Raw genomic sequence first — 55,979 nt, forward strand, 5'->3', positions numbered from 1 at the left:
CCTCGCCATCAGCGGCGATTTCATGACGACGCTGGCGATCGCACAAACGTTGAAATCGCGGCTGGGCAGCGTTGCGTCGCGCGTTACGACGAGAATGCTGCCGACTGGCTGGTCCGGACGTCGGACTGTTCGACGGGCAAGCGGCTCAGATCGTGACGGAATTGGGCAAGGCCAGGAACGCAATCGGGGCCAAGGCCATGCGCATGCTCGGCTGGGCGCCGCGATCGCGCGAAGAAGCGCTCGTCGCCACCGGCGAAAGCTTGGTCCGGCTCGGATTGCTCAAAAAGTCGAGGTGACGCGCCCGGGAGGGTACCTCCCAGGCGCAACGGTTCAGCCAAGCAGTGCGGCCTTGTTCCCTTCCAGGAACTGCTTCAGCGTCTTCGGCTTGCGGCCCGACAACGTCTCGATAGCGTCGGTCACCATGCCGATACGGCCGGAGCGTGTGTTGGCGTCGAAGGATACGACAATGCGCGCAAAGTCCTCGGGAAGGCCGGCCGCCTTGACGCCCTCGGTCAAAGCCTCGTCAGGCAATTGGATAACCTCCAGCGGCTTGCCGGTGACTTCGCTCACCAGAGCGGCAATTTCGTTCGTCGTGTAGGCATGCGGGCCGGTCAGCGTGTAGACGCGGCTCTCCGTCGAGCCGGAAGCGAGGCTCGCGGCGATCGCGGCGGCCATGTCGTCGCGCGCGGCGTGCGCGATCCGCCCGTCGCCGGCCGACGTGTACCACTTGCCCGACGAAATGGCGTGCGGCAGCGCCATGAAAAGGTTCTCCTGGTACCAGCCGTTGCGGAAGATGGTGTAGGGAATGCCGCTCGCCTTGATGGCCTGCTCGGTGCCGTAGTGGTCGCCGGCAAACAGCACCGGCGAGACCGGCTCGGGATTGGGCATCGAGGTGTAGAGGAGGTGCGAGACGCTTGCCGCCTTGGCTGCGGCCACCGCGGCCTGATGCTGCTTGAGGCGCCGGTCGCTCTTCAGGTCGAGCTCACCGGTCGAGACGATCAGCACTCGGTCGGCGCCTTTGAACGCGCGCTCCAGCGAGGCCGGATCGTCGAAATCGGCCGGCCTGACGACAATGCCGAGGGCTGCCAGGTCGCCGAGATTTTCGGGATTGCGCGTGGTTGCGATGATATTTGCCGGCGCGACTTTCTGCGCATCGAGCAGATGGTTGATCACGGCGCGGCCGAGATGGCCGGAAGCGCCGGTGACGAGGAGAGTTTCGGTCATGGGAAGTTCCTGAAATTTGCGTCGAAGGGGTCTGAACGATGGTCTCAAAAAGAGACCAGCACTAAAATAAGAATTGACCAGGAGCCGTAAAGAAGGCAGTTTTCCGGGAGGTAGGCACAGCCGGGGAACCACCGGCGCGTCGCCGTTTCGATCAATGGATGTCGCGATGGACAGCAAGATCTTCAATCTGAAATCGAAGCTCGAGGTCTACAAAGCCATGACCGGCGGCGGCAATTTCGCCGACTGCCCGGTCCGCGACGTGATCCAGGGCATCAGCGGCAAATGGAGCTCGCTGCTGGTCATGGCATTGGCCGAGAAGCCGTACCGGTTCGGGGAGTTGCGCCGCCTGGTGCCCGACATTTCGCAGCGTATGCTGACGCAGACGCTCTACGACCTGCAGCGCGACGGCTATGTGCATCGCGAAGTCTTTCCGACCAAGCCGCCGAGCGTCGAATACAGCCTCACCGACCTCGGCCGCTCGATGTTTGCGCCGTTGCAGATGCTGATCCAATGGGCCGAGCTCAACCACGATGCCGTTCGTGAGGCGCGCGTCGCCTTCGATGCCGCGCAGGCCTGAGCCTTTCCTTCCCCGATACAAGCGTCAAAGCGCCGCTTGCGCCGGTGCCGCAGTTGCTCGCCGCCATGGTCGCGGGAACGGTGATCGATCCGTTCAGGCCGATCGGGCTTGCGGAATCGCAATGGCCTGCAGCCGGATCATCCGCGATAGATAAGATGCCTTTGCCCGCAGGAAGGCGTGCAGCCGCAGCGGATAGTCCGGACTGACAGCCTCCTTCACCGATTGCCGGTCGCTCAACGCCTTGCGCCAGGCCTGGACGAGAGGCTTGCCGTCCAGGATGCCGCAAGCGCCGATCCCGTCGAACGTGTCGAAGTAGCGGAAGATCGGCCCGTAGACGGCGTCGACCAGCGAGAAGCGCTTCCCGGCGAACCACGGACCGCTCCGCCTTGCCGACAGTTCTGCCTCGACACGCTCAAAAAGTTCCGACAAGCCGCTGCTTTCCTTGAGGAAGCAGGCCTCATTGGCGGCGGAATAGAAGCGCCCGATGGCGTTGAGGATGGCCGACCCGAATTCGACCCAGGAGCGGTGCCTTGCCCGCATGAGCGGATCGGCCGGGTGCAACGGATTGGCCTGCGTCTCCTCGAGGAATTCGAGGATGACGGCGGATTCGAAAATGATCTCCTCCTTGCTGCCGTTTCGAACGCAGAGCAGCGGTACCTTGCCGAGCGGCGAGATAGCCTTGAACCAGTCGGGCTTGCTGGCAAGGTCGACATTGACGCGCTCGAACGGCACGCCTTTCTCGGCGAGGGCAATTGCCGCACGCTGGACGTAGGGGCAAAGGTGATGGCTGACGAGGGTGAGTTTGGCCGTCATCTTATTCTCCCCAGACATAGTTCAGCGCGCCGTCCTCGACGCGGGTCGACAGGAACATCAGCCGCGAGCCCTTCGGCGCCGGGCCTACGAGGCGCTCGCCGCTTTGCATGTCGAAGCGGGCGCCGTGCCACTGGCAGATGAAGGCGCCGTCCTTGCAGTCGAGTGGCCCGCCGAAATGCAGGCAGGCATTGGCTGCGGCACGGACACGCTCGCCGCTGCGCCAGACGTGGACCTCGCGGCCGAAGAAAGGCGCGATCAGGCTGCCCGTCTGCGGGATGTCGGCCACTTTACAGATCTCATGTTTCATCGGGAACTCCTCATCGATGCAATTGCATCTATATGAACGCATTTGCATCGACCGTCAAGCTTGATGCAATTGCATCTATCGAATAAAGTTCCTCGATGACGAGAAAATCTCTTCCGCCCGAGGCCGTCAAAGCCTGGGTCCGCCTGATGCGCGTTTCGCGCCAGCTGGTCGAAAAGACCGAGTATGCCCTGAAAGCCGGCGGCTTGCCGCCGCTCGCCTGGTACGACGTGCTGCACGAGCTTGCCGAGGCGGGCGAGGGCGGCTTGCGGCCGTTCGAGCTGATCGATCGCGTTCTGTTGGCGCAGTACAGCGTGTCGCGACTGCTGGCCCGGCTGGAAGCGGATGGCCTGCTGGAAAAGCTGCCTGTCTCGGATGACGGCCGTGGCCAGACAGTGCGCATCACGCCAAGCGGCCGGGAGATGCGCCGCCGCATCTGGGCGGTCTATGGCGCGTCCATAGCCGAACTGATGGGCGACAAGCTTTCCGCCAAGGAGCTGGAAACGCTGGCTGCACTGCTCGGGCGGCTGCGCGAGCCACCGGCCGGCGATTAGCTCACGAGTGTTTGTGGGTACCGTCAGATTTTTTCGCCGCAGCCCCTTGCGTTGGAAACCCGAATGCGCAATAAGCCGAACCGTAACGTACGGTACGCATTATTGAGCGACCGGGAACGGGTGAAAACGTGTTGCAAGCCGCCGCCGACACCGACAGCAGCGAAACGCTCACCGAGCGGCAGCAGGCCGTTCTGGACGCAGCACTTCGCCTACTGGTCGAAGAGGGCGACAACCTGACCATGACCGCGGTGGCGCGGCGGGCAAGCTGCTCCAAGGAAACACTCTACAAATGGTTCGGCGACCGCGACGGGCTGCTGACGGCGACGGTGCAATGGCAGGCCTCGAAAGTGCGCGTGGCGCCGGTCGACCGCAAAGGCCTCGACCTCGCTTGGCTGACCGCAAGCCTCGAACGCTTCGCTTCCGACTGGCTGAGGGTCATCTCCAGCGATACGTCTATCGCGCTCAACCGTGTCGCGGTCGGCCATGCCGGCTCCGGGAAGGATGACCTTGGCGCGATCGTGCTGCAGAATGGGCGTTTCGCGCTGGCCAGGCGTCTGAAGCCCGTGCTCGAAGCGGGACGCGAGGCCGGGCTGCTCGACTTAGACAACGCCGAGACGGCGTTCCGGACGTTTTTCGGTCTGGTCGGCCGCGACGTGCAGATACGGCTTCTGCTCGGCGACCGGCTGCAATTGACCGAGGCGACGATCGGCGGCGATGCCGCCCGCGCGACGCAGCAGTTTCTCGCTCTTTACGGCTCAAGGACCGGGAGAGCAAACAACCGGCCGCAAGGCCCCGGAGCCGGATGATTCAGGTCAAGTCGACCTGAAATCTGAATCCGGCTCCAAATCCAAGAGATATAGCATGATGTCGTCCGAAAACCGCTTCACACTTTTCGGCATCATGCTCTGATCTTCAAAACGGGAAGGAAGACGAAATGCGTGTCTATTACGATCGTGACGCCGATCTCAATCTGATCAAGGGTAAGAAGGTCGCCATCATCGGCTATGGCAGCCAGGGCCGGGCGCATGCGCTCAACCTCAAGGATTCCGGCGTCAAGGAGATCGCCATCGGCCTGAAGGCCGGCTCGGCGACCGCCAACAAGGTCGAGGCTGACGGGCTGAAAGTGATGAGCGTGTCGGAAGCCGCCAAGTGGGCAGACCTGATGATGATGGCAACGCCCGACGAATTGCAGGCCGACATCTACAGATCAGAGATCGCGCCGAACATCCGCGACGGCGCCGCCATCGCCTTCGCGCACGGCCTCAATGTGCATTTCGGCCTGATCGAGCCGAAGGCTTCGGTCGACGTGGTCATGATCGCGCCGAAGGGCCCCGGCCATACCGTGCGCGGCGAATATCAGAAGGGCGGCGGCGTGCCGTGCCTGGTTGCCGTCAACCAGGACGCCTCGGGCAATGCGCTCGACCTCGCGCTCTCCTATGCCTGCGGCGTCGGCGGCGGCCGTTCCGGCATCATCGAGACCAATTTCCGCGAGGAATGCGAGACCGATCTGTTCGGCGAGCAGGTGGTGCTGTGCGGCGGTTTGGTCGAACTGATCCGCGCCGGCTTCGAGACGCTGGTGGAAGCCGGCTACGCGCCGGAGATGGCCTACTTCGAGTGTCTGCACGAGGTGAAGCTGATCGTCGACCTCATCTATGAGGGCGGCATCGCCAACATGAACTACTCGATCTCGAATACCGCCGAATGGGGCGAATATGTCTCCGGTCCGCGTATCATCACGGCCGACACCAAGGCCGAGATGAAGCGCATCCTGAAGGACATCCAGACCGGCAAGTTCACCTCGGAATGGATGCAGGAATATCGCGCCGGCCTGTCACGCTTCAAGGGCATCCGCCGCAACAACGACAGTCATCAGATCGAAGAGGTTGGCGCGAAGCTGCGCGCGATGATGCCGTGGATCGCCAAGAACAAGCTGGTCGACAAGGCGAAAAATTAATTCGGTCTATTCATGCTTCGTGAAAGCCGGCGGAGCGATCCGCCGGCTTCTCTCACGCTCAGCCGTAATGCCAATGCGGCTTCGGCTCGGTGCCCGCGAATTCCACGCCGATGCGGTCGTCGCGGCGCCAGCGGACGATCGCCTTGTAGCCGATCCGGTCCTTCGTCACGTAAAGCAGGAATTCGTCGGGCACATGCGCCTCGATCGGCAGCTTCAGTTCGGCGCCGCCAGGATGCATGTTGCGCACCGTGCACATGACCCCGGAATTGTTAATGCCGGTCAGGATCGCCGCGCCCTTCAGCACGCGTTGCCGGCGCTTGCCTCTCAACTCGTTCTCGGTCATGCCGGAGTCGTCCTAGCGGATCGCAGCTTGGCGATCGTCATATGGGGCACCGCATGACGGATAGACGCATCTGCTAAATTTAAGGTTATCGCGTCGCCGTCGGGCGCGCCTTGCCAAAAAGAAACGGCGCCCGCCGGGCGCCGTTGAGCTTCGTGCCGAGGGGCTCAGATATAGGGCGAAATGCACTGCCGGCGCGGGCCGTTATAGGGCTGGAACGTGTTGTCCCAGGCCCGATAGGACCGGTAGCGGTCGTGGCACCATTGGACATGGGCCCTGGAAAGCCGCTCGGTCCGGTAAATGCGCCGCGGCTGATAGTAGCGCGGATAGGGATCGTAATAATAGGGATTGTAGAAATTGTTGTAGGCGAGGCTGCCGAGACCGAGGCCTAGGCCGAGCCCAAGGATGGCCGCGCCCCCGCTGTCGAAGTGGCGATGGCGATGATGGCGATGATGCCGCCAGCGCCAATTGCGATCTCCGTCCCAGTTGCGGGAGAAATGACGTGCGCGGAAGTCGCCGTCACCCCATCTAAAATCGCGGCCGCGCCAGTCACCGCCGCGCCGCCAGCGCCAGTCATACATCTGCCGCCGGTCGTTGCCGCCGGCCCAGCTGTCGCGAACGGGGATGATGGTGGATGCGGCCGTGCTGGTCACGGTCGACATATCGGGCTGCAGGACCGGGCCGGCAATCGACGGCACCGTCAGCCCAGCGGAGAGACCCAAGGCCAGAAGCCCGGATCCAAGGGAAGACAAGAGCGGTTTCATTTCACTCTCCACGAGTAAGGCCCCACGCCCAAAACGCTCGGGAATAGGCCTATTGATGGAACTTTCCATCTGAACGGAAGATGAACAGAAAGGTTCCGTCAACCATAACGGGCGTGCGTATGCTCTTGTGTTCGCCATTGCTTGCGGGCAAAGGTCTCGGCCATGTCGCTGCGCCTCGCCACCTTCAATGTCGAGAACCTGATGAACAGGTTCGACTTCTCCGGCTATCGCAACCAGCTCATCGAGGACCGAACGCTGGCGCTGTTCGACATCCAGAGCGAAGCAGAATACAGGCTGCTCGAACAGGCGCGCGCCATCGCCCAGTCCGATGACACCCGCCAGCTTACCGCGCTCGCCATAGCCGCGACACGCGCCGACGTCATCTGCATGCAGGAGGTGGACAATATCGAGGGGCTGAAGGCCTTCGAATATGGCTATCTCTTCAAGATGATCGGGCAGGGCTACCGTCAGAAATACACCACCGCCGGCAACGACTCCCGCGGCATCGACGTCGCCGTGATGATGCGCAACGAGACCGCGCAGGGGCAGCCGATCGAATTCGTGCGCATGACCAGCCATGCCTATGTCACGTTCGAGCAGTTCGGACTGTTCACGCCGGAACTGGCGGCGTTCGGGCACCTGGCCACCGAACGCGTCTTCCGGCGCGACTGCCTGGAAATCGACATAACAGTCGGCGGCGTGCCGCTTACGCTGTACCTCGTGCATTTCAAGTCAATGGGCTCGCCGCGCAACGGTCTCGATGGCCGCGAGGCGACGATGCCACTGCGCATCGCCGAGGCGCAGGTCGTGCGCCGCATCATCGAGGACCGCTTCGGCAAGGACCATGCGGCCGACAAGCGCTGGGCAATCTGCGGCGACATGAACGATTATCGGCAGCGCGTGAAGATCGAAGGCGACAGCTTCGACGGCTATCGCTTCCAGGTCGTCGACGAAGCCCAGTCCTCGATCAACGTTCTGACCGCCGGCGGCTTTTGCGAAAATGTCGTCGAGCGGCGGCCCGAGATGGACCGCTGGAGTTTCTATCACACGCGCGGCCCGCAAGAGCGGCATTTGTGCCAATTGGACTATATCCTGCTGTCGAAGGCCTTGGCGGCGAAGAACGCCACTGCGGTTCCGGAGATCATCCGCAACGGTCAGCCTTGGCGCACCATCTTTCCGCCTGGCCAGGAAGTCGAGCGTTTTCCGCGTGCCGGGTGGGACAGGCCGAAGGCCTCCGACCATTGCCCGGTGGTGATCAACCTGGACATGGCCTGAGCCCGTGAGCTTCGACCTGCCGCGCAATGTCATTTTGCCGGTCGACGCGGTCGACGTACGGCTCGTTGCCAGCCCGCATCCGTTCGAGCGCGACAATCAGACAGCGATCGCGGAAAACTGGCGCCGCGAAATGGAGATGAAGCCGGCGCTATATGACGGCACCGTGGTGTTGCTTTCAGCGCTGAGCTATCGCGACAGCCGGCTCATCGGTCGCTGTCATGCGGTGAAGTACTCGACTTTCATGCTGTGGCGCAAAAACCGGGAGCTGAGCGGCGCCGAACATGCCTATGCGCACGCCGTGCTGGTTGCCGGCGACAATGCGCTGGTGGCGATCCGGATGGGCTCGCACACGGTGAACGCCGGCCGCGTCTATTTCGCCGCCGGCTCCTTCGAGCCGATCGATTTCCGCGACGGCGTCGTCGATATCGATTTCAACATGATCCGCGAGGTGGGCGAGGAAACCGGGATCGATCTGTCGGGCGCCGCCCGCGGACAGCGCTACTATGCGCTGTCGACTTCGAGCGGCACGGTGATCTTCCGCCGCTATCACGTTCCCGAGCCGGCGGAAGAGCTTGCGCGGCGCATCAGAGCCTTCGTTGCCGCCGAGAAAGAGCCGGAGATCGAAGGTCCGGTGATCATCCGGCACGCCGCAGACCTGCCGGAAGGCTTGATGGGCCATATGAGGCCGCTGATCAAGTGGCATTTCGCCAACGAGCTGGTCTGACTCGATCACGGGCCGACGACGCGGCGGTTCACTCGTGCCTTAGCGCCTCGATCGGATCGAGCCTCGCGCCGCGCAGTGCCGGGAAGAAGCCGAACACCATGCCGATCAGCGCCGAAAAACCGACGGCGAGCAGGATGACCGCCGGGCTCGGCGCGAAGGGTATCGTCAGCGTCACCGAGGCCAGGCCTGCGAGCGCCAGTCCGATCAGGATGCCGATGATGCCGCCAAGCAGCGACAGCACCGTCGCCTCGACCAGGAACTGGATCAGGATGTGTTTTTCGTGCGCACCGATCGCCAGCCTGATGCCGATCTCGCGCGTGCGCTCAGTGACCGATACCAGCATGATATTCATGATGCCGATGCCGCCGACCAGAAGGCTGACGCTGGCGACGGCACCCAGCAAGCCGGTCATGCTGGTGGTGGCGCTGGCCATGGCGTCGGCGATCTGGGTCATGTCGCGGATCGAGAAATCGGCATCGCGGTCCGGCGTGATGCGGCGCGTGTCGCGCAGGATGTCCTCGACGCGCGGCTGCAGTTCGGTGGTCGGCGTCCTGTCGTCGGCGGCGATGTAGATCGAGTCGATGTCGCGGTTGCCGGCGATGCGCCGCTGGTAGGCGGCCAGCGGCATCAGCACGACATTGTCCTGATCCTGGCCGAAGCCGGTGTAACCCTTGGGCTCGAGCAAGCCGATGATCCGGCAGGAGGTGCGGTTGACGCGGATCGTCTCGCCCTCCGGATCGCCGGCGCCGAAGAACTGCTGCCGCACCGTCTCGCCGATCAGGCAGACGCCTGCGCCGGCGCGCGTCTCGGAATCGCTGAAGGGACGGCCCGACACCAGCTTCCAGTCGCGCGCGTCGAGATAGGCGCTGTCGGTGCCGGTAACGCCCGATGTCAGGCTCTCCGTGCCGAAGATGACCCGCACCTGTTTTTGCGACGCCGGTGCGATGGCGCGTGCGCCGCTGAGATGGGCAACCAGTGCTTCGAGGTCCTTGGCGGCCAGCGGTCGGGTGACCTGGTCGAGCCCGCCCGGGCCGCCAGGCCCTGCCGGACGGCCCGAGCGGACGACGAGCAGGTTGCTGCCGAGTTTCGAGATGTCGGCCTTGACCTTCTCGGTGGTGCCGGAGCCGATGGTGAGCATGGCGATGACCGCGGCGACGCCGATGACGATGCCGAGCAGGGTCAGGAACGAGCGCAGCACGTTCCGGCGGATGGAAATCAGCGAAAGGCGGACGGTTTCCCAAATCATGCTGCCTCGGCTTTCGCTGTATCTGAAGCGACGTGGCCGTCGAGAAAGCGCACCGTGCGCCCGGCATATGCCGCGACGTCGGCTTCGTGCGTGACCATGACGATGGTGAGGCCGAGTTCGGCGTTCAGCCTGGTCAGCAATTCCATTATTTCGTGAGTGCGCGCGGTGTCGAGATTTCCGGTGGGCTCGTCGGCAACAAGCAGAGTCGGTTTGGTGACGATGGCACGCGCTATCGCCACGCGCTGTTGCTGGCCGCCCGAGAGCTCGGCCGGCGTGTGATGTTCGCGCCCGACAAGTCCGACTTGGGCGAGCGCCTGCATGGCCAGCTCCCGGCGCTCGCGGGCGGAAACGCCGCGATAGATCAGAGGCAGCTCGACATTTTCCGCCGCCGTGGTGCGGGGCAGGAGATTGTAGCCCTGGAAGACGAAGCCGACATAAAGGTTGCGCAACAGGGCGCGGCGGTTGCGGTCGAGCCGGCCGGCATCGACGCCCATGAAGCGGTAGGTTCCGGCCGTCGGCGTGTCGAGACAGCCGATGATGTTCATCGCCGTCGACTTGCCCGAGCCGGACGGTCCCATGATGGCGACGAACTCACTTCTGCGGATGGCAAGATCGACGCCGGCAAGTGCGTGCACGCACGCTTCGCCCTCGCCATAGCTCTTCCATACACTGTCGAAGGTGATGAGCAGGGGAGCGGACACGGTCAGCTCCGTTGCTGCGAGCCGGTGATGACCTCTGCGCCTTCCTCGAGGCCGGACGTGATCTCGGTCAGTTCGCCGTCGGTCGAGCCGATCCTGACGTTGAGGGCATGCGGCCGTCCGTTGTCCAACACATAGAGCGTGCGCGAGCCGTCGATCGGCGCTTTCGTCGCCTCGCGCTGCCGGTTGGGGCGCCCCATGCGGCCGGTAAAGAGGTCGCGCAGGCTCCAGCCGCGGGCCGCCTGTTGCGCCGGGCGGTAACGGAAGGCTGTGGCCGGCACGGTGAGCACGCCCTTGGCCTGCCGGGTCACCACCGCGACCGTGGCGGTCATGCCTGGCCTGAGCAGAAGCTCGCCGTTGTCGACTTCCAGCCGTGCATTGTAAGTGACGACGCCGTCGGTGGTGACGGAGGCATAGGAGATGTCGCGGATCTCGGCGTCGAAGGGACGGTCCGGGAAAGCATCGACGGTGAAGCGGGCATGTTGGCCGGGCTTGACCTGGCCGATATCGGCCTCGTCCACCGCCGCCTGCAGCTCCATGTTCCGCAAGTCGGCAGCGATGACGAACAGCACCGGCGCCTGCAGCGAAGAAGCGACCGTCTGCCCCGGATCGACGGAGCGCGTGAGCACGATGCCGTCGATCGGCGCGTAGATGGTGCTCTTGGCAAGGTCGGTCTGCTGGGCCTTCAGATCGGCTTCGGCGATGGCGAGATTGGCCTCGGCGCTGTCGAGCGCGGCCTTGGAGCGATCGCGTGTCGCGGTCGCGGCCTCAAGCGATTGATCCGTCGCCATGCCGCGCTTGGTGAGGGCGCTCGCGCGGACCACCGCGTTCTGGTTTTCCTGCAGCGTGACCTTGGCATCCTCGACGGCGGCCGCCGCCGCCTTTGCCGAGGCGGTGGCGCGCTCGATCTGGACTTCGAGCTTGGCGGTGTCGAGCGTCGCGAGCACGTCGCCCTTCTTGACCTGCTGGTTCTCGTTGACGGCGACGGCGCGGACGATGCCGGAAAGCTCGCTGGAGATGTCGACCTGCGTCAGCGGCTGCAGCGTGCCGGTCGCCGACACCTTGACGGTCAGGTCGGCAATCGTCGCCGGCGCGGTCGTGTATTCGATCCGGGGCGGCGAGACGGCGTTCCAGCGGTAGCCGGCGATCGCGGCCGCCACGACAGCCAGCGCCAGCAGCGCGTAGAGCCGGAAGCGGCGGCGCTTGCGGCTCACGCCTTTGCGGTCGAGCCCGAGGGCCGTTTCGATGGAAGCGTCGGTTTCTGCGTTTGGCGGATTGACAAGCTGGTCCACCACGGACCCCTATAACGACAAATTGATGTCCCTATCCGTGAACAAATCATGCCTTGACGTTCGAATTTCAAATTAAATTTCCCTCATGTTGGGATCGAGCAGAAATTCGGGACGAGGCGGAAGGTTTTCCAAATGACGCGCGACTACTTGCTTTACGACGTGTTTACGACCGAGCGGCTGGCCGGGAATCCGCTGGCGGTGGTGCTCGACAGCGAGGGGCTGGACTCGGCCGCCATGCAAGCGATCGCGCGCGAATTCAACCTGTCCGAGACGGTGTTCGTGCTGCCGCCCGAAAATCCCAAGCATCGCAACCGTATACGCATCTTCACGCCCGATTATGAGATGCCGTTCGCGGGCCATCCGACCGTGGGGTCGGCTATCGCGCTTGCGGAGCAGGCTGGCGAAGCGACTGGCATCTTTGTGCTGGAGGAGAACATCGGCCCCGTGCGTTGCGCGGTCAGCAGGCATAATGGCGCTACCTTCGCCGAATTCGACTTGGCGAAACTGCCTGAGCGGCTGGAACTCGCCGCCGAACCGGAAATGATCGGCGCCGCGCTTGGCCTTGGCCCGCATGAGCTCGGCTTCGAGAATCACCGCGTCTCCTTCTGGTCGGCCGGCGTGCCCTACGTCACGATTCCGGTTGCCGGCCTCGAAGCGGCCGCAAAAGTCAGGCTGGACAACCAGGCATGGTCCGAACTCGCGCCGCGCAAGAGCGAATGGACCTTCGCCAGCCCGTACGTCTATTGCCGCGAGACGGTGCATCACGACAGCGCCTTCCATGTGCGCATGATCGTGCCTGGCAATCACTCCTACGAAGATCCGGCGACTGGCTCCGCGGCGGCGGCCTTTGCCGGCGCCATTATGCATTTCGACGGTCCAACGGACGGGATCTCGCAGCTTTGGATCGAGCAGGGGCTGGAGATGGGCAGACCCTCGCGCATCCGGCTCGAGCTCAACGTCGACGGCGGAAAACTGGCCTCCGCGCGTATCGGAGGCCATGCGATCAAAGTGGCGGAAGGCCAGCTTTTTGTGTGACACCTGCGGCAATTCGGCGATTTGTCGGGAAATGATCCGGCAGGGCTGGACATCGCTCAAACCGGCGGCTATATGCGCCGCCGACGCTGGATTTCCCAGCGGTGTGGGTGTGTAGCTCAGTTGGTAGAGCAGCTGACTCTTAATCAGCGGGTCCACAGTTCGATCCTGTGCACACCCACCAAAGTCTTCTCATAAAACGGGCAAACAAGCGAGACGGGCACCAGTCCTACTGCGCTGTCCTGTTCAAGCTGGCCTTGAACTTGACCTTCATCGTGATCTGGCCGGTCACCGTAACCTGCGATCCGCCATAACCGCCGACATTGCGGTCCCGGGCATTGACGTTAGTTGTCATGCCAGTGATTTCGCAAGTGTCGGCGACAGTCTCGACCACCATGGCGCAACTGACGGCCGCGACCTTGTAGAAAGACCGAAGTGCGGCCTGCTGCTGGGCGGCTGCGTCTTCGTCGTTCTTGACCGGAAGGGTCATCGAAATCGACGATTGGATTCTGGCAGATCCGTCTTCGCCGGGGCGCAGCGGGCGAACATATTGGTCTTGGGCAAGGGCCGGCAGTGCCATCCCAGCAAGAAACGTAACAAATATTTAGGCCTTCAAATACATCATTCGATCTCCCGGAGACATCTCTGTCGCACGAAACAATCAAGACGACGTTATTTCCTCATTTCAACAGCGTTGAAATTTTGAAGGAAGATTATTTTTCCGAAACGCCAGCCTCGGCGAAGCTCGCCATCCTCGTATGACACTCGAGCGCCGAACGGACGATGTTGACGGCAAGGCAGGCGCCGGAGCCTTCGCCGAGCCGCATGCCGAGGTCGAGCAGCGGCGGCAGGCCCAGCGCTTCGAGCAGGCGGCGATGACCGGCTTCGGCCGAGACATGGGCGGCGACGGTGTGCGCCAGCCCGGTCGGGTGCAGCCTTGCCAGCGGCGCGACGGCGGCGGTGCAGACGAAGCCGTCGAGCAACACCGGCACGTTGTTCTTGCGCGCGGCGAGCGTGGCGCCGAAGATCGCCGCAAGCTCGCGTCCGCCAAGCGCTGCGGCGATCTTCAGCGGGTCGGAAAGCGAATCGGCATGGCGCTTCAGGCCCGCCTCTATGGCGGTGATCTTGCGGATCAATCCGGCATCATCGACGCCGGTGCCGCGGCCGGTCCATTTTTCCGCGCCGCCGCCGAAAAGAGCGGCCGAGATCGCTGCTGCCGGCGTGGTGTTGCCGATGCCCATCTCGCCGAAACAGACGAGGTCGAGATCGTTGGTCACGGCGTCGTAGCCGGCCGAGACCGCGGCGAGGAAGGTCTGCTCGTCCATGGCCGGCGCTTGCGTGAAATCGCCGGTCGGGTGGTCGAGATCGAGCGGGATGACGTCGAGCCTGGCGCCGGCGACGCGGGCGATCTGGTTGATCGCAGCGCCGCCGCCGGCGAAGTTCGCCACCATCTGCACAGTGACTTCCGAAGGATAGGCCGACACGCCCTGCGCGGTGACGCCGTGATTGCCGGCAAACACGAAGACCTTGACCGCATCGAGCTTCGGCATGTCGCGGCCCTGCCAGCGGGCCAACCACGCGGCGATCGTTTCCAGACGGCCGAGACTGCCCTGCGGCTTGGTCAACGTGTCCTGGCGACGGGCAACGGCGGCGGCGGCCGGATCGCTGCCGCCGGACAGATCGAGGCAGGCGGCGCGAAGGTCTTCGAGCGATTTGAACGAAGTTGTTTGGGGGGACATGAGGGCAAGGTCTCCGAAAGAGAATCAGGAAAGGCAAACGGAAGCGACAAGCAGCACGGCGATCTCGCCGAGCTGCTGCAGCGCGCCGATCGTGTCGCCGGTCTGGCCGCCGATCTGGCTGAGGCAGAGCGCACGAAAGGCGGCAAACACCAGGCTAAGCAGGACGACCGCGGCAATTGCGCCGCCGAGGCCGAGCGCCAACAGCGCCACGGCTCCGAGCGCGGCGCCAACGACGGCGGTTTCGGCAGTGACCGAGCCCGCGTCGGCCGACAGCCCATCGGGGCGCGCCGGCGGCAGAAGGTGCATGAAGGTGCCGAACAGGCCGCGCGAGGCGGCGTGCGCTGCCAAAAGCGCCAGGAAGATGTGGCCAGGGCCGGCCAGTTCCGAAAGCGCGCTCCAGCGGATGAGCAGCGAGATGCCGAGCGCCGCGGCGCCATAGGCGCCGATGCGGCTGTCGCGCATGATCTCCAGCTTCTTCTCGCGCGTCCGGCCGCCGCCGAGTCCATCGGCGATATCGGAGAGCCCGTCCTCGTGCAGGCAGCCGGTGACAAGCATCGTCGCTGCAAGCGCGAGCGCCGCAGCCGGACCGGCGGCAAGGCCCAGGGCGCCAACGATGGCGTAAACAAGCGCGCCGATGACGGCGACGGCGAGACCGGCAAAGGGTGCCGCCCAGATCGCTTCGGCTAGGCTGCGGCCGCCGAAATCGCTCGACGGCAGCCTCAGCCGCGTCAAGAAGACAAGGCTGAGGCCTATGTCGTCGAGCAATCGCCGAGGCTCGGAAAGGCCGCCGCTCATGCGCCCCTCGCAATGGCATGGAAGAAAGTGCCGCTGACATGGCCGCGCCGGTAACCCGACGCGCCCAGCGGATTGCCCTGGCCGTCGGCGAGGTCCGCCAGCGGCTCGTCATTGCCTGTGGCGGCGATCTGCGCATAGTGGAACTCATGGCCGCGGATGAGCATGCCTTCGCTGCCAAGCGGACACCCGGCGCGCAGCCGCGCCTCGCGATAGCCGAGGTTCATCTTGCGCCTGGCGAAGCTGGTCGAATGGCCAAGCAGGCCAAGCATTTTATGGCTCTCGCCGTCCGCATCCTCCAGCACCTCGCCCAGCACCATGAAGCCGCCGCACTCGCCATGCACTGGCTTGGTCGCGGCGAAACGGGCCATTCCCGCACGGAAGTTGCCAGCGGCCGCAAGCTTGCCGGCATGCAGTTCTGGATAACCGCCTGGCAGCCAGCAGACATCGCAATCTTGGCTCGGCGCTTCGTCGGCAAGCGGTGAGAAGGGCACGATCTCGGCGCCAGCGTTTCGCCAGTATGAGGCGACATGCGGGTAGAGGAAGGTGAAGGCGGCGTCCTCGGCCAGTGCAATGCGCTGGCTTGGTGGCTGTAACGCCTCGCCGAAGTCGCCGGCCGTGGGTTCGAGCGGGCTCGCCAGCGCGAGAATGGCGTCGATATCGAGCGACTTCTCGACCATGTCGGCAAGCCGGTCGAGATGCGCCATGAGGTTCTCGTGCTCCCCTGCTTGGACGAGGCCGAGATGCCGCTCCGGCAGGTTGAGCGTCGGATCGCGCATGATGGCGCCGACCACCGGCAGGCCGATGGCCTCGATCGCGTCGCCCGCCAGCCGGCGATGGCGCTCGCTGCCGAGGCGGTTGAGCACGACGCCGGCCATGCGCACATCCGGATCGTAGGTGGCAAAACCCTTGGCGACGGCGGCGGCCGTGGTCGACTGACCGGAAACGTCGAGCACCAGAAGCACCGGCAGGCCATAGAGCCGGGCGAGATCGGCGGCCGAACCCGAACGGCCTTCCGGCGCGGGAATGCCGTCGAAAAGGCCCATCGCGCTTTCGAGAATGACGTACTCGGCACCACACGCTGCCTGGTTCGCCAGCGCGTTGAGCAGGGAAGGCGGCATCGCCCAGCTGTCGAGATTGACGCCGGAGAGGCCGGTGGCGGCGGTATGGAAGCCGGGATCGATATAGTCCGGTCCGGACTTCGCGCCGCGCACCTTCAGCCCGCGCCGGGCAAGCGCGCGCAACAGGCCTATGGTGACGCTGGTCTTGCCCGAGCCGGAGCGCGGCGCGCCGATGATGATCGCGCGCGCCGTCATGCCCCGCCCGCCAGTGCCGCGCGCATGGCGACGATACCGCCGACGACGATCAGCGCCGGGGAGGCGAGCCCGGCGGCAGCGGCCTCCTCGGCGATTGTGGCGAGCGTGGCGACAACGATGCGCTCCTGCGGCGTGGTCGCTGCGACGATCACGGCGGCAGGCGTCGACGGCGCGAGGCCACCGCTGAGCAGCTTTGCCGCTATCACCGGCAGATTGGCCATGCCCATATAGATGACGACCGGCTGGCCGGTGCGCGCGATTGCGGCCCAGTCGATGTCGTCATCGGTGCCGGCGGCATGGCCCGTGGCAAGGATGACCGCCCTGTTGATGCCGCGCATGGTGGCAGGGATGGCGGTGGCGGCCAATGCGCTGAGACCGGAGGTGAGGCCGGAGAGCACCCGAAATGGTATGTTTTCCCGTGCCAGCGACAACGCCTCTTCGCCGCCGCGGCCGAAAATATAGGGATCGCCGCCCTTGAGCCGCACGACGCGGCGGCCCTCGCGCGCCAGCCGCACGAGCAGGGCGTTGATGTCGTCCTGCTTCATCGAGGGCTGGCCGCCGCGTTTACCGGCGTAGAAGAGCTCCGCGCCTGCAGCAACCGCGACGACGTCGGGCGAGACCAGCGCGTCATAGACCAGCGCATCGCACTGCCCGAGTGCCGCCAGCACTTCGAGCGTCAGGCAGCCGGGATCGCCGGGGCCGGCGCCGGCCAGCCAGACATGGCCGGGCTCCAGCGCGCGCGGCTTGAAGTTCAGCCGCGCCAGCGCCTGCTCCACCGTTGCCCGTCCGTTTCTGTTGGTGCTGGCGTTCACAATCCGTCCCGTCCGCGAAAACGCCGCTGGTAGTGGGCGTGGTAAAGTGAGCTCTCGCCGAAATCCTGCGCGGCCAATGCGCTGCCGACGAAGATGATCGCCGTGCGCTCCATCGGATTTTGCGCAAGCTGCGCCTCGATCGTGCCCAGCGTGCCGGTCAGAATGCGCTCGTCCGACCAGGAAGCGCGGAAGACGACCGCCACTGGGCATTCTGCGCCGTAGAGCGGCGTGAGTTCGGCAACGATGCGGGCGATGGCATGGATGGCGAGATGGATGGCTAGAGTTGCACCGGTGCGGCCGAAGCCGGCAAGCGTCTCGCCGGGCGGCATTTTCGAGGCGCGGCCGGAGACGCGGGTCAGCACGAGGCTCTGCGCGAGCTCGGGAATGGTAAGCTCGCGCCGTAACGCCGCCGCCGCCGCCGCGAAGGAAGGCACGCCCGGCGTCAGCGTGTAGGGGATATCGCGCTTCTCGAGCCGCCGGATCTGCTCGGCCACTGCGCTCCACACCGAAAGGTCGCCGGAATGCAGGCGCGCGACGTCCTGGCCGGCTTCGTGGGCGGCAAGATATTCGGCCTCGATCTCGTCGAGCGACATCGGCGCGGTGTCGATCAGTTTTGTGCCGGGCGCGCAGTGTTCGAGCAGTTCCGGCGCGACGATCGAGCCGGCATAGAGGCAGATCGGACAGGAGGCCAGCAGGCGGCTGCCGCGCAAGGTGATGAGGTCGGCAGCACCAGGGCCGGCGCCGATGAAATGGACGGTCATTTTGGGCCTCCACCAAGGGCGATGGCACAGGTTACAGGACCAAGTACCGTACGTGGTCCAAGCAGTTTCGCCTCTTTGCCGGCCGCGGCCAGGGCCGACGCTTCCGAAACCGACGGCGTGCCGGCGTGAGCCTGCGACCATTCGGATTGGCTGATCGTGCCGGATGAGACGGTTTGCAAGGCGTCGTCGGAGACGACGAGCACGGGCAGGTCGAGGTCGCGACCGGCAAGAAAGATCGCTTGCTCGTCGCGTTTCATTTCGCCCGTTGCCAGCGCTGAAAGCGCGGTCTTTGGCAACCCATGCGCTTCGAGCGCGGTCTCGATCGCGGCGCGCACGTCGCGCGCCATCACACCCTTCCGGCAGCCGATACCCGCGACCATCATGGCTTTACCCAGCTCCATTGCATGACCGGCATGGCCGGACGCCAGGCCTGCATGGATCCGACCGGCGCCGCACGCGAGAGGGCGATGCGCAGAAGGTCGCCGCCGCGCCTGGTATGCTGGTCAAGCAGCAGCGCCTCCATTTCCAGCGTCACAGCATTGGCGACCAACCGGCCGCCGGCGCGCAGCGACTTGATCGCTGTCTGCAGCACGCCGGCATCGCTGCCGCCGCCGCCGATGAAGATGGCGTCTGGTGTCGCCAGTGTTGCCAGCGCTTTCGGCGCCGAGCCTTCGATGACGACGAGACCGGGCACGCCGCAATGCGCGGCGTTGCGATGGATGCGGGCGGCGCGCTCGCTGTCGGCTTCGATGGCAATCGCCCGCATCGAAGGGTGAGCCCGCATCCATTCGATGCCGATCGAGCCGGAGCCGGCACCGATGTCCCAGAGCAGTTCACCGCGCCGCGGCGCCAGCGCCGACAGCGTCATGGCGCGGATCTCGCGCTTGGTGATCTGGCCGTCATGCTCGAACAGATGATCGGCAAGGCCGACGGTCAAAGGCAGGATGCGCGCATCCGGAGTCGATTCTATTTCGAGCGCCAGCACGTTGAGCGGATTGATGTTTTTGAGATCGAAGGCGTCGGCGCGGGCAGCGTGGCGCGTTTCGCCCTGGCCGCCAAGCGCTTCGAGAACCGTCAACCGCGACGGACCGAAGCCGAGTTCGTCGAGCAGCGCGGCGATGGCGACCGGCGCGTCGCTGTCGGATGTGAGCGCAAGGATACGTGCGCCGGGGTGGAGCAGGGGCGGAGGAGGTCGATCGAGTGGCCATGCAACGACATGGTTTCGACATCCTGCAGCGCCCAGCCGAGACGGGAGGCGGCTAGCGACAGCGATGACGGCGCCGGCAGGACGAGCATCTCATCCGGTTTCACTTTGCGCGCGAGCGTGACGCCGACGCCGTGGAAGAACGGGTCGCCGGAAGCCACCACGCAGACGCTTCTGCCTTCGAGCGCCAGCACATCATGCATCTCGGCATCGAACGGCGTCGGCCACGGTCGCGCCTTGCCCTTGGCCAAGTCTGAGACGAGCGCGAGGTGCCGCTTGCCGCCAAAGATGACTTCGGCCTCGGCGATCCTGCGCTTGGCCTCGTCGCCCAGACCCGCTACACCGTCCTCGCCGATGCCGACGATGGTCAGCCATCTTGCGACCGGCTTGGCAGCGCGCGAACCCTCAGCAGGCATGATGACCCACCGTATTCTGATTCTCGGCGGAACCACGGAGGCCCGGCAGCTGGCGGGCAAGCTGGCTCGCCGGAAGGATTTCTCGATCACGCTGTCGCTCGCCGGCCGCACCGAAAGCCCCATGGCGCAAGGCGTCCCCATGCGTAGCGGCGGCTTTGGCGGCATGGAGGGATTGGCCGCCTACCTCCATCGGGAACAGGTCGATCTGGTGGTCGACGCCACGCATCCTTACGCGGCCCGTATGTCGGCCAATGCCGCTGAGGCGGCCAGGCAAACCCGCGTGCCGATGGTTGCGCTGCGGCGTGCCGGCTGGGAGCCTGTCGCGGGTGATCGCTGGACTTTCGTGGAGAGCGTCGCTGAAGCGGCCAAGGCGCTTGGCACGGCGCCGCGACGAGTCTTGCTGGCGATCGGCCGGCAGGAAGCCGGCGCGTTCGAGGCCGCTCCGCAGCATCGCTATCTCATTCGCAGCGTCGACCCGATCGAGCCAAAGCTGGCTGTGCCTGACGCAGTTTACCTTCTGGCGCGCGGGCCGTTCCCCGAAGCGGACGAGCGCGCGCTGCTTGAAAAATACGCCATCGATACCGTCGTTTCGAAGAACAGCGGCGGCGAGGCGACCTACGGCAAGATCGCCGCGGCGCGCGCGCTCGGCATCGAGGTGATCATGGTGCGCAGGCCGCCGCTGCCTGACGTTGCGTCGGCCGAGACCGTCGATCAGCTGGCTGCGATGGTCGATCATTTTCTCGACCCAGTTGCCGAACGCGGCGTGTAGACCAGCGCGGGCTTGTCGCCGCGCTTGATGATGCGGGTCTCGGGCGAGCCGATGATGACGCAGGTCGACATGTCGGCCTTTGCCGCATCGGCGTCGGCGAGCAGAAACACCTCGATGCGCTCTTCGGGCCGGCCGGCGGCGCGGCCGAAGATCACCGGGGTGGTGCCCGGCAGAATGGCCTTCAGGCATTCGAAGGCGCGGCCGAGCTGCCAGGGGCGGGCCTTGCTGATCGGATTGTAGAGCGCAATGACGAAGCCGGCGCCGGCCGCCGCCAGCAGACGCAGCTCGATCAGCTCCCAGGGTTTTAGATTGTCGGAGAGCGAGATGGCGCAGAAATCATGGCCAAGCGGCGCGCCGATGCGGGCGGCGACCGCGAGCATGGCGGTGACGCCGGGAACGACCGCGAGGTCGATTGACCTCCATTCTGGCGGACCGGCTTCGATCGCCTCGCAGACGGCGGCCGCCATGGCGAATACGCCGGGATCGCCGCCGGACACGACAGCGACGCTGTGACCTTCGGCTGCCTTGGCCAGCGCCTCGTTCGAGCGGGCTAGCTCTTCGCGATTGTCGGAGGCGATGCGGGTCTGGTCCTGTCGCAGCTCGAGCCGGTCGAGATAGGGCTTGTAGCCATAGAAGAAGGAAGCCTCCGTCACGGCGCGGATCGCCTCCGGCGTGACCTGATCGGCATTGCCGGGGCCGAGGCCGATCACGGTGAGGCGGCCGCTCAAGGCTTGGCTCCGGGAACTCCGGGACGCGCCGACCAGCCGGCGACCAGCACGATGGCGAAATAGGGGGCCTTGTCGTCCGGCTTTTCCGCGAGCCGCATCGACACGCTGCCCGGCATGGTGCCGCGCTCGACATAGACGGCCTTCGTCAGCTTGCCGGTCGCTTCCAGCGCGCGGCGGATCTTCGGCAGATTGCGGCCGACCTTCATGATGACGGCGGCATCGGTATCGGCCAGCCGTCGCATCAGCTCGAACTCGCTCATCGTGCCGGGAAGCACGGTCAGCACATCGTCGCCCTGGACGATCGGCAGGCCGGTCGCCGACCAACAGCCGGACATGGCGGTGATACCGGGAATGACTTCTGTCGGGAATCGGTGCGAGAGGCGCACGTGCAGATGCATATAGGAGCCGTAGAAAAGCGGATCGCCCTCCGACAGCACGGCCACCATCTTGCCGGCGCCGAGATGCCCGGCGACCTGTTCGGCGGACTGCTCATAGAAATCGGTGATCTGCGAGCGATAGTCGTCGTGATCCTTGTCGATCTCGGTCGTCACCGGATAGAGCAGCGGCAGCTCGACCATATCCGGGCGAAAGCGCGCCTCGACAATGGCGCGCGCGTTGCTGTTGTTGCCGCGCTTGGCGAAATAGGCGACAACGTCAGCCTCGGCCAGCGCGCGCGCCGCCTTCAGCGTCAACAGCTCCGGATCGCCGGGACCGGTGCCGACGCCGACGAGCCGGCCTTTGGGGAAAGCGTTCACAGGCCTGGCCTCGCCAATGCGTTGAGTGCTGCGGCCGTCATGGCGCTGCCGCCCAGCCTGCCGCGGACGATGGCGCAAGGCACACCGTAGGAGTTTTCCGCCAGTGCATCCTTGGATTCGGCAGCACCGACGAAACCAACCGGCATGCCGATGATGGCGGCCGGCTTCGGCGCGCCGTCGCGCAGTTTTTCGAGCAGATAGAACAGCGCGGTCGGTGCGTTGCCGATGGCGACCACCGAACCTGCCATGCGCTCGCTCCAAAGGTCGATAGCGGCGGCCGAGCGCGTGTTGCCGATTTCCTTGGCGATATCGACGGTGCGCGGGTCGCGCAGCGTGCAGATCACCTCGTTTCCGGCCGGCAGGCGGGCACGGGTGATGCCGTGGGCGACCATCTCGGCATCGCAGAAGATCGGCGCCCCGGCGGCAAGGGCGGCACGGGCCGCTTCAACGAAACCGCTGGAGAACACGAACTGGCTGGCTGCCTCGACCTGGCCGCAGGCGTGGATCATGCGGATCGCGACATCGGCCTCTGTCTCGGAAAAGCGCGACAAGTCCGCCTCGGCGCGGATGATGGCGAAAGAGCGCTCGTAGATCGCCATCCCGTCATGGATATAGTCGTAGGCGGCCATTCTTCAGTTCCGTCGATAGAGTTCGGCGATCTCAGTCGCGCCGAGCCTTGTGAGGCAAGCGGCGGCAGTCTCGCCGGGATGCCGTGCGTTTCGGATCGCCGCCGCAATGCCGGCGACCCCGCGCGCGGCGTCATAGCCCGGCCTGTATCCGGCAGGAAGGGTCTTTGCCGTCCCGTCCACGACAAGTCCGGCTTCGTTTTCGTCGCCGACCAGGGTGAGCCCCGCTGGGCCGGGATGGGCGCAGCCTTTGGCGCAGCCGGAAATGTGGAGGGTGAGGGAGGCATCGAAGAGATCGGGGCTTTCCGTTGCGATTTCTTCGGCGATGGCGCGGGTGGCGATGCGGCCGGAGGCGCAGGCGGGCGCTCCGGGGCAGGCGGCAATGCGGGTGCGCGGATCGGTGGGGGCGGTGATGAAGCCGAGGGCGGACGCGGAGGCTTGGAGAGAGGCGCTGGCGAATGGGGAGAGGTTGAGGAAAAGTAGGGTGCGGCCTGGGGCCATGCGGATTTCGGCCGAGCCCAGATCGGAGGCCCTGGCGGCGAGGTCGATGAGGTTCTGCGCCGGCATACTTCCGAAGGGCAGGCCGATGCCGAGGGCGTGGCTGCTGCTCAGGTCGAAGAGGCCGATGGGCGAATGCTGACGCCCTACGGCGCCCCCCTCTGTCCTGCCGGACATGTCCGGCAGGACAGAGGGGGGCGCGAAGGAATGCCAGCCTGCGAGCGAAGCCAACTGCCGGTCCGACAAATCCCGCGTGTGCGCCTCGCGGCCTTTTTCGGCCACCATCCTTAGTGCAGCCACCGCGATGTTGCGCGCCGTATCCTCGTCAACAGTGGCGAGTGACTTCGCGCTTTGGCTGTCACCGGCAACCGACACGCTCCACTGGACGCCGGCCACAGTCCGCACCGCCTTCAGCCGCACGTCAGCCGTCAGCGCGTCCACAGCCAACTGCCCGCCGCCGTCGACAACTACCGACACCTTCGGCCCCAGCCGTGGCGTCAGCCCGGCCTCTTCAACCGCCGCCCTGATCCGTTCCGCCAGCGGGCGCGAATCTGCAATCTCCTGCGGGTCGATACCCGCGAGCGGCCCGGTCTCCACCGGCACGCCCGTCCGCACCGCGATGCCCAGCGCATCCACTTCCGCCGCCAGCAGCCCAGCGCTGTCTGCGGTCAGGCCCCGGATCTGCAGGCTACCGCGAGCGGTCACTTCCATGATGCCGTTGCCGTGGCGCAAGGCGGATTCGCAAAGACCGATCAGCGACTTGGGTGCAAGCCCTCCAGGAACCGGATTGAGCCGCACCAGCAGGCCATCGCCGGTCTGCATCGGCGCGCTCAACGCGGGGCAGGCGCCACGACGCGAGAAGGCGTTCATGCCGCCACCTCGCTTGCCTGCGCCTCGGCGATCAAGGCCGTGAGATCGTCGTCGATGGAATTCCTGAGCGGATGCCAGAGACCGCGCCGTCGCGCAGCCAGGAATCGCTCAGCGATGACCTTCGCGGCGGCGGGATTTTCGCGCAGCAAGAAGGCTCGGACTTCCGCATCACCGATATAGGCGTCGTGCACCGCCTCGATCAGCGCGCCCGATATGGCATGCGTGGTCTCGGCGAAGCCGACCAGGCGGTCGACCGTCTCGGCGAATTCCGAGGCGCCGCGGGGGCCGTGGCGCATCTGCCCGGCAATGAAGCGCGGATTGACGGCGCGGGCCCGCACCACGCGCGACACCGCTTCGCCGACCGATCGCGGCCTCGGCTTCTTAGGGTCAGTCGTGTCGAGCACGATGACATCGGCATTCCTGCCAAGCGCGGCAAGTGCGGCCGAAAACCCGCCAATGAAGGCGACATCGGCCGAACCTTCGAGGATGTCGCGGCCCGGGTCGTCGCCGGTGTGGACAAGCAGGTCCGCGTCGGCGATGCGGCCCTCGAAGACGCCGGGCGCGGAGATGGCCTCACCGTCGGCGCCGCCATAGGCATGCGAGGTTGCTTCGAGATAGGCGCGGCCGATCTCTTCGCGCGCGCTCCATTCGCCGCGCGACAGCAATTCCTCGACTCCGGCGCCGTAAGTGCCGGGCGAGGTGCCGAAAATGCGCGGACCAATTTTGCCTTGGGCACGGGCCGCGGCGGCAAGCGGATTTTCCGAATCGTCCTCGTCGCGACCGGCGACGGCGCTGGCGGCGGCGCCGATCAGCGCGATCTGGGTCGGGAACATATCGCGAAACAGGCCGGAGATGCGCCAGGTGACGTCGACGCGCGGGCGGCCGAGGGCGGCCGGCGGCATCACCTCGATGCCGGTGACGCGGCCCGTTGCGGCATCCCATTGCGGCCGGCAGCCCATCAGCGCCAGGCCTTGCGCGATCTCCTCGCCGCCGGTGCGCAACGAGGCGGAGCCCCAGAGGTCGATGACCAACGAGCGCGGCCAGTCGCCATGGCTCTGCATGTAGCTGCGCACGACTTCTTCCGCCGCCGCCTGCCCGAGATCATAGGCCGTCGACGTCGGCATGGTGCGCGGATCGGAGGTGAAAAGGTTGCGGCCGGTGGGCAGGACATCGGAACGACCGCGCGCCGGCGCGCCTGCCGGTCCGGCCTTGATGTGACGCCCGTCGAGCGCAGCGAGCAGGGCGTCTTTTTCGGTCTCGGCGCTTTGGCGGCGCAGTGGATCGGCCTCTTCTTCCGGCGCGCGGCCATAGACATGCAGCCCGTCCTTGACGGCAAAATCCTTGAGGTCGCACAGCCACGCGTCGATGCGGCGCAGCGCCTCGTCCGGCACATCGGTTCCGGCAACTCCGGCTTCGGCAGCCAGCCCGGATTTCTCCGCTGTCTCGACGATGAGCCTGGCCAGACGGTCGCGGCGGCGGCGGTCGAGCCCGTCGGCTTGTGCGTATTCGTCGACCAGCCGCTCAAGCCTCTGTTGCGCCTCGTCGAGCCCGGCGCCGGTCAGCGGCGGCGGCAGGTGACCGAGCGTGACGGCCGAGATGCGGCGCTTGGCCTGCGCCGCCTCGCCGGGATTGGAGACGATGAAGGGATAGACAACCGGCAGCGAGCCGGTGACGATCTCGGGAAAGCAGGTGTCGGAGAGCGCGACCGTCTTGCCCGGCAGCCATTCCAGCGTGCCATGCGCGCCGACATGGACGATGGCGTGGACGCCGAGCGACTTTTGCAACCACAGGCCGAAGGCGATCAGCTCGTGGCGCGGGGGAAGGGTCGGGTCATGGTAGTCAGCGCGGCGGTCTGCGGAGCGGCCACGGTCGGGGGCCAGCGCCACGGTGACGTTGCCGAAGATGGCGGCGCGGAAGGGGAAGCTTGCGGAAGGAGGCGCTTGAACACCCCCTCTGTCCTGCCGGACATCTCCCCCTCAAGGGGGGAGATTGGCAGTTTCGCTGACGGCGCTTCTCCTCCAGCGTTGATGATTGGCGAAAGCATCGATGCAGGCGCAATCTCCCCCTAGAGGTGGAGATGTCCGGCAGGACAGAGGGGGCGCATTGACGTGAGCTTTGTCGTTGGCTCTCCCCCACGCTGCCTCAACCGTGTCGCGTGCACCTTCGGGAAGCGCTGCCGAAAAGGCGAGATATTCCTGTAAGGTGAGACCAAGTCCACCCACCTCCAACACATCCAGCAGCCCGCGTGGCGATTGTGGAATCCCATCAACCGCATAGCCCTGTTCCTTCAGGTCCTGCAGCATGGCGAGCACGCTCGACGGCACATCCAGGCCGACAGCATAGCCGGTGCGTCCGGGCGCGCTTGGATAATCCGGAATCAGGATCGCCAGCTTGCGTTCCGCCCGCTCCGTCCGTTGAAGGCGAATGATCGCCGCGACGCGAGCGGCGACCTGGGCGACGCGATCCGTTTCCGGTCGGTTGGCGAAGGCGCGGAAGGCCAGCGCCGGATCGGCGTCGATCTCGCCCTTGAAGGAGATCGCGCCGGCGAGGATACGGCCATCGAGCTCGGGCAGCACGACATGCATGGCAAGGTCGGCGGGCGCCAGGCCGCGCTGGTTTTTCTCCCAGACTTCGCGCCGCGTCGTGGCGACGATGACCTGGAACACGGGCACGCCGGCACGGTCGAAGAGCGTTTCGGCACCAGGCTCGGCACCGGAAGCGAAGGCGGTTGCAGTGACGATGGCGGACGGGTTCAACGAGGTGATGGCGGTTTCGACGAAAGCCAGCGATACCGGGTCCTTGAGGCTCGAAACAAAGATCGGCATTGGCGTCATGCCCTGCGAGCGAAGGGCATCTGCGAGTGCATCGATTGGCGCGACGTCCGCGGCAAGCAGCATCGAGCGGTAGAAGAGGATGGGGATGACGGGGGCACCGACGCTGTCGATGTTGAGCTCCGCCACACCCCCCTCTCTCCTGCCGGACAGAGGGAGGTGTGACGGATCGCCGACGTTCAAGAAGACTGATTTCGCGACAACTCCGATTCCTGGTTGATAGTACCCCGCCTTCGGCACGCTCACCGGCTCGGCCACGGCCGTATCCGACCCGGCGAGCCTTGCCAGTCTTTGCACCAGCGCGCTCATGTTCGCCGGGCCGCCTTCGCGGAAATAGCCGAGCAGGGCGTCGAGTTCGGCGCGCGGCAGGGTCGAGGCTTCGATCAGCCGCTGGTCCTCGTCATGGCTTTCGCCCGGCAGCAGCGCCAGCTTGATGCCGCGCTCGCGTGCGACCGCGGCGAGCTGGTCGGAGCCATAGCGCCACCAGTCGTAGCCGCCCAGGATGCGGACGAGGACCACCTTGGCGTGACGGGCAACGCTGTCGATCCAGAGGTCCACCGACATCGGATGGCGGAGATCGCGAAGTGCTGCCAGCCGCATCGACGGCAGCCGCGCGGCGTCGGCCTTCCACGCAGCGGCGAGGCCGGCGAGATCGCTGTCGGTGAAGGACAGGGCCACGACATCCGCAGGCGTCTGCCTGAGGTCGATCGGCTCGGCGAGATCGTCGAGCGAGGCGGATGTCGTGGTGAGGATGTGCATCGCGGTTCGGTCTTGCCTCAGCCGGCGAGGATACGCTCGATCGCCGGGCGGTTCAGCCCCTTGAGGCCGATGACGACGAGCCGCGATCGGCGGTCGTCGTCCGGCGTCCAGGCGCGGTCGTAATAGTGATTGACGCGCGGGCCGACGGCTTGGAGCAGCAGCCGCATCGGCTTGCCGCCCACCTCGACAAAGCCTTTGACGCGCAGAACGTTTTCCTGCTCGGCGGCGAGAGCGACGCGCTTTGCCAGCTCATCCGGACTGGCGATGGACGGGATATCGAGGACGAAGGAGTCGAAATCGTCATGCTCATGGTCGAGCTCGTCATCGTGATGGGTCTTGCGGTTCTCGACGTCGTCCTCGACGGCGAGGCCAAGACCGAGCAGCACCGACGGGTCGACCTTGCCCTGTGCGGTCGGCACGACCTTGACCGCGCGCGCCACGTGCTCGCCGATAACGGCATTGGCGCGGACTGAGCCCGCCGCGTCCATCAGATCGCTCTTCGACAGGATGATGAGGTCGGCGCAGGCGATCTGGTCCTCGAACACCTCTTCGACCGGATCATCGTGGTCGAGGGAATCGTCGGCGGCGCGCTGCGCCTGCAGGGCGTCCATGTCGGAGGCGACGCGGCCGTCGGCCAGCGCCGGACCGTCGACCACCGCGATGACGCCATCGACCGTGACGCGGCTCTTCACCGTCGGCCACTGGAAGGCCTGGACGAGCGGCTTCGGCAAAGCGAGGCCGGAGGTTTCGATCAGGATGTGGTCGACCTTCGGCGTGCGCGACAGGATCTGGTCGAGCGCCGGCACGAAATCGTCGGCGACGGTGCAGCAGATGCAGCCATTGGCGAGCTCGACGATATTTTCCTCTGGGCAGGTGTCGATGCCGCAGCCTTTCAGGATCTCGCCGTCGATGCCGACATCGCCGAATTCGTTAACGATGATCGCCAGCCGCTTGCCCTTGGCGTTTTCGAGCAGGTTGCGGATCAGCGTGGTCTTGCCGGCGCCGAGAAAGCCGGTGACGACAGTGCAGGGAACACGGGAGAGGGATGCGGTCATGTCAGTCCTTCAGCAGGTCGAGGGGAGGGAGGCGGGCAACCAGGCCGCGCTTGAGGGAATCGGGCCGGCCTCGCCAGGGGATGAGGCCGTCGGTCGAGGTGGCAAAGAGCTTTGCGCCGGTGACGAGGTCGGCGCCGCTGGTCGTTTCCAGGTCACCGAAGACATAGCTCCAGCAGCCGTCGCGCAGCAGCGCCGCGCTCAGGCGGCGTTTGCAATTGCCGAGACACTCGACGGTGCGGATGCGGATTTTCTCGTCCGGCGCGGCGCGGCGCGCGTCTTCGGCAAGGAGGGCGCCGGCGCGCGGATGCGCGTCCGAACCGGTCTCATCGCGGCAGGAGGAGCAGACGATGACGGTCACTTCCGATAGCGCGTCGCGAGGTTCGGACGAAATGTCCGCGGTATTAGCCGGAAAACTGACGTTGCGATCCAAAACCAGGCTCCTTGCCCGGAAAACCCGCCGAGCGATCGGATTCTCATGTCTCAGACGGCAGGTCTCCTGGCTCGCGGGTCGTCGCCTTGCGCCGCCTTCCCGGGAACATCCCAGTGGTTTTCGGCTGAGGCTCGTCGCTCACAGTTGCGGGGACAGCCGCGGATTTGGGTTTTCCCGCACCGCATTCCCTCTTGGCTCCTCCCCTTGCCGGGAGGAGACCGTCTGCGGCGGATTTAGGCTTAGAGGTGCTCGCATGTCAACGCGCGGCTACGACACCGAAATGTCGGCCAACGCCGGCCCAAGGTCGCCGCCCGGCATCACCTCGATGGTTTCCAGGCCGAGCCATGCCTGCATCTGTTTCAACTCATCGAAGAGCTGTGCGGCCGTTTCGGCGGGAGCGCCGGCTTCGGCAAAAGCCGCATGGACGCGCAGCACTCCGGCCGGGCGGTCAGCTCTCAGATCGACCCGGGCAACGATCCGGTCGCCGAGTAGGAAAGGCAGCACGTAGTAGCCGTACTGGCGCTTCTCGGCTGGCGTGTAGATCTCGATGCGGTAGCGGAAGCCGAAGAGCTTCTCGGTGCGCGTGCGTTCGAATACCACCGGATCGAAGGGCGCGAGCAGGGCGCGGGCCTCGATCCGGCGCGGAAAGCGGGCGTCCTTGTGGAGATAGGCGGGCTTGTCCCAGCCTTCGACCTTCACCGGCAGCAGTTCGCCCATCTCGACCAGTTCCTCGATTCTGGCCTTCGTATCGCCAGGCGCCAGGCGGAAATAGTCACGCAGATCGCCATAGGTTGCGATGCCATGGGCGCGGGCGGAAATGCGCAGCAATTGGCGATGCGCGTCCTCGACCGAGGGCACCGGCAGGTCGAGGATGGCCTGCGGCAGAACCCGCTCGGGCAGGTCGTAATAGCGCTCGAATCCTCGCCGGTAGGCGGTGGTGATGCGCCCGGCCCAGAACAGCCATTCGAAAGCGTGCTTGGCCTCGCTCCAGCCCCACCATCCGCCATTGCCCTTGTGGCCTTCGATGTCGGAGGCGGCGATCGGCCCGCGTTCCGCGACTTGCCCGTAGATCTCCTCGATCATCGCCTTGCGCTCGCGGCCCCATTTGGCGAGGCCGAGATACATTTCCTCGCCTTTCTCGGCCCGCTGCATGCGCCAGCGCATCAACGGATAGGTCTCGACGGGCAGGAAGGAAGCCTCATGGGCCAGTATTCGAAGACGGTTCGCTTGCGCGTGACGGCCGCGTTGTCGAGCAGCGCAAGCGGGTAGGGGCCGAGGCGCGAGTAGAGCGGCATATAGTGGGCGCGCACAGCGCGCGGTAGTAGGCCGAGTAGAGCGATATGGCGCGCACCACGGCGCTGACGGAATCGATCTGCAGCAGGCCAGTTCGGGAAAGCACGCGGGCGAGATGGCGACGATCGGGCGTGCCGGCAGGCCGCGCATCGGTAAAACCCTGCGCGCCGAGCGCAATGCGCCTTGCTGCGGCGAGCGAGATCTTTTCTTTCATCCAGCTACCTTGCCCTGATCCTTTGCCGGGGTTTCCAGTCGGTGATTCCGGCCATGCTAGCAGGCAAATGGCGGGAGATATGTCAGGATAGAAAAGTGGAGTAAAACATGAAGGAAATCAAACAGGAGCGGATCGGACCAGTTTCTTCCGATATGGCGTCCAGGGCCGGATTTTGAAGAAGGTTTGACTTGCGTCGCCGAAACCGCTGCGCTAACCCTCGCCGCGTCGCAGCATAGGCCACCTAAAACGGTTCAGCGGGTTAAACTGTCACGCTTCCGCCTTAGAGTCCGTTGCTGTAATCAAAGTGAACTGGCCGCCGAAGGAAAGTCGCCGCATGAGCGCACTCCTAAGTTCGTATCTGCCCATCGTGCTCTTCATCGCAGTGGCGATGGTCGTCGGCCTGGCGCTGATCGTTGCGCCGTTCCTGGTTGCCTACCGCAATCCCGATCCGGAAAAGCTTTCCGCCTATGAATGCGGGTTCAACTCATTCGACGACGCCCGCATGAAGTTCGACATCCGCTTCTACCTGGTGTCGATCCTGTTCATCATCTTCGATCTCGAGGTCGCCTTCCTGTTCCCGTGGGCGGTGTCCTTCTCCAAGCTCGGCATGCTCGGCTTCTGGTCGATGATGGTGTTCCTGGCGGTGCTGACCATCGGCTTTGCCTATGAATGGAAAAAAGGAGCGCTGGAATGGGATTGAACGACAGTTCAGGCACCCTCGTCGCGCCGAAGCCCAAGGGCATCATCGATCCCAACACCGGCAGGCCGGTGGGGGAGGACGATCCCTTCTTCCTCGAGATCAATAATGAGCTGGCCGACAAGGGCTTCCTTGTCACCTCGACCGAGGCGCTGATCACCTGGGCGCGCAGCGGCTCGCTGATGTTCATGACCTTCGGTCTCGCCTGCTGCGCGGTCGAGATGATCCACACCTCGATGCCGCGCTATGACTCAGAGAGGTTCGGCGTCGCGCCGCGCGCGTCTCCGCGCCAGTCCGATATCATGATCGTCGCGGGCACACTGACCAACAAGATGGCGCCGGCGCTGCGCAAGGTCTATGACCAGATGCCGGAGCCGCGCTACGTCATCTCGATGGGTTCGTGCGCCAATGGCGGCGGCTATTATCACTATTCCTATTCGGTGGTGCGCGGCTGCGACCGCATCGTGCCGGTCGACATCTATGTCCCCGGCTGCCCGCCGAGCGCCGAAGCGCTGCTCTACGGCATTCTCCTGTTGCAGAAGAAGATCCGCCGCACCGGCACGATCGAACGGTGAACCAATGGCCTTGGCGTTGCACGAACTCTCCACCTATCTCGGCGAGAAGCTCTCCGGCCGCATCGGCGAAACGGTGCTTGCTTATGGCGAACTGACGGTTTGCGTCGAGCCGGGCAACCTGACCGAGGTCGCGACCTTCCTGCGCGACGACCCGCGCTGCCAGTTCGTCTCGATCATCGACATTTGCGGCGCCGACTATCCGTCGCGTGCCAAGCGCTTCGACGTCGTCTACCACCTGTTGTCGCCGAAGCAGAACGTCCGCATCCGCCTCAAGGTCCAGGCCGACGAGGAGACGCTGGTGCCGTCGCTGACCGGCGTCTATCCCGGCGCCGACTGGTTCGAGCGCGAGACCTATGATCTCTACGGCGTGCTCTTCTCCGGCCATCCGGACCTGCGCCGCATCCTCACCGACTACGGCTTTGAAGGGCATCCCCTGCGCAAGGACTTCCCGCTGACCGGCTTCGTCGAGGTTCGCTACGACGACGAGGCCAAGCGGGTCATCTATGAGCCGGTGGAATTGAAGCAGGAATTTAGAAACTTTGACTTTTTGAGCCCATGGGAGGGAACGGATTACGTCCTTCCGGGCGATGAAAAGGCGAAGCCAAATTGAGGCGCCACAATGGCTGAAACCTCCGTCCGCAATTTTAACATTAACTTTGGGCCTCAACACCCTGCTGCGCACGGCGTTTTGCGTCTCGTGCTGGAGCTGGACGGCGAGGTGGTCGACCGCGTCGATCCGCATATCGGCCTGCTGCATCGCGGTACCGAGAAGCTGATCGAGGCCAAGACCTATCTGCAGGCGGTGCCCTATCTCGATCGGCTCGACTATTGCGCGCCGATGAACCAGGAGCATGCCTTCGCGCTCGCGGCCGAGCGCCTGCTCGGCATCGAGGTGCCGAAGCGCGGCCAGCTGATCCGCGTGCTCTATTCCGAAATGGGCCGCATCATGTCGCACATCCTCAATGTGACGACGCAGGCGATGGACGTCGGCGCGCTGACGCCGCCTCTGTGGGGCTTCGTCGAGCGCGAGAAGCTGATGGTGTTTTATGAGCGCGCCTCCGGCTCGCGCATGCATGCGGCCTACTTCCGGCCAGGCGGCGTGCATCAGGACCTGCCGCAGAAGCTGATCGAGGATATCGGCAAGTGGATCGATCCGTTCCTGAAGTCGGTCGACGACCTTGACGCCTTGCTCACCGGCAACCGCATCTTCAAGCAGCGCAATGTCGACATCGGCACGGTGTCGCTCGCCGACGCCTGGGCCTGGGGTTTTTCGGGCGTGATGGTGCGCGGCTCGGGCGCGGCCTGGGACCTGCGCAAGGCGCAGCCTTATGAATGCTATTCCGAGATGGATTTCGACATCCCGATCGGCAAGAACGGCGACTGCTACGACCGTTATCTCGTGCGCATGGAAGAGATGCGCCAGTCGGCGAAGATCATGCGCCAGTGCGTCGATCTGCTGCTCGGCAAGGAAAGCGGTGGCCCGGTATCGAACCTCGACGGCAAGGTGGTGCCGCCGAAGCGCGCGGCGATGAAGCGCTCGATGGAAGCGCTCATCCATCACTTCAAACTCTACACCGAGGGCTACCGCGTGCCGGCCGGCGAGGTCTATGCGGCTGTCGAGGCGCCGAAGGGCGAGTTCGGCGTCTATCTCGTCTCCGACGGCACCAACAAGCCCTATCGCTGCAAGCTGCGCGCGCCGGGTTTTGCGCATCTGCAGGCCATGGATTTCCTGTGCCGCGGCCACATGCTGGCCGACGTCACCGCCGTGCTTGGCTCCCTCGACATCGTGTTTGGTGAGGTCGATCGCTAAATGTCAGTCCGCCGTCTCGCAGATGCCAGCGTCCAGCCAGCCTCCTTCGCCTTCAACGAGGCGAACGCTGCGGCGGCGCAGCAGTGGATCGCCAAATATCCGAAGGGACGCGAGCAGTCGGCCATCATCCCGTTGCTCATGATCGCTCAGGAACAGGAAGGCTGGGTGACGAAAGCGGCGATCGAGACGATCTCGGATATGCTCGGCATGCCGCGCATCCGCGGCCTCGAGGTCGCCACCTTCTACACGCAATACCAGCTCAATCCGGTCGGCACCCGCGCCCATATCCAGGTCTGCGGCACCACGCCCTGCATGCTGCGCGGCTCGGAAGCGCTGATGGATGTGTGCCGGTCTAAGATCCATCACGACCAGTTCCATACCAACGACAGGGGCACGCTGTCGTGGGAGGAAGTCGAATGCCTCGGCGCCTGCGTCAACGCGCCGATGGTCATGATCTTCAAGGACACGTTCGAAGACCTGACGCCGGAGCGCCTTGCCGAGATCATCGATCTCTATGAAGCCGGCAAAGGCGCCGAGGTGAAGCCCGGTCCGCAGAACGGCCGCATCGGTTCGGAGCCGGCCACGGGCCTGACGACGCTGAAGAGCGAGAACGCAATCCTGAAATCCACCCGCGACAAGGAAGCCAAGGCCGCCGCGAAGGCAGCCAGACAAGCCGCTGCCGCAGCGCCGGCTACTGCATCCGCCGCCGTCGTCTCGCAGGCGCCTGCCGCGCCGCCCTCGGCCCCTGTCGGGCCATCGAAATCCGGCAAGCCGAAAACCGACGCGCCCGAAACCAGTCCGGCACTAAGGACACCGTCGCCGGTCAAGGTTTCGCCCGCGACCGAGAAGGCGGCCAGCGTCAGGGCGCCGCGCCACTCCGCAGCCAATGCCAACCAGGCTTCTCCGGAAGTCGAGGCGGTTTCGAAGCCGCGCAGCGGGCCGAAGGCCAAGGCCGAGCCGGCGTCCGCCTTCAAGTCGCCGGAAGCGAAGCAGCCTGCGACCAAGACGGCCAAGCCTTCGCTCGAGGACAAGAACCGCCCGGCCGGGATCGCGCGTCCGGCAACGGTCGACGATCTGAAGCTGATCTCCGGTGTCGGTCCGAAGATCGAAGGCGTCCTGCATTCGCTTGGCATTTATACTTTCGCCCAGGTCTCTGCGTGGAGGAAGGCCGAGCGCGAATGGGTCGACGGCTATCTCAATTTCCGCGGCCGTATCGAGCGCGACGACTGGGCGAAGCAGGCCAAGGCGCTCGCCAAGGGCGGCGTCGCCGAGTACATCCGCGTCTTCGGCAAGAAGCCGGTCTGAGGGACGAACAATGCTTCAGGACAAAGACCGCATCTTCACCAACATCTACGGCCTCTTCGACAAGTCGCTGGCCGGAGCGCAGGCGCGCGGCATGTGGGACGATACACCCGGCCTGATCGCCAAGGGACGCGACTGGATCATCAACGAAATGAAGGCAAGCGGCCTGCGCGGCCGTGGCGGCGCCGGCTTCCCGACCGGCCTGAAATGGTCGTTCATGCCCAAGCAGAGCGATGGCCGGCCGAGCTATCTCGTCATCAATGCCGACGAATCCGAGCCTGGCACCTGCAAGGACCGTGACATTCTGCGCAACGATCCGCATACGCTGGTCGAGGGCGCGCTGGTCGCCGGTTTCGCCATGGGCGCGGTCGCTGCTTACATCTATGTGCGCGGCGAGTTCATCCGCGAGCGCGAGGCGCTGCAGCGCGCCATCGACGAGGCTTATGCGGCCAAGCTCATCGGCAAGAACAACACCTCCGGCTACGACTTCGACGTCTATATACACCACGGCGCCGGCGCCTATATTTGCGGCGAGGAGACGGCGCTGCTCGAAAGCCTCGAGGGCAAGAAGGGCCAGCCGCGACTGAAGCCGCCATTCCCGGCCAATGTCGGCCTTTATGGCTGCCCGACCACGGTCAACAACGTCGAATCCATCGCCGTGGCGCCGACGATCCTGCGCCGGGGTGCTGCCTGGTTCTCGTCCTTCGGCCGGCCGAACAATGCCGGCACCAAGCTCTTCTGCGTGTCCGGGCACGTCAACAATCCGTGCACCTTCGAAGAGGCGATGTCGATCCCGTTCCGCGAACTGATCGAGACGCATTGCGGCGGCATTCGCGGCGGCTGGGACAATCTGCTCGCGGTCATCCCGGGCGGCGCTTCGGTGCCGCTGGTGCCGGCCGAGCAGATCATCGACGCGCCGATGGATTTCGATGCATTGCGCGACCTCAAATCCGGCCTCGGCACTGCGGCTGTCATCGTCATGGACAAGTCGACCGATATCGTGAAGGCGATCGCCAGGCTTTCCTACTTCTACAAGCATGAGAGCTGCGGCCAGTGCACGCCGTGCCGCGAAGGCACCGGCTGGATGTGGCGGGTGATGGAACGGCTGGTGCGCGGCGAAGCGCAGAAGCGCGAGATCGACATGCTGCTCGATGTCACCAAGCAGGTGGAAGGTCACACGATCTGCGCGCTGGGCGATGCCGCGGCCTGGCCGATCCAGGGCCTGATGCGGCATTTCCGTGGCGAGGTGGAGCGCCGCATCGACGAGTTTTCGCGCAACGCGCACCGGGTCGAGCCGGTGATGGCGGCGGCGGAATAGATTTGCAAGACGGGCATTGCCCGGGACGGAAAGCAGGGGCGGGGCGTACGAAGAAACGACCAGGAGATGTCTATGGCGCCGTATTCGATAGCCTACCCGCTGATGCCTTATTTGGACGAACTCGAGAAGATGAACCCGGACCTGACCAAGATGATGCCGAGGGAGATGGCCAGCGCCGTCAACCTGATGGCGCATCCTGTCGCGGGCGTGGCTGCACTATCGGCGGTAGGCATCGGTTTCGCCAACCATGCCCTGGGTGTCTGGATGGGCGCGTTCTCCGGCGCCGTCGAAGCCTCGCAGCGCATGCTCCAGCCGTTCCTCGACGATCTCGAGGCGCGGACCGAAGCCGCCAACAATTCGTCCAAGGCGCGCAAGGCGACCGAGACGCTGATCGCCGAGGCGCAGACCTTCGCCAGGGATGTGACCGACATCGCGGCGAACGCCAGCGCTGAGAAGGCGCTCGACGCGAGAGGCGACACGGTAGCCGGAACGGCCGCGACCGGTCTGATGCCGGAAGATTTCAGGCAGCCCAAGGCGATCGACAAGCCGGCAAAGCCGTCCGACCTGAAGGCGATATCGGGCATCGGGCCGAAGCTGGAGAAGGTGCTGAATGGTCTTGGCATCTGGTCCTACGACCAGATCGCTGCCTGGACCTTGGAAGAGATCGCCTGGGTCGAGGATTACCTGTCGCTCGCCGGCCGCGTCGGCCGCGACGACTGGACTGGCCAAGCGGCGGCGCTGGCCGCCAAATAGTGAGATGAAATGCCGGGCGCAGTCGCGCCCCGGAATGAAAGATTGCGGGAAATCCGCGAGGGTTTGAGGCGAATGGCAAAGCTCAAGGTCGACGGGAAAGAGATCACGGTACCCGACCATTACACGCTGCTGCAGGCGGCCGAGGACGCCGGCGCGGAAGTGCCGCGCTTCTGCTTCCATGAGCGGTTGTCCATCGCCGGCAATTGCCGCATGTGCCTGATCGAGGTGAAGGGTGGCCCGCCCAAGCCGCAGGCCTCCTGCGCCATGGGCGTGCGCGACCTGCGCCCCGGCCCGAATGGCGAAGCGCCGGAAATCTTCACCAACACGCCTATGGTCAAGAAGGCCCGCGAAGGCGTGATGGAGTTCCTGCTGATCAACCATCCGCTGGATTGCCCGATCTGCGACCAGGGCGGCGAGTGCGACTTGCAGGACCAGGCGATGGCCTTCGGCGTCGACTCCTCGCGCTACCATGAGAACAAGCGGGCGGTCGAAGACAAGTATATCGGTCCGCTGGTCAAGACGGTGATGAACCGCTGCATCCACTGCACGCGCTGCGTCCGCTTCACCACCGAGGTCGCCGGCATCTCCGAACTCGGCCTGATCGGCCGCGGCGAGGATGCCGAGATCACCACCTATCTCGAACAGGCGATGACCTCGGAGCTCCAGGGCAACGTCATCGACCTTTGCCCGGTCGGCGCGCTGACCTCCAAGCCGTTCGCCTTCCAGGCGCGGCCGTGGGAGCTGACCAAGACGGAGTCGATCGACGTCATGGACGCCGTCGGCTCGGCGATCCGCGTCGATAGCCGCGGCCGCGAGGTGATGCGCATCCTGCCGCGCGTCAACGAGGCCGTGAACGAGGAGTGGATCTCGGACAAGACGCGCTTCATCTGGGATGGCCTGCGCACCCAGCGCCTCGATCGTCCCTACGTTCGCAAGAACGGCAAGCTTGCTCCGGCAAGCTGGGCGGAAGCCTTCGCGGCGATCAAGAACGAGGTGTCGAAGACCGCGCCCGAGCGCATCGGCGCCATCGCCGGCGACCTCGCCGCGGTCGAGGAAATCTATGCGCTCAAGCTTTTGATGGCGGCGCTCGGCTCCAAGAACATCGACTGCCGCCAGGACGGCGCTGCGCTCGATCCATCGCTCGGCCGTGCCAGCTACATCTTCAATCCGACCATCGAAGGCATCGAGCAGGCCGACGCGGTGCTGATCGTCGGCGCCAATCCGCGCTTCGAGGCCTCGGTGCTCAACGCCCGCATCCGCAAGCGCTGGCGCGTCGGCAACCTGCCGATCGGCGTCATCGGCGAGATCGGCGACACGCGTTATGACTACGAGCTAATCGGCGCCGGCCCAGAGTCCTTGAAGGACTTGGCCGACGGCAACGGCAAGTTCTTCGAGGTGCTGAAGAATGCAGCGCATCCGCTGATCATCGTCGGCCAGGGCGCCCTGGCGCGCTCGGACGGCGCGGCAGTGCTCGGCCAGGCGGCAAGGCTGGCGATGGCCGTCAATGCCGTCACGGCCGAGTGGAACGGCTTCGCGGTGCTGCACAACGCGGCGGCCAGAGTCGGCGGGCTCGACGTCGGCTTCGTGCCGGGCGAGGGCGGCAAGAATGTCGCCGGCATGCTGGGCGCGACGGATCTCCTGTTCCTGCTTGGCGCCGACGAGATCGACATGGCCAAGACCGGCGGCGCCTTCGTCGTCTATATCGGCACGCATGGCGATGTGGGCGCACACCGCGCCAATGTCATCCTGCCGGCTGCTGCCTACACCGAAAAGTCCGGCACCTATGTGAACACGGAAGGCCGCGTGCAGCAGACCAACCGCGCCGGTTTCGCCCCGGGCGAAGCGCGCGAGGACTGGGCGATCCTGCGGGCGCTGTCGGATGTGCTCGGCAAGAAGCTGCCGTTCGATTCGCTGGCGCAGCTGCGCGCGAAGCTCTATGGCGAATACCCCCATCTTGCCCGCGTCGATCATGTCGCGGCGGGCAGCGCCGACGGCGTTGCCAGGGCGGCGAAGCTCGGCGGACGCTTGAACAAGGGCACCTTCACCTCGCCGGTGAAGGACTTCTATCTCACCAACCCGATCGCGCGGGCCTCGGCCGTGATGGCTGAGTGCTCGGCGCTGGCCAAGAGCGGCTTCAAGCAGGCGGCGGAATAAGCATGGACACCTTCTTTTCCTTCTACGTGCTGCCGGCGCTGCTGATCCTGTTGAAGTCGGTCGTGCTGATCGTCGTTCTTTTGATCTTTGTGGCTTACGTGCTTTATGCCGACCGCAAGATCTGGGCTGCGGTGCAGCTGCGCCGCGGCCCGAACGTGGTCGGTCCCTGGGGCACGCTGCAGGCCTTCGCCGACCTTTTGAAATTCGTCTTCAAGGAGCCGGTGATCCCGTCGGGCGCCAACAAGGGCGTCTTCCTGCTGGCGCCGCTGGTCTCAGCCGTGCTCGCGATCTCGGCCTGGGCGGTCATTCCGGTCAATCAAGGCTGGGCTATTGCTAACATCAATGTCGGCATCCTTTATGTTTTCGCCATCTCCTCGCTCGAGGTCTACGGCGTGATCATGGGCGGCTGGGCGTCGAACTCGAAATATCCGTTCCTGGGCGCGCTGCGCTCAGCCGCGCAGATGGTGTCCTACGAGGTGTCGATCGGCTTCGTCATCGTCACCGTGCTGCTTTGCGTCGGCTCGCTCAACCTCTCCGACATCGTGCTCTCGCAGCAGGATGGCCTCGGCACCAAGCTCGGCCTGCCCAACACCTTCCTCGACTGGCACTGGCTGTCGCTGTTCCCGATGTTCATCGTGTTCTTCATCTCGGCGCTGGCCGAGACGAACCGTCCGCCCTTCGATCTGGTGGAAGCGGAATCGGAACTCGTCGCCGGACACATGGTCGAATATTCGTCGACGCCGTTCCTGCTCTTCTTCTTGGGCGAGTACGTCGCCGTCGTCCTGATGTGCGCGCTGGCCACCATCCTGTTCCTCGGCGGCTGGCTGCCACCGTTCGATTTCGCGCCCTTCACCTGGGTGCCGGGCCTGATCTGGTTCGTGCTCAAGGTCTGCCTGGTGTTCTTCATGTTCTCGATGGTGAAGGCGTTTGTGCCGCGCTACCGCTATGATCAGCTGATGCGGCTAGGCTGGAAGGTCTTCCTGCCGATCTCGCTGTTCATGGTCGTCGCCACCGCGGCCTTCCTCAAGATCACGGGGTTTGCGTGATGTCCGCTCTTGCCCAAGCCGCAAAGGCCCTGTTGCTGAAGGATTTCGTCAGCGCCTTCTTCCTGTCGATGCGCCAGTTCGTTGCGCCGAAGGAGACGATCAACTATCCGCACGAGAAGGGACCGACCAGCCCGCGCTTCCGCGGCGAGCACGCGCTGCGCCGCTACCCCAATGGGGAGGAGCGCTGCATCGCCTGCAAGCTTTGCGAGGCGATCTGTCCGGCACAGGCGATCACCATCGAAGCCGGCCCGCGCCGCAACGACGGTACGCGGCGCACCGTGCGCTACGATATCGACATGGTGAAGTGCATCTATTGCGGCTTCTGCCAGGAAGCCTGCCCGGTCGACGCCATCGTCGAGGGGCCGAATTTCGAATTCGCGACCGAGACGCGCGAGGAGCTTTACTACAACAAGGAAAAGCTGCTCGCGAACGGCGATCGCTGGGAGCGTGAGCTGGCGCGCAACATCGCGTTGGACGCGCCCTATCGCTGACATTTGACGCATGGACGGGGCGAGGGCCTCGTCCAAAGGATGGTCCCCGAAAAGTTGCAGACTTTCGGACCAGATCATCCTCCGGAATGAAAAGAGTGTCGCATGTTTCTTTCGATCGGGTCTTTCAACCCGATCGGAACATGCGATAGGAACACGCAACTTTGCCAGCCGGAGGCGGCGGCGACATCGAGCAGGGGCGCTGAGCCAGTGTTCGGACAGGAACCCGAGGGAACCCCATGCTGAGTGGACTAGAGGCGGTCTTTTTCTACCTCTTCGCCTTTATCGCCGTGGCGTCGGCTTTCATGGTCATTTCGTCGCGCAACCCTGTGCATTCCGTGCTGTTCCTAATCCTCACCTTCTTCAATGCCGCTGGCCTGTTCATGCTGACCGGCGCCGAGTTCCTGGCGATGATCCTGCTCGTCGTCTATGTCGGCGCGGTGATGGTGCTGTTCCTGTTCGTCGTCATGATGCTCGACGTCGACTTCGCGGAGATGAAGCAGGGCGCGCTGCAATATGCGCCGATCGGCGCGCTGGTCGGGCTGATCCTGGCGGCGGAGCTGATCGTCGTGCTCGGCGGCTACAGCTTCGCGCCGCAGCTTGCCTCGACGGTGGCCAAGGCAACGCCGGACCTCGCCGCGCGCTCCAACACGGCGGCGCTCGGCGACATTCTCTACACGGACTATCTCTATTATTTCCAGATCGCCGGCCTCGTGCTTCTGGTCGCCATGATCGGTGCCATCGTGCTGACGCTGCGCCACAAGGAAGGCGTCAAGCGGCAGTCGATCGCCGCCCAGGTCGGCCGCACGCCGGCAACGGGCATGGAAATCCGCAAGGTCAAGTCGGGCGAGGGTATCTGAGATGGTCGTCGGCATCGCGCATTATCTGACCGTATCGGCGATCCTGTTCACGCTCGGCGTGTTCGGCATTTTTTTGAACCGCCGCAACATCATCGTCATCCTGATGTCGATCGAGCTGATCCTGCTCGCGGTCAACATCAACTTCGTCGCCTTCTCGGCGGCGCTGCATGACCTCGTAGGGCAGGTATTCGCCCTGTTCGTGCTGACGGTCGCCGCGGCGGAGGCCGCGATCGGACTTGCCATTCTTGTCGTCTTCTTCCGCAACCGCGGCTCGATAGCGGTCGAAGACGTGAACCAGATGAAGGGTTGACGGGAACAACCATGTACCAGGCCATCGTCTTCCTTCCGCTGCTCGGCTTCCTGATTGTCGGCCTGTTCGGCAATTCGCTCGGCGCCAAGGCATCCGAATACATCACTTCCGGCTTCCTGGTGATCGCGGCGGTGCTGTCGTGGATCGCCTTCTTCACCGTCGGCTTCGGCCATGGCGAAGTGTTCACCGTGCCGGTGCTGCGCTGGATCCAGGCGGGCGGGCTCGACGTCGCCTGGGCGCTCAGGATCGACACACTGACGGTGGTGATGCTGGTCGTCGTCAACACCGTGTCGGCGCTGGTCCATATCTATTCGATCGGCTACATGCACCACGATCCGAACCGGTCGCGCTTCTTCGCCTATCTGTCGCTGTTCACCTTCGCGATGCTGATGCTGGTGACGGCTGACAATCTGGTGCAGATGTTCTTCGGCTGGGAAGGCGTCGGCCTCGCCTCCTATCTGCTGATCGGCTTCTGGTACAAGAAGCCCTCCGCCAACGCCGCGGCGATCAAGGCCTTCGTCGTCAACCGCGTCGGCGACTTCGGCTTCGCGCTCGGCATCTTCGGCGTCTTCGTGCTGTTCGGCTCGGTTAATCTCGGCACAGTCTTTGCCAACGCAGCCTCCTTCCTTCCGGCCGAAGGCGCGCCGGAGGGCGCCGCGGTGCTCACCTTCCTCGGCCATGCGCTCGACAAGCACACGGCGCTAACGGTGGTGTGCCTGCTGCTGTTCATGGGCGCCATGGGCAAGTCGGCGCAGGTGCCGCTGCACACCTGGCTGCCCGATGCCATGGAAGGCCCGACGCCCGTCTCGGCGCTGATCCATGCCGCGACCATGGTGACGGCCGGCGTGTTCATGCTGGCGAGGCTCTCGCCGCTGTTCGAGCTGTCGCATTCGGCGCTGACCGTCGTCACCTTCATCGGCGCCTTCACCGCCTTCTTCGCGGCCACCGTCGGCCTTGTCCAGAACGATATCAAGCGCGTCATCGCCTATTCGACCTGCTCGCAGCTCGGCTATATGTTCGTGGCGCTCGGCGTCGGCGCCTATGGCGCGGCGATCTTCCATCTATTCACGCATGCCTTCTTCAAGGCGCTGCTCTTCCTCGGCTCGGGCTCGGTCATCCACGCCGTCTCCGACGAGCAGGACATGCGCCTGATGGGCGGGTTGAGGACGCTCATCCCCAAGACCTACTGGATGATGGTGATCGGCACCCTGGCGCTGACCGGCGTCGGGATCCCGGCGACGGTGATCGGCACCGCCGGCTTCTTCTCCAAGGACGCCATCATCGAAGCGTCCTTTGCCAGCCACAACGCGGTCGCGGGCTTTGCCTTCGTGCTGCTCGTGATCGCCGCCGCCTTCACAAGCTTCTATTCCTGGCGGCTGATCTTCATGACCTTCCACGGCGAGCCGCGCGCCAGCCACGAGGTCATGCACCACGTGCATGAATCGCCGCCGGTGATGCTGGTGCCGCTCTACGTGCTGGCTGCCGGCGCGCTGTTTGCCGGCATCATCTTCCACGGCGCCTTCATCGGCGAGGGCTATGCCGAGTTCTGGAAGGCCTCGCTGTTCACGCTGCCGGACAACCACATCCTGCACGAGATCCACGAATTGCCGTTGTGGGTGGAACTGGCTCCGTTCATCGCCATGGTCATCGGCTTTGCGGTCGCGTGGAAGTTCTACATCCGCTCGCCGGAACTGCCCCGGAGCGTCGCCGCCAACCATCGCCTGCTCTACGGCTTCCTGCTCAACAAATGGTATTTCGACGAGCTCTACGACTTCCTTTTCGTGCGGCCGGCGAAGCGCCTCGGCCGGTTCCTATGGAAGACGGGTGACGGCGCCATCATCGATGGGCTCGGCCCCGACGGCATCTCGGCACGCGTCGTCGACGTCACCAACCGCGTCGTCAAATTGCAGACCGGCTACCTCTACCACTATGCCTTCGCCATGCTGATCGGCGTGGCCGCTCTCGTCACCTGGATGATGCTCTGATGACCGACTGGCCAATCCTCTCGCTGGTCACCTTCCTGCCGCTGGTTGGTGTTCTGCTCATTCTGCCGATCAGCGACGACAGCGAAAACGCGCGCCGCAACATCCGCTCGATCGCCTTCATCACGACGGCGTTCACCTTCGTGGTGTCGCTGTTCATCTGGAAGGGCTTCGATAATTCGCAGGCCGGCTTCCAGTTCGTCGAGAAGCACGCCTGGCTGGATTCGGGCATCTCCTACCATATGGGCGTCGACGGCATCTCGATGCTGTTCGTCATCCTGACCACCTTCCTGATGCCGCTCTGCATCCTGGCCTCGTGGGATGCGATCGAGAAGCGCGTCAAGGCCTACATGATCGCCTTCCTGATCCTCGAGACGCTGATGATCGGCGTGTTCTGCGCGCTCGACATTGTTCTCTTCTACGTCTTCTTCGAGGGCGGCCTGATCCCGATGTTCATCATCATCGGTGTCTGGGGCGGCAAGCGGCGCGTCTATGCCTCGTTCAAGTTCTTCCTTTATACGCTTGCCGGCTCGGTGCTGATGCTGCTCGCCATCATGGCGATGTTCTTCCAGTCCGGCACGACCGACATCACCACGCTGCTGACGCATAACTTCCCGGCCAACATGCAGACCTGGCTGTGGCTCGCCTTCTTCGCCTCCTTCGCGGTGAAGATGCCGATGTGGCCGGTGCACACCTGGCTGCCCGACGCGCATGTCGAGGCGCCGACGGCGGGTTCGGTCATCCTGGCCGGCATCCTGTTGAAGATGGGCGGATACGGCTTCCTGCGCTTCTCGCTGCCGATGTTCCCGCTGGCGTCGGAGATGTTCGCGCCGCTGATCTTCACGCTCTCGGTCGTCGCCATCATCTACACCTCGCTGGTGGCGCTGATGCAGGAGGACATGAAGAAGCTCATCGCCTATTCGTCGGTCGCCCATATGGGCTTCGTCACCATGGGCATCTTCGCGATGAATCAGGAGGGCGTGCAGGGCGCGATGTTCCAGATGCTCAGCCATGGGCTCGTCTCCGGCGCGCTATTCCTGTGCGTCGGCGTCATCTATGACCGCATGCATACGCGCGAAATCGACGCCTATGGCGGGCTGGTCAACAACATGCCGAAATACGCGACCGCGTTCATGATCTTCACCATGGCCAATGTCGGCCTGCCGGGCACCAGCGGCTTCGTCGGCGAGTTCCTGACCATGCTCGGCGTATTTCGGGTCAACACCTGGGTGGCGTTCTTCGCCGCTACCGGCGTGATCCTGTCGGCAGCCTATGCGCTCTGGCTCTACCGCCGCGTGATCTTCGGCGCACTGACCAAGGAGAGCCTGAAGAACCTGCTCGATCTGTCGACGCGCGAGAAGGCGATCATCTACCCGCTGGTGGTGCTGGTGATCTTCTTCGGCGTCTATCCGGCGCCTGTCTTCGATGCCACCACGCAGTCGGTCAAGGCGCTCGTCACCAACGTCACCGCTTCCATCAATTCCGCGCAAACCGCGGCGGCGAACTGACCGGGGAAACACCATGACGCCGGACCTTCTCTCCAGCCTTTCGCTGTCGACGCCGGAACTGATCCTCGCCGTCGGCGCGCTGGCGCTTCTGATGGTGGGCGCCTATTCGCGCTCCAACAACACCATGACGGTGACCGGGCTCGCGGTCGCGGTGCTGGTGATCGCCGGCCTCTGGCTCGCTTTCTCCGGCGGCGAAGGGTCTGCCTATGGCAGCGCTTTCGTCCAGGACTCGTTCGGCCGCTTCATGAAGATGCTGGCGCTGATCGGCTCGGCCGTCACGCTCGTCATGTCGATGCGGTTTGCCAGGCAGGAGCATTTCGACAAGTTCGAATATCCGGTTCTGATCGTGCTGTGCACGCTCGGCATGATGCTGATGATCTCGGCCAACGGCATGATCGGCCTTTATCTCGGGCTCGAGCTGCAGTCGCTGGCGATCTACGTGCTGGCGACGATCAACCGTGACAATGTCCGCTCGACCGAGGCCGGCCTCAAATATTTCGTTCTCGGCGCGCTGTCGTCGGGCATGCTGCTCTACGGCATCTCGCTGGTCTACGGTTATACCGGCAACACCGGCTTCCACGAGATCGCGACGGCGCTGGGCAGCGGCGAACGTCAGCTCGGCCTTGTCTTCGGCCTGGTCTTCGTGCTCGCCGGCCTCGCTTTCAAGATCTCGGCGGTGCCGTTCCACATGTGGACGCCGGACGTCTATGAGGGCGCGCCGACGCCGATCACCGCCTTCCTGGCCGCCGCGCCGAAGATGGCGGCGATGGCGCTGATCGTGCGCGTCACCATGGGGCCTTCAAGCCGATCGCCGCCGACTGGCAGCAGATCGTCGTGTTCATCTCGATCGCCTCGATGGCGCTTGGCGCCTTCGCCGCGATCGGCCAGACCAACATCAAACGGCTGATGGCCTATTCCTCGATCGGCCATATGGGATACGCGCTGGTCGGCCTTGCCGCGAACAGCCAGGCCGGCGTGCGCGGCGTGGCGATCTACATGCTGATCTATCTGGTGATGACGCTCGGCACCTTCGCCTTCATCCTCGCCATGCGGCGCAAGGAGGGCAATGTCGAGCAGATCGGCGATCTGGCGGGCCTCGCCTCGACCAATCCCATCATGGCCACCATCCTCACCATCCTGATGTTCTCGCTGGCCGGCATTCCGCCGCTCGCCGGCTTCTGGGGGAAATGGTACGTGTTCCTCGCCGCCATCAACGCGCATCTCTATGCCCTGGCGATCATCGGCGTGCTGGCTTCGGTGGTGGGCGCCTACTATTACCTGCGCATCATCAAGATCATGTGGTTCGACGAGCCTGTCGGCGGCTTCGTGCCGATGGCCAGCGAATTGCGCCTCGTGCTCGGCGTCAGCGGCGCCTTCGTGCTGTTCTATGTGCTGATCGGCGGGCCGATCGGCAGCTATGCCGAAGCCGCCGCCAAGACCTTCTTCTGACGGGATGGCATTTCGGCTGGCTCCAACCGCGGCGTCGGAGGGGTTCCGGCTCGAGGCCCATGACAGCGTCGGCTCGACCAACGCGCTGGCGCTTGAGCATGCACGCGCGGGCGATCCGGGAAAACTCTGGATCGTCTCGAAGAAGCAGGAAAGCGGACGGGGTCGGCGCGGCCGCGCCTGGGCGACGCCTGAAGGCAATCTGGCGGCGACGCTGCTTCTGGTTCCGAATGGCGAGCTGCGGCTCGCCGCGACGCTTGGCTTCGTCGCCGGGCTTGCGTTGGCCGACGCGCTCGACGCCGTCGTCCCGCAAGGGCGGATCGCCGTTGGCCTGGACGGAGCCAGCAAAGGACGCAACCGCTTCGAGCTGAAATGGCCGAACGACGTGCTCGCCACCGGCGCCAAGCTTGCCGGCATCCTGCTGGAATCGACCCTGCTCGAAGGCGGCCGTTTCGCGGTTGCCGTCGGCATCGGCGTCAACGTCGTGGCATACCCCGAGGATCTGCCTTATCCGGCGACGTCGCTGCAGGCGCTGGGTGCCAATTGCGATGCCGAGATGCTGTTCCTGGCGCTCTCGGATGCCTGGAGCGAGAATTTCAGATTGTGGGACGACGGGCGGGGACTTAGCGCGATCAGGAAACGCTGGTTGGCGCGCGCCGCGGGGCTCGGCGGCGAGGTTGCTGTCAGAATTGACGGCAATGTGGTGCGCGGCGTCTTCGAAACCATTGACGAGGACTGCCGTTTCGTGATCCGCGACGATGACGGAACTGTTTTGACGATCGCGGCCGGCGACGTGCATTTCGGCGCGGTCGCGTCGGCCCGTCTTTGACGACTTGATTTGATTGGCTTGGCCTGACTGGCCAGGAAGGAAAGGATTTATGGCGAATACTGAGAACGCCGAACTCGTCTTCGCGCCGCTCGGCGGTGTCGGCGAGATCGGCATGAACTTCGCCCTCTATGGCTACGGGCCCGCGGACGCGCGCGAATGGATCGTAGTCGATGTCGGAGTCACATTTCCGGACAGCGCGCATCCGGGCGTCGATCTGATCCTGCCCGACACACGCTTCATCGAGGAGAACCTCGACGGCTTGCGCGGCGTGGTCGTAACCCATGCGCATGAGGACCATTACGGCGCGCTGCTCGATATCTGGCCGAAGCTCAAAGTGCCGGTCTGGATGACGCCGTTCACCGCCGGCCTGCTGGAGGCCAAACGGCAGGGCGAGCAGAACGCGCCAAAAATCCCGGCAATGATCTACAGGGCCGGCGAGACGTTCACTATCGGGCCGTTCGAGATCGAAGCCATCCCGGTTGCGCATTCCATTCCCGAGCCGATGTCGCTGGCGATCGCTACGCCCGCCGGCACGGTAATCCACACCGGCGACTGGAAGATCGATCCGGCGCCGACGATCGGCCCCAAGACGGATGAGGCGCGCTTCCGCGCTTACGGCGACAAGGGCGTGCTGGCGCTGATCTGCGATTCCACCAATGCGCTGCGGGAAGGGGAGTCGCCGTCGGAAGTGGCGGTCGGCGAGGGCCTGAAAGGCGTCATCGAAAACGCCAAGGGCCGCGTCGCGGTCACCACCTTTTCCTCCAATGTCGGGCGCATCGTTTCGATCGCCAAGGCTGCGCGGGACGCCGGCCGGCAGTGCCTTGTGCTCGGCCGCTCGCTGAAGCGCGTGATCGATGTCGCGACCGAACTCGGCTACATGGACGGCCTGCCGGAATTCATTGCCGAGGAGGATTACGGCTATATCCCGCGCGAGAATCTGGTGGTCATCTGCACCGGCAGCCAGGGCGAGCCGCTGGCCGCACTTGCGAAGCTGTCGCGCGACGAGATGAAGTCGGTGGCGCTGACGGCCGGCGACACGGTGGTGTTTTCCTCGCGCACCATTCCCGGCAACGAGAAGGCGATCCTGGAGATCAAGAACCGGCTGATCGACCTCGGCATGAAGATCATCGAGGACGGCGACGCGCTGGTGCATGTCTCCGGCCATCCGCGCCGCAGCGAATTGCGCAAGATGTATGAATGGGTGCGGCCGCAGATCGGCGTGCCGGTGCACGGCGAGGCGGCGCATCTGGTGGCGCAGGGCTCGCTTATGTCGATGTCGGGCATCGGCCAGGTGGCACAGGTGCGCGACGGCGATATGCTGAGGCTCTGGCCCGGTCCGGCCACGATCATCGACCAGGTGCCGTTCGGCCGCCTCTACAAGGATGGATACTTGATCGGAACCGACCAGGCGATGGGCATACGCGACCGGCGCAAGCTGTCCTATGCCGGGCATGTCGCGGTCAACGTCGTGCTCGACGAGAAATACGAGCTAGCCGGCGATCCCGATCTGGTGGCGATCGGCGTCGCCGAGGCCGATGCCAGCGGCGAGACGCTAGAGGACCTGATGCTCGATGCGGCAATCGGCGCGGTGGACTCGATCCCCCGCCAGCGCAGAAAAGACCTCGACCTTGTGCAGGAGGCCGTGCGCCGCGCCGTCCGCGGCGCCGCCAACGAAGCCTGGGGCAAGAAGCCGCTGGTGACGGTGTTTGTCACTAGATAAGGGAGTAGGGGAGTCGGGAATAAGGGAGTAGGGAATAGCAAATAGCTCGGAGTTTTTCCTACCCCCCTACTCCCCTAACTTTCGGAGCGCTTATGCTCGGACGCCTAAATCATGTCGCGCTTGCCGTGCCGAACCTGGCTGCGGCGACAGCTGCGTACCGCGATACGCTGGGCGCTCGGCTGAGCGAGCCGCAGCCGCTGCCGGAACATGGCGTCACGGTTGTGTTCGTCGATGTCGGCAACACCAAGATCGAGCTGCTGGAGCCGCTGGGCGACGCTTCACCGATCGCGGCTTTCCTCGCGAAGAACCCGTCGGGCGGCATGCATCATGTCTGCTACGAGGTCGACGATATCCTCGTCGCGCGCGACCATCTCAAGGCGAGCGGCGCGCGTGTTCTCGGCGACGGCAATCCGAAGATCGGCGCGCATGGCAAGCCGGTGCTGTTCCTGCATCCCAAGGACTTCTTCGGCACGCTGGTCGAATTGGAGCAGGCATGAACTGGGTTTCCTTTGTCGCACTGTTCTTCGTCACCTGGTGGCTGGTGCTGTTCGCGGTGCTGCCGTTCAGCCTGCGCACCCAGGATGAGGACAAGGACGTGACGCTCGGCACGGTGTCGAGCGCGCCGAAGGGACCGCACATGCTGCGCGCGGCGATCCGCACGACGGTCGTCACCGCGATCGTGATCGGCATTTTCTACGGCCTGACAAGGGGGCTCGGCTTCGGCTTCGACGACATCCCGCACATCGTGCCGGACTTTACTCATACTGCCGGCCGCTAGCGCCCTGCACAGTTCCGCAAGTATTGATCAACCCGCGCCCGTGCTGGTTGAAATCGGAAGCCGACTTTCGATTTTGAGGGCTAACGCAGCATAATGCTGTTTGGCAGGTCGTGGTCCTAAGCAGATGATTGCACAAAAAAAATGCAAGGCACAAGGCCTTGCAATTTAAACGCGTCCGATCTGTTTCCGGTGTCCGGCGGCAGCGAGTAACCGCGCCTAGATCGCATCCTCCCAAGACTTTGACCGCGTAGGAGAGCAGATTTTTCTCCGCCCTCTCGGTTATCGGCGCACACTAGACCAAGGCAGGTGAAAATGTCACGAAGAATTTTGCCCCCAAATAGGCAATATCGTGCTGCACTGCACAATAGTGGGGCAGCGCTTGCTTGTGAATCGATCAAAAGGCCAGATGCGGCACTTTGGTGGCCAAAACGGGCCTTTTGATCATGCGCAGAACGCCGCAACACTTTGGAGCGCTCGGGTTTCCATTCGGTCATGAAATGGCTATGAAGCCCGGGCAAGCAGCCTCGGTTGCGCCGATTCCCCGCGCCGCCATTTTTTCATTCACGGACCAGTCCATGCGTTTGTCGCGCTACTTCCTGCCCATTCTCAAAGAAAACCCCCGTGAGGCCGAAATCGTCTCGCATCGGCTGATGCTGCGCGCCGGCATGATCCGCCAGCAGGGGCAGGGCAGCTTCTCCTGGCTGCCGCTCGGCAAGCGCGTGCTGGACAAGGTCTGCCAGATCATCCGCGAGGAGCAGAATCGAGCCGGCGCGCTGGAAATCCTGATGCCGACCATCCAGTCGGCGGATCTGTGGCGCGAGAGCGGCCGTTACAATGACTACGGCAAGGAGATGCTGCGCATCAAGGACCGGCAGGACCGCGACATGCTCTATGGTCCGACCAATGAGGAAATGGTCACCGAGATCTTCCGCGCCTACGTCAAGTCCTACAAGGACCTGCCGCTCAACCTCTATCACATCCAGTGGAAGTTCCGCGACGAGGTGCGCCCCCGCTTCGGCGTGATGCGCTCGCGCGAGTTCCTGATGAAGGACGCTTACTCCTTCGATCTCGATTTTGAAGGCGCCAGAGCCGCCTATAACCGCATGTTCGTCTCATACTTGAGGACGTTCACGCGCATGGGCCTGCAGGCCATTCCGATGCGCGCCGATACCGGCCCGATCGGCGGCGACCTCAGCCACGAATTCATCATCCTGGCCGAGACCGGCGAGAGCCAGGTGTTCTGCGACCGCGCCTATCTGTCGCTCGACGTGCCCGGCGCGGATACGAACTTCTCCAACGATGCCGAGATCGGCGGCATCGTGACGAAATGGACGACTCCTTACGCCGCCACCGACGAGATGCATGACGAAGCGGCATGGGAGAAGGTGCCCGAAGGCGAGAGGCTCTCGGCGCGCGGCATCGAGGTCGGCCATATCTTCCATTTCGGCGAGAAGTATTCCAAGCCGATGAACGCGAAGGTCACCGGTCCCGATGGCAAGGACCATTATGCTTCGGGCGGCTCGTACGGCATCGGCCCGTCGCGGCTGGTCGCGGCAATCATCGAGGCGAGCCATGATGATAACGGCATTATTTGGCCGGAAGCGGTCGCGCCGTTCAATATCGGTCTGATCAACATGAAGGTCGGCGATGCCGAATGCGACCGCGTCTGCGACGAGCTCTACGCAGCGCTGACCTCGGCCGGCAAGGACGTGCTTTATGACGACACCGACCAGCGGCCGGGCGGCAAGTTCGCAACCGCCGACCTGATCGGTCTGCCCTGGCAGGTGATCGTCGGACCGCGCGGGGTGGCTAGCGGCGAGGTCGAGATCAAGCACCGCCGGAGCGGCGAGCGCGAGACGCTGCCGATTGCGGAGGCCCAGAAACGCCTGGGTATCGCCTGATGGGCGAGGCGGCTGCAGCTCGATCGCCGGCAGGCGCCTTTTCAGGCTTCGAGCGCATGGTGGCGTGGCGCTACCTGCGTTCGCGGCGCAAGGAGACGGTGATCTCGGTCATCGCCTCGATCTCGTTCCTCGGCATCATGCTGGGCGTCGCCACGCTGATCGTCGTCATGGCGGTGATGAACGGTTTTCGCGCCGAGCTGCTCACCCGCATCCTCGGCGTCAACGGCCATCTGATCGTGCAGCCGCTCGATTCGCCGCTGGAGGACTATGCGCAGGTGGCGAGCCGCATCAACGGCGTTGCCGGCGTCAAATACGCCATCCCACTGATCGACGGGCAGGTGCTGGCGCAAGGCAATGTCGGCGGCGGCACCGGCGCGCTGGTGCGCGGCATTCGCGCCGAGGATCTCAACAAGATCTCGATTGTGTCCAGCAACATCAAGCAGGGCACGCTCGACGGTTTCGACACCGGCGATGGCGTGGCGATCGGCAAGCGCATGGCCGAGAATCTCGGGCTGGTGCTCGGCGACACCATCACGCTGATCTCACCCGAAGGCGACGTTACCCCGCTTGGCACCACGCCCCGCATGAAGGGCTACAAGGTGGCGGCAATTTTCGAGGTCGGCATGTCGGAATATGACAGCTCGATCGTCTACATGCCGTTCTCCGAAGCGCAGCTCTATTTCAACATGGACGGACGGGCGCAGACCATCGAGATCTATGTCGACAATCCCGACAATGTCGATGCGCTGAAGCCGTTGGTCGAGCAGGCTGCGCAGCGGCCGGTCGACCTCGTCGACTGGCGCCAGCGCAACGAGACCTTCTTCTCGGCGCTGCAGGTCGAGCGCAACGTCATGTTCATGATTCTCACGCTGATCGTGCTGGTGGCGGCGCTCAACATCATCTCCGGCCTCATCATGCTGGTGAAGGACAAGGGCCACGACATCGCGATCCTGCGCACCATGGGCGCGTCGCGCGGCGCGATCCTGCGCATTTTCCTGATGACGGGGGCTGCGATCGGGGTCACCGGCACTATCGCCGGCGTGCTGCTCGGCGTCGTCATCTGCCTCAACATCGAATCGATCCGCCAGTTCTTCTCCTGGATGACCGGCAGGATCCTGTTCAATCCCGAGCTCTATTTCCTCAGCCAGTTGCCTGCGAAGATGGACCCGCGCGAGACCACCTATGTCGTCATCATGGCGCTCACCCTGTCTTTCCTGGCCACGGTGTTTCCGGCTTGGCGGGCAGCCCGGCTCGATCCGGTCGAAGCCTTGAGGTACGAGTGATGGCCGAAGCCATTATCGAGCTGAAGGGCGTCGAGCGGCACTATGTCCAGGGGCCGCGCAAGCTGACCATTCTGAACGGCGCCGACTTCTCGCTCAGGCGTGGCGAGATGGTGGCGCTGGTGGCGCCGTCGGGCACCGGCAAGTCGACGCTGCTGCATACGGCGGGGCTGCTCGAGCGGCCGGACGCCGGCGACGTGATCCTCAGCGGCCGCGCCTGTGGCCGGCTGTCGGATGACGAGCGCACCGCTATCCGCCGCAACGATGTCGGCTTCGTCTACCAGTTCCATCATCTGCTGCCGGAGTTCACCGCGCTCGAAAACATCATGATGCCGCAGCTGATCAAGGGGCTCGGCCGCAAGGAGGCATCCGAGCGGGCGGCGCAGCTTCTCGACTACATGCAGATCGGCAAGCGGGCGCAGCACCGGCCGGCCGAGCTATCCGGCGGCGAGCAGCAGCGCGTGGCGATCGCGCGCGCGGTCGCCAATGCGCCGCTGGTGCTGCTGGCCGACGAACCTACCGGCAATCTCGACCCGGCCACCGCCTCTTACGTGTTCGATGCGCTGGAGGCGCTGGTCAGGCAGTCGGGGCTGGCGGCGCTGATCGCCACCCACAATCACGAGCTGGCCTCGCGCATGGACCGGCGGGTGACGCTGGCAGAAGGCAAGGTGGTGCCGCTTTAAGGGAAGCCGATATTAGGCTGGGGCCGGCCTGTCGACCGCAGCTTCCTGCGCTTGCGTACTCACTACTAATAAGTACCCGCCGTTACGGTTCTCGGAACCTACCATCTTCGGCTCGCCTGATCTCGACTTGCCCTCCGCGCGCTCGAAACGAGCCTATCGTCTCGTCAACCTTTCCTTAACCGTGCGCGAACGGTCCGACTGAATTCGCCAGTATGCCTCTCGGGCGATCGTTGACATTCGAACAAAATTAGAACAAATTGCGAACATATTAACAACAGGAGAGAGTTATGGCCGATCTGGTTCAGGATGTCGTCTCGCTGGTCTGCATGAGCACCTTTCTCATTTCCATGGCGATCTGGATTGGCGCCATGTGAGCAGGCGGCTGGCGGCCGCCCCCTTGGGCGGACGAAGGGTGCGCTCTCTGTTTGGGACGGGCACGAGCTCGCCCATTGTTAAGCTTTTCTTGGCCGCACCCCCGCTAGCTTGGCTCGCAAAGACAGGGAGCAAGGGCAGTGTCGGTCATCGCCACGGTCACACTCGTGGCCGGAAATCTCGGACTGATCTTTCTCTTGATGACGGTGCCGCTCGGGCTGCGCACGGTTACGGTCAGCCGCGTGATCGAGGCTGACCGGAATCGCCTGTGGCAGGCGCTGTGGCCGTTCGGCAGCGACGCCGGCTGGTCGGGTGAAATCCTTTCCGTCGAACCGCTGGACGGCGAGGGGACGGCGCTGATCAAACTGTGCTGGGAAGGGCGCGACGGGCGGCCGATCGAACGCAAGGCGCGGTTCGACGATGTGGTGGAAGGCAGCCGTTTCTCGATGCGCGTCGTTGTGGACACGGCTCTCGATCCCTCGTTCTGGGCCGACTATCGCGAAACCACCGCGCTCGCGCCCGAAGGCGATGCGACGCGCGTTACGCTCACGCAAACCGACCGCTATCGCGGCGTCGCCTTCCTGATCTTCCGCTACTTCGCCATGCGCCGCGAGCTCGCCAAGTTGCAGGTCTGGGCGAGAACCGGAACGTATCGCAGGGGCGGCTGGTTCGAGCATCCGGTGAGCCAGATAGGCTTTGCCGTGCTTTCGGCCTTCATCCTGTGGCCGTTCTTCGGCCTCAACCTCGGGGGACTGGCGCTGGCTGTCATCCTAACTTCGGTGGTGGCGCTGCACGAGCTTGGCCACATGGCGGCATTCCGCCTGACGGGGCATCGCCGGGTGCGCATGATCTTCATTCCGTTGCTCGGCGGTATCGCCATGGGCGGCAGGCCGTATGACAGCCGCTTCGAGGTCGCGTTCGTGGCGCTGATGGGGGCGGGCTTCTCCGCTTTCCTTGTGCCTCTGCTGATCGCCGCCAGCGGCCTTGCCGGCAGCGAAGGACACCGCCCGGCAGCAGTGCTGCTGGCGACGCTTGCCGGCTGCGCGTCGCTGTTCAACATCGCCAATCTGGTGCCGGTGTGGAAGTTCGACGGCGGCCAGGTGCTGCGCCAAATCTGTCCGGGCCCGATCGCGCTGGCGCTTGCCTCCTTCCTGCTGCTGTTCGCCTTGCTGGCGCTCGGCTGGCGCGCCGGCTTCTCGCCCAGCTTCCTGCTCGTCGCCGGCGCGGTGTTCTCGGTCCTCAGCCTGCTCACGGTCGGCAGCGGCGTGAAACCGCGTCACGAGCTGAAGCCGATCCACGCCTTCGATCGCCTGGCCATGGCCGGCGCGCTGCTGGCGGTCTTTTCCATTCACGGCTATGGCGTGCTCTGGGCCTCCGCGCAACTGATGTAGCCGCGCCGGATTACCCTGCCTTTCGGGCCGGCTCGGCGACCGGGGCCGCGGCAGGCCCGAACACGTCCTCGAAGGCGGATTTCAGCGCGAGATCGAGATCGGCCATGGTGA

General features: G+C 64.6%; 52 protein-coding genes, 1 tRNA gene, 5 pseudogenes and 1 riboswitch (2 of these 59 only partly in view). Of the genes and pseudogenes, 33 read left to right on the plus strand and 25 right to left on the minus strand.

What is annotated here, in order from left to right; genetic code table 11:
- Nucleotides 1-296, plus strand: a pseudogene (locus EJ078_RS25975) (aldehyde reductase); it begins 743 nt to the left of the window's first position.
- A 34-nt stretch (nucleotides 297-330) separates the two neighbouring features.
- On the opposite strand, the gene EJ078_RS25980 reads toward EJ078_RS25975, so the two are convergent.
- Nucleotides 331-1,224 carry an SDR family oxidoreductase gene (locus tag EJ078_RS25980; RefSeq protein WP_127215886.1) on the minus strand — a complete coding sequence of 298 codons (894 nt, stop codon included), beginning with the start codon at nucleotides 1,222-1,224 and terminating at the stop codon, nucleotides 331-333.
- Between the two features lie 166 nt (nucleotides 1,225-1,390).
- On the opposite strand from EJ078_RS25980, the gene EJ078_RS25985 reads away from it, so the two are divergent.
- Nucleotides 1,391-1,801 (plus strand): helix-turn-helix domain-containing protein, encoded by a 411-nt coding sequence (locus tag EJ078_RS25985; protein WP_095829708.1) that lies wholly within the window; start codon nucleotides 1,391-1,393, stop codon nucleotides 1,799-1,801.
- A gap of 93 nt (nucleotides 1,802-1,894) precedes the next feature.
- On the opposite strand, the gene EJ078_RS25990 is transcribed toward EJ078_RS25985, so the two are convergent.
- Nucleotides 1,895-2,614 (minus strand): glutathione S-transferase family protein, encoded by a 720-nt coding sequence (locus EJ078_RS25990; RefSeq protein WP_164750502.1) that lies wholly within the window; start codon nucleotides 2,612-2,614, stop codon nucleotides 1,895-1,897.
- 1 nt (nucleotide 2,615) lies between these two features.
- A complete protein-coding gene (locus tag EJ078_RS25995; protein WP_067323282.1) occupies nucleotides 2,616-2,921 on the minus strand; it encodes a Rieske (2Fe-2S) protein in 306 nt (101 codons plus the stop codon).
- 95 nt (nucleotides 2,922-3,016) lie between these two features.
- On the opposite strand from EJ078_RS25995, the gene EJ078_RS26000 reads away from it, so the two are divergent.
- From EJ078_RS26000 to ilvC, 3 genes are all read left to right on the plus strand, one after another.
- Complete coding sequence (locus EJ078_RS26000; RefSeq protein WP_127215888.1) at nucleotides 3,017-3,472, plus strand: MarR family winged helix-turn-helix transcriptional regulator; 456 nt, start codon at nucleotides 3,017-3,019, stop codon at nucleotides 3,470-3,472.
- A 128-nt stretch (nucleotides 3,473-3,600) separates the two neighbouring features.
- Nucleotides 3,601-4,278, plus strand: a complete 678-nt coding sequence (locus tag EJ078_RS26005) for a TetR/AcrR family transcriptional regulator (protein WP_127215889.1) — start codon at nucleotides 3,601-3,603, stop codon at nucleotides 4,276-4,278.
- 128 nt (nucleotides 4,279-4,406) lie between these two features.
- Nucleotides 4,407-5,426 (plus strand): ketol-acid reductoisomerase, encoded by a 1,020-nt coding sequence (gene ilvC / locus EJ078_RS26010; protein WP_066998695.1) that lies wholly within the window; start codon nucleotides 4,407-4,409, stop codon nucleotides 5,424-5,426.
- 58 nt (nucleotides 5,427-5,484) lie between these two features.
- Here ilvC and EJ078_RS26015 read toward each other — a convergent pair whose 3' ends face one another.
- Both EJ078_RS26015 and EJ078_RS26020 read right to left on the minus strand, forming a co-directional pair.
- Nucleotides 5,485-5,769, minus strand: coding sequence for a PilZ domain-containing protein (locus EJ078_RS26015; protein WP_067323293.1), 285 nt, complete (start codon nucleotides 5,767-5,769; stop codon nucleotides 5,485-5,487).
- Between the two features lie 164 nt (nucleotides 5,770-5,933).
- Nucleotides 5,934-6,530 carry a BA14K family protein gene (locus EJ078_RS26020; RefSeq protein ID WP_127215890.1) on the minus strand — a complete coding sequence of 199 codons (597 nt, stop codon included), beginning with the start codon at nucleotides 6,528-6,530 and terminating at the stop codon, nucleotides 5,934-5,936.
- Between the two features lie 162 nt (nucleotides 6,531-6,692).
- Between EJ078_RS26020 and EJ078_RS26025 the strand changes: the two genes are divergently transcribed.
- Together EJ078_RS26025 and EJ078_RS26030 are read left to right on the plus strand one after the other, a co-directional pair.
- Nucleotides 6,693-7,805 (plus strand): endonuclease/exonuclease/phosphatase family protein, encoded by a 1,113-nt coding sequence (locus EJ078_RS26025; RefSeq protein ID WP_067323298.1) that lies wholly within the window; start codon nucleotides 6,693-6,695, stop codon nucleotides 7,803-7,805.
- A gap of 4 nt (nucleotides 7,806-7,809) precedes the next feature.
- The gene (locus EJ078_RS26030; RefSeq protein ID WP_067323301.1) at nucleotides 7,810-8,529 is read left to right on the plus strand and encodes a hypothetical protein; all 720 of its coding nucleotides are present in this window, start codon (nucleotides 7,810-7,812) and stop codon (nucleotides 8,527-8,529) included.
- Nucleotides 8,530-8,557: 28 nt separating this feature from the next.
- On the opposite strand, the gene EJ078_RS26035 is transcribed toward EJ078_RS26030, so the two are convergent.
- Genes EJ078_RS26035 through EJ078_RS26045 form a run of 3 tightly spaced genes read right to left on the minus strand, consistent with a single transcriptional unit; the run spans nucleotide 8,558 to nucleotide 11,765 of the window.
- A complete protein-coding gene (locus tag EJ078_RS26035; RefSeq protein WP_208720940.1) occupies nucleotides 8,558-9,775 on the minus strand; it encodes an ABC transporter permease in 1,218 nt (405 codons plus the stop codon).
- Entirely contained in the window at nucleotides 9,772-10,482 is a 711-nt protein-coding gene (locus tag EJ078_RS26040) for an ABC transporter ATP-binding protein (RefSeq protein ID WP_095780861.1), read from the minus strand. The genes EJ078_RS26035 and EJ078_RS26040 overlap by 4 nt, the downstream gene beginning before the upstream one ends.
- On the minus strand, nucleotides 10,479-11,765 hold the full coding sequence (locus tag EJ078_RS26045) for an efflux RND transporter periplasmic adaptor subunit (RefSeq protein ID WP_127215892.1): 1,287 nt from the start codon (nucleotides 11,763-11,765) through the stop codon (nucleotides 10,479-10,481). Before EJ078_RS26045 ends, EJ078_RS26040 begins: the two co-directional genes overlap by 4 nt.
- A gap of 132 nt (nucleotides 11,766-11,897) precedes the next feature.
- On the opposite strand from EJ078_RS26045, the gene EJ078_RS26050 reads away from it, so the two are divergent.
- Together EJ078_RS26050 and EJ078_RS26055 are read left to right on the plus strand one after the other, a co-directional pair.
- Nucleotides 11,898-12,800 carry a PhzF family phenazine biosynthesis protein gene (locus EJ078_RS26050; RefSeq protein ID WP_127215893.1) on the plus strand — a complete coding sequence of 301 codons (903 nt, stop codon included), beginning with the start codon at nucleotides 11,898-11,900 and terminating at the stop codon, nucleotides 12,798-12,800.
- Between the two features lie 105 nt (nucleotides 12,801-12,905).
- Nucleotides 12,906-12,981, plus strand: a tRNA-Lys gene (locus tag EJ078_RS26055).
- 45 nt (nucleotides 12,982-13,026) lie between these two features.
- Here EJ078_RS26055 and EJ078_RS26060 read toward each other — a convergent pair.
- The 8 genes and pseudogenes from EJ078_RS26060 to cbiE all read right to left on the minus strand — a co-directional run bounded on the left by EJ078_RS26060 (nucleotide 13,027) and on the right by cbiE (nucleotide 19,837).
- Nucleotides 13,027-13,377 carry a hypothetical protein gene (locus EJ078_RS26060; RefSeq protein ID WP_127215894.1) on the minus strand — a complete coding sequence of 117 codons (351 nt, stop codon included), beginning with the start codon at nucleotides 13,375-13,377 and terminating at the stop codon, nucleotides 13,027-13,029.
- Nucleotides 13,378-13,510: 133 nt separating this feature from the next.
- Nucleotides 13,511-14,536: a nicotinate-nucleotide--dimethylbenzimidazole phosphoribosyltransferase gene (cobT, locus tag EJ078_RS26065; RefSeq protein WP_127325266.1), complete on the minus strand. Its 1,026-nt coding sequence runs from the start codon at nucleotides 14,534-14,536 to the stop codon at nucleotides 13,511-13,513.
- A 24-nt stretch (nucleotides 14,537-14,560) separates the two neighbouring features.
- Nucleotides 14,561-15,331, minus strand: coding sequence for an adenosylcobinamide-GDP ribazoletransferase (gene cobS / locus EJ078_RS26070; RefSeq protein WP_127217171.1), 771 nt, complete (start codon nucleotides 15,329-15,331; stop codon nucleotides 14,561-14,563).
- On the minus strand, nucleotides 15,328-16,644 hold the full coding sequence (locus tag EJ078_RS26075) for a cobyrinate a,c-diamide synthase (protein WP_095826217.1): 1,317 nt from the start codon (nucleotides 16,642-16,644) through the stop codon (nucleotides 15,328-15,330). Before EJ078_RS26075 ends, cobS begins: the two co-directional genes overlap by 4 nt.
- A complete protein-coding gene (cobA, locus tag EJ078_RS26080) occupies nucleotides 16,641-17,456 on the minus strand; it encodes a uroporphyrinogen-III C-methyltransferase (protein ID WP_164750695.1) in 816 nt (271 codons plus the stop codon). Before cobA ends, EJ078_RS26075 begins: the two co-directional genes overlap by 4 nt.
- Nucleotides 17,453-18,217: a precorrin-4 C(11)-methyltransferase gene (cobM, locus tag EJ078_RS26085; protein ID WP_208720942.1), complete on the minus strand. Its 765-nt coding sequence runs from the start codon at nucleotides 18,215-18,217 to the stop codon at nucleotides 17,453-17,455. Before cobM ends, cobA begins: the two co-directional genes overlap by 4 nt.
- Entirely contained in the window at nucleotides 18,214-18,600 is a 387-nt protein-coding gene (locus tag EJ078_RS26090; protein WP_095801993.1) for a cobalamin biosynthesis protein, read from the minus strand. Before EJ078_RS26090 ends, cobM begins: the two co-directional genes overlap by 4 nt.
- Nucleotides 18,597-19,837 (minus strand): annotated as a pseudogene (gene cbiE / locus EJ078_RS26095) (precorrin-6y C5,15-methyltransferase (decarboxylating) subunit CbiE). The gene EJ078_RS26090 and the pseudogene cbiE overlap by 4 nt, the downstream one beginning before the upstream one ends.
- 1 nt (nucleotide 19,838) lies before the next feature.
- On the opposite strand from cbiE, the gene EJ078_RS26100 reads away from it, so the two are divergent.
- Nucleotides 19,839-20,606, plus strand: coding sequence for a cobalt-precorrin-6A reductase (locus EJ078_RS26100; protein ID WP_095826230.1), 768 nt, complete (start codon nucleotides 19,839-19,841; stop codon nucleotides 20,604-20,606).
- Here EJ078_RS26100 and EJ078_RS26105 read toward each other — a convergent pair.
- From EJ078_RS26105 to EJ078_RS26140, 8 genes and pseudogenes are all read right to left on the minus strand, one after another.
- On the minus strand, nucleotides 20,570-21,334 hold the full coding sequence (locus EJ078_RS26105; protein ID WP_095801991.1) for a precorrin-3B C(17)-methyltransferase: 765 nt from the start codon (nucleotides 21,332-21,334) through the stop codon (nucleotides 20,570-20,572). The genes EJ078_RS26100 and EJ078_RS26105 overlap by 37 nt on opposite strands.
- Nucleotides 21,331-22,089 (minus strand): precorrin-2 C(20)-methyltransferase, encoded by a 759-nt coding sequence (locus EJ078_RS26110; protein ID WP_127216847.1) that lies wholly within the window; start codon nucleotides 22,087-22,089, stop codon nucleotides 21,331-21,333. Before EJ078_RS26110 ends, EJ078_RS26105 begins: the two co-directional genes overlap by 4 nt.
- Complete coding sequence (locus EJ078_RS26115; RefSeq protein WP_066998742.1) at nucleotides 22,086-22,718, minus strand: precorrin-8X methylmutase; 633 nt, start codon at nucleotides 22,716-22,718, stop codon at nucleotides 22,086-22,088. Before EJ078_RS26115 ends, EJ078_RS26110 begins: the two co-directional genes overlap by 4 nt.
- Before the next feature lie 3 nt (nucleotides 22,719-22,721).
- On the minus strand, nucleotides 22,722-24,083 hold the full coding sequence (gene cobG, locus EJ078_RS26120) for a precorrin-3B synthase (protein ID WP_127404027.1): 1,362 nt from the start codon (nucleotides 24,081-24,083) through the stop codon (nucleotides 22,722-22,724).
- Nucleotides 24,080-27,673, minus strand: a pseudogene (gene cobN / locus EJ078_RS26125) (cobaltochelatase subunit CobN). Before cobN ends, cobG begins: the two are co-directional and overlap by 4 nt.
- A 17-nt stretch (nucleotides 27,674-27,690) precedes the next feature.
- On the minus strand, nucleotides 27,691-28,728 hold the full coding sequence (gene cobW, locus EJ078_RS26130) for a cobalamin biosynthesis protein CobW (protein WP_127215166.1): 1,038 nt from the start codon (nucleotides 28,726-28,728) through the stop codon (nucleotides 27,691-27,693).
- Between the two features lies 1 nt (nucleotide 28,729).
- Nucleotides 28,730-29,158 carry a DUF1636 family protein gene (locus EJ078_RS26135; protein WP_095826209.1) on the minus strand — a complete coding sequence of 143 codons (429 nt, stop codon included), beginning with the start codon at nucleotides 29,156-29,158 and terminating at the stop codon, nucleotides 28,730-28,732.
- A gap of 38 nt (nucleotides 29,159-29,196) precedes the next feature.
- A riboswitch (cobalamin riboswitch) is annotated at nucleotides 29,197-29,396 on the minus strand.
- A gap of 29 nt (nucleotides 29,397-29,425) precedes the next feature.
- Nucleotides 29,426-30,665, minus strand: a pseudogene (locus EJ078_RS26140) (winged helix-turn-helix domain-containing protein).
- Between the two features lie 334 nt (nucleotides 30,666-30,999).
- On the opposite strand from EJ078_RS26140, the gene EJ078_RS26145 reads away from it, so the two are divergent.
- The 23 genes and pseudogenes from EJ078_RS26145 to EJ078_RS26255 all read left to right on the plus strand — a co-directional run bounded on the left by EJ078_RS26145 (nucleotide 31,000) and on the right by EJ078_RS26255 (nucleotide 55,868).
- Nucleotides 31,000-31,365, plus strand: a complete 366-nt coding sequence (locus EJ078_RS26145) for an NADH-quinone oxidoreductase subunit A (RefSeq protein WP_027169002.1) — start codon at nucleotides 31,000-31,002, stop codon at nucleotides 31,363-31,365.
- The gene (locus EJ078_RS26150) at nucleotides 31,356-31,937 is read left to right on the plus strand and encodes an NADH-quinone oxidoreductase subunit B (protein WP_013531090.1); all 582 of its coding nucleotides are present in this window, start codon (nucleotides 31,356-31,358) and stop codon (nucleotides 31,935-31,937) included. The genes EJ078_RS26145 and EJ078_RS26150 overlap by 10 nt, the downstream gene beginning before the upstream one ends.
- 4 nt (nucleotides 31,938-31,941) lie before the next feature.
- Nucleotides 31,942-32,547, plus strand: coding sequence for an NADH-quinone oxidoreductase subunit C (locus EJ078_RS26155; RefSeq protein WP_066998762.1), 606 nt, complete (start codon nucleotides 31,942-31,944; stop codon nucleotides 32,545-32,547).
- A 9-nt stretch (nucleotides 32,548-32,556) separates the two neighbouring features.
- Nucleotides 32,557-33,747, plus strand: a complete 1,191-nt coding sequence (locus EJ078_RS26160) for an NADH-quinone oxidoreductase subunit D (RefSeq protein ID WP_095779761.1) — start codon at nucleotides 32,557-32,559, stop codon at nucleotides 33,745-33,747.
- A complete protein-coding gene (locus EJ078_RS26165; protein ID WP_127215164.1) occupies nucleotides 33,748-35,052 on the plus strand; it encodes an NADH-quinone oxidoreductase subunit E in 1,305 nt (434 codons plus the stop codon).
- Nucleotides 35,053-35,062: 10 nt separating this feature from the next.
- A complete protein-coding gene (gene nuoF / locus EJ078_RS26170) occupies nucleotides 35,063-36,367 on the plus strand; it encodes an NADH-quinone oxidoreductase subunit NuoF (protein WP_127215163.1) in 1,305 nt (434 codons plus the stop codon).
- A gap of 72 nt (nucleotides 36,368-36,439) precedes the next feature.
- A complete protein-coding gene (locus tag EJ078_RS26175; protein WP_095801982.1) occupies nucleotides 36,440-37,120 on the plus strand; it encodes an NADH-ubiquinone dehydrogenase in 681 nt (226 codons plus the stop codon).
- Nucleotides 37,121-37,192: 72 nt separating this feature from the next.
- Entirely contained in the window at nucleotides 37,193-39,274 is a 2,082-nt protein-coding gene (gene nuoG / locus EJ078_RS26180) for an NADH-quinone oxidoreductase subunit NuoG (RefSeq protein ID WP_127403902.1), read from the plus strand.
- A gap of 2 nt (nucleotides 39,275-39,276) precedes the next feature.
- Nucleotides 39,277-40,320 (plus strand): NADH-quinone oxidoreductase subunit NuoH, encoded by a 1,044-nt coding sequence (gene nuoH, locus EJ078_RS26185; RefSeq protein ID WP_066998780.1) that lies wholly within the window; start codon nucleotides 39,277-39,279, stop codon nucleotides 40,318-40,320.
- Nucleotides 40,320-40,811 (plus strand): NADH-quinone oxidoreductase subunit NuoI, encoded by a 492-nt coding sequence (nuoI, locus tag EJ078_RS26190; protein ID WP_066998784.1) that lies wholly within the window; start codon nucleotides 40,320-40,322, stop codon nucleotides 40,809-40,811. The genes nuoH and nuoI overlap by 1 nt, the downstream gene beginning before the upstream one ends.
- A 236-nt stretch (nucleotides 40,812-41,047) precedes the next feature.
- Nucleotides 41,048-41,668 carry an NADH-quinone oxidoreductase subunit J gene (locus EJ078_RS26195; protein WP_066998787.1) on the plus strand — a complete coding sequence of 207 codons (621 nt, stop codon included), beginning with the start codon at nucleotides 41,048-41,050 and terminating at the stop codon, nucleotides 41,666-41,668.
- Between the two features lies 1 nt (nucleotide 41,669).
- A complete protein-coding gene (gene nuoK, locus EJ078_RS26200; RefSeq protein ID WP_066998791.1) occupies nucleotides 41,670-41,978 on the plus strand; it encodes an NADH-quinone oxidoreductase subunit NuoK in 309 nt (102 codons plus the stop codon).
- 11 nt (nucleotides 41,979-41,989) lie between these two features.
- Nucleotides 41,990-43,963, plus strand: a complete 1,974-nt coding sequence (gene nuoL / locus EJ078_RS26205; RefSeq protein WP_127215160.1) for an NADH-quinone oxidoreductase subunit L — start codon at nucleotides 41,990-41,992, stop codon at nucleotides 43,961-43,963.
- Nucleotides 43,963-45,468 (plus strand): NADH-quinone oxidoreductase subunit M, encoded by a 1,506-nt coding sequence (locus EJ078_RS26210; RefSeq protein WP_095826201.1) that lies wholly within the window; start codon nucleotides 43,963-43,965, stop codon nucleotides 45,466-45,468. The genes nuoL and EJ078_RS26210 overlap by 1 nt, the downstream gene beginning before the upstream one ends.
- A gap of 13 nt (nucleotides 45,469-45,481) precedes the next feature.
- A pseudogene (nuoN, locus tag EJ078_RS26215) lies at nucleotides 45,482-46,917 on the plus strand (NADH-quinone oxidoreductase subunit NuoN).
- 4 nt (nucleotides 46,918-46,921) lie between these two features.
- Complete coding sequence (locus tag EJ078_RS26220) at nucleotides 46,922-47,743, plus strand: biotin--[acetyl-CoA-carboxylase] ligase (RefSeq protein WP_127403900.1); 822 nt, start codon at nucleotides 46,922-46,924, stop codon at nucleotides 47,741-47,743.
- Nucleotides 47,744-47,792: 49 nt separating this feature from the next.
- Nucleotides 47,793-49,463 carry a ribonuclease J gene (locus EJ078_RS26225; RefSeq protein WP_095801977.1) on the plus strand — a complete coding sequence of 557 codons (1,671 nt, stop codon included), beginning with the start codon at nucleotides 47,793-47,795 and terminating at the stop codon, nucleotides 49,461-49,463.
- Between the two features lie 92 nt (nucleotides 49,464-49,555).
- On the plus strand, nucleotides 49,556-49,960 hold the full coding sequence (gene mce / locus EJ078_RS26230) for a methylmalonyl-CoA epimerase (RefSeq protein ID WP_127216623.1): 405 nt from the start codon (nucleotides 49,556-49,558) through the stop codon (nucleotides 49,958-49,960).
- Complete coding sequence (locus tag EJ078_RS26235; RefSeq protein WP_067001240.1) at nucleotides 49,957-50,241, plus strand: DUF1467 family protein; 285 nt, start codon at nucleotides 49,957-49,959, stop codon at nucleotides 50,239-50,241. Before mce ends, EJ078_RS26235 begins: the two co-directional genes overlap by 4 nt.
- A gap of 575 nt (nucleotides 50,242-50,816) precedes the next feature.
- Entirely contained in the window at nucleotides 50,817-52,142 is a 1,326-nt protein-coding gene (gene proS / locus EJ078_RS26240) for a proline--tRNA ligase (RefSeq protein ID WP_095802024.1), read from the plus strand.
- Nucleotides 52,142-53,425, plus strand: coding sequence for a lipoprotein-releasing ABC transporter permease subunit (locus tag EJ078_RS26245; protein ID WP_067001237.1), 1,284 nt, complete (start codon nucleotides 52,142-52,144; stop codon nucleotides 53,423-53,425). The genes proS and EJ078_RS26245 overlap by 1 nt, the downstream gene beginning before the upstream one ends.
- Nucleotides 53,422-54,105: an ABC transporter ATP-binding protein gene (locus EJ078_RS26250; RefSeq protein WP_176477718.1), complete on the plus strand. Its 684-nt coding sequence runs from the start codon at nucleotides 53,422-53,424 to the stop codon at nucleotides 54,103-54,105. Before EJ078_RS26245 ends, EJ078_RS26250 begins: the two co-directional genes overlap by 4 nt.
- A gap of 512 nt (nucleotides 54,106-54,617) precedes the next feature.
- Entirely contained in the window at nucleotides 54,618-55,868 is a 1,251-nt protein-coding gene (locus EJ078_RS26255; protein WP_127403436.1) for an SRPBCC family protein, read from the plus strand.
- Between the two features lie 10 nt (nucleotides 55,869-55,878).
- On the opposite strand, the gene lipB is transcribed toward EJ078_RS26255, so the two are convergent.
- On the minus strand, nucleotides 55,879-55,979 hold the 3' end of the coding sequence (lipB, locus tag EJ078_RS26260; protein WP_095780840.1) for a lipoyl(octanoyl) transferase LipB. 643 nt of this gene lie beyond the right edge of the window; only the last 101 of its 744 coding nucleotides appear in the window; its start codon lies off the right edge, out of view; it ends in the stop codon at nucleotides 55,879-55,881.

The organism is Mesorhizobium sp. M1A.F.Ca.IN.022.06.1.1 (assembly GCF_003952605.1).
Lineage (GTDB): Bacteria > Pseudomonadota > Alphaproteobacteria > Rhizobiales > Rhizobiaceae > Mesorhizobium.

Excerpts from the sequence above, each read along its gene's own strand:
- EJ078_RS26090 (WP_095801993.1), bottom strand. The coding sequence starts at position 18,600 with ATGATGGTCGCGGGTATCGGCTGCCGGAAGGGTGTGATGGCGCGCGAC.
- EJ078_RS26210 (WP_095826201.1), top strand. The coding sequence starts at position 43,963 with ATGACCGACTGGCCAATCCTCTCGCTGGTCACCTTCCTGCCGCTGGTT.
- EJ078_RS26160 (WP_095779761.1), top strand. The coding sequence starts at position 32,557 with ATGGCTGAAACCTCCGTCCGCAATTTTAACATTAACTTTGGGCCTCAA.
- nuoK (WP_066998791.1), top strand. The coding sequence starts at position 41,670 with ATGGTCGTCGGCATCGCGCATTATCTGACCGTATCGGCGATCCTGTTC.
- EJ078_RS26100 (WP_095826230.1), top strand. The coding sequence starts at position 19,839 with ATGACCCACCGTATTCTGATTCTCGGCGGAACCACGGAGGCCCGGCAG.
- cobM (WP_208720942.1), bottom strand. The coding sequence starts at position 18,217 with ATGACCGTCCATTTCATCGGCGCCGGCCCTGGTGCTGCCGACCTCATC.
- EJ078_RS26050 (WP_127215893.1), top strand. The coding sequence starts at position 11,898 with ATGACGCGCGACTACTTGCTTTACGACGTGTTTACGACCGAGCGGCTG.
- EJ078_RS26165 (WP_127215164.1), top strand. The coding sequence starts at position 33,748 with ATGTCAGTCCGCCGTCTCGCAGATGCCAGCGTCCAGCCAGCCTCCTTC.
- EJ078_RS26020 (WP_127215890.1), bottom strand. The coding sequence starts at position 6,530 with ATGAAACCGCTCTTGTCTTCCCTTGGATCCGGGCTTCTGGCCTTGGGT.
- nuoI (WP_066998784.1), top strand. The coding sequence starts at position 40,320 with ATGTCCGCTCTTGCCCAAGCCGCAAAGGCCCTGTTGCTGAAGGATTTC.
- EJ078_RS26060 (WP_127215894.1), bottom strand. The coding sequence starts at position 13,377 with ATGGCACTGCCGGCCCTTGCCCAAGACCAATATGTTCGCCCGCTGCGC.
- EJ078_RS26245 (WP_067001237.1), top strand. The coding sequence starts at position 52,142 with ATGGGCGAGGCGGCTGCAGCTCGATCGCCGGCAGGCGCCTTTTCAGGC.
- cobW (WP_127215166.1), bottom strand. The coding sequence starts at position 28,728 with ATGACCGCATCCCTCTCCCGTGTTCCCTGCACTGTCGTCACCGGCTTT.
- nuoL (WP_127215160.1), top strand. The coding sequence starts at position 41,990 with ATGTACCAGGCCATCGTCTTCCTTCCGCTGCTCGGCTTCCTGATTGTC.
- EJ078_RS25995 (WP_067323282.1), bottom strand. The coding sequence starts at position 2,921 with ATGAAACATGAGATCTGTAAAGTGGCCGACATCCCGCAGACGGGCAGC.
- EJ078_RS25980 (WP_127215886.1), bottom strand. The coding sequence starts at position 1,224 with ATGACCGAAACTCTCCTCGTCACCGGCGCTTCCGGCCATCTCGGCCGC.
- EJ078_RS25990 (WP_164750502.1), bottom strand. The coding sequence starts at position 2,614 with ATGACGGCCAAACTCACCCTCGTCAGCCATCACCTTTGCCCCTACGTC.
- EJ078_RS26220 (WP_127403900.1), top strand. The coding sequence starts at position 46,922 with ATGGCATTTCGGCTGGCTCCAACCGCGGCGTCGGAGGGGTTCCGGCTC.
- EJ078_RS26145 (WP_027169002.1), top strand. The coding sequence starts at position 31,000 with ATGAGCGCACTCCTAAGTTCGTATCTGCCCATCGTGCTCTTCATCGCA.
- EJ078_RS26195 (WP_066998787.1), top strand. The coding sequence starts at position 41,048 with ATGCTGAGTGGACTAGAGGCGGTCTTTTTCTACCTCTTCGCCTTTATC.
- cobT (WP_127325266.1), bottom strand. The coding sequence starts at position 14,536 with ATGTCCCCCCAAACAACTTCGTTCAAATCGCTCGAAGACCTTCGCGCC.
- proS (WP_095802024.1), top strand. The coding sequence starts at position 50,817 with ATGCGTTTGTCGCGCTACTTCCTGCCCATTCTCAAAGAAAACCCCCGT.
- nuoF (WP_127215163.1), top strand. The coding sequence starts at position 35,063 with ATGCTTCAGGACAAAGACCGCATCTTCACCAACATCTACGGCCTCTTC.
- ilvC (WP_066998695.1), top strand. The coding sequence starts at position 4,407 with ATGCGTGTCTATTACGATCGTGACGCCGATCTCAATCTGATCAAGGGT.
- EJ078_RS26015 (WP_067323293.1), bottom strand. The coding sequence starts at position 5,769 with ATGACCGAGAACGAGTTGAGAGGCAAGCGCCGGCAACGCGTGCTGAAG.
- cobS (WP_127217171.1), bottom strand. The coding sequence starts at position 15,331 with ATGAGCGGCGGCCTTTCCGAGCCTCGGCGATTGCTCGACGACATAGGC.
- EJ078_RS26035 (WP_208720940.1), bottom strand. The coding sequence starts at position 9,775 with ATGATTTGGGAAACCGTCCGCCTTTCGCTGATTTCCATCCGCCGGAAC.
- cobG (WP_127404027.1), bottom strand. The coding sequence starts at position 24,083 with ATGAACGCCTTCTCGCGTCGTGGCGCCTGCCCCGCGTTGAGCGCGCCG.
- EJ078_RS26175 (WP_095801982.1), top strand. The coding sequence starts at position 36,440 with ATGGCGCCGTATTCGATAGCCTACCCGCTGATGCCTTATTTGGACGAA.
- mce (WP_127216623.1), top strand. The coding sequence starts at position 49,556 with ATGCTCGGACGCCTAAATCATGTCGCGCTTGCCGTGCCGAACCTGGCT.
- EJ078_RS26075 (WP_095826217.1), bottom strand. The coding sequence starts at position 16,644 with ATGACGGCGCGCGCGATCATCATCGGCGCGCCGCGCTCCGGCTCGGGC.
- EJ078_RS26150 (WP_013531090.1), top strand. The coding sequence starts at position 31,356 with ATGGGATTGAACGACAGTTCAGGCACCCTCGTCGCGCCGAAGCCCAAG.
- EJ078_RS26000 (WP_127215888.1), top strand. The coding sequence starts at position 3,017 with ATGACGAGAAAATCTCTTCCGCCCGAGGCCGTCAAAGCCTGGGTCCGC.
- EJ078_RS26235 (WP_067001240.1), top strand. The coding sequence starts at position 49,957 with ATGAACTGGGTTTCCTTTGTCGCACTGTTCTTCGTCACCTGGTGGCTG.
- EJ078_RS26025 (WP_067323298.1), top strand. The coding sequence starts at position 6,693 with ATGTCGCTGCGCCTCGCCACCTTCAATGTCGAGAACCTGATGAACAGG.
- EJ078_RS26225 (WP_095801977.1), top strand. The coding sequence starts at position 47,793 with ATGGCGAATACTGAGAACGCCGAACTCGTCTTCGCGCCGCTCGGCGGT.
- nuoH (WP_066998780.1), top strand. The coding sequence starts at position 39,277 with ATGGACACCTTCTTTTCCTTCTACGTGCTGCCGGCGCTGCTGATCCTG.
- EJ078_RS26155 (WP_066998762.1), top strand. The coding sequence starts at position 31,942 with ATGGCCTTGGCGTTGCACGAACTCTCCACCTATCTCGGCGAGAAGCTC.
- EJ078_RS26115 (WP_066998742.1), bottom strand. The coding sequence starts at position 22,718 with ATGGCCGCCTACGACTATATCCATGACGGGATGGCGATCTACGAGCGC.
- nuoG (WP_127403902.1), top strand. The coding sequence starts at position 37,193 with ATGGCAAAGCTCAAGGTCGACGGGAAAGAGATCACGGTACCCGACCAT.
- EJ078_RS25985 (WP_095829708.1), top strand. The coding sequence starts at position 1,391 with ATGGACAGCAAGATCTTCAATCTGAAATCGAAGCTCGAGGTCTACAAA.